The organism is Rhizobium sp. BK196 (genome assembly GCF_014193255.1).
GTDB lineage: Bacteria > Pseudomonadota > Alphaproteobacteria > Rhizobiales > Rhizobiaceae > Rhizobium.
This window is the reverse complement of sequence record NZ_JACHZB010000009.1, coordinates 56,224-111,961: the sequence shown is the minus strand read 5'-3', so window position 1 is coordinate 111,961 and position 55,738 is coordinate 56,224. Positions and strand designations below refer to the sequence as shown.

The 55,738-nt window shown below is 58.4% G+C and carries 54 protein-coding genes and 6 pseudogenes (2 of these 60 running past the window's edge); 26 read left to right on the top strand and 34 right to left on the bottom strand.

The genetic code is table 11. The annotated features are described in order from the left end of the window. From FHT78_RS24990 to FHT78_RS24970, 6 genes and pseudogenes are all read right to left on the bottom strand, one after another. On the bottom strand, positions 1 to 235 hold the beginning of the coding sequence (locus FHT78_RS24990) for a helix-turn-helix domain-containing protein (RefSeq protein WP_183749252.1). Its footprint begins 368 nt before the window's first position; 235 of the gene's 603 nt are visible here — the first part of the coding sequence; it begins with the start codon at positions 233 to 235; its stop codon lies off the left edge, out of view. Beyond that, a complete protein-coding gene (locus tag FHT78_RS24985) occupies positions 220 to 1,674 on the bottom strand; it encodes an amidase family protein (RefSeq protein ID WP_183749251.1) in 1,455 nt (484 codons plus the stop codon). The genes FHT78_RS24990 and FHT78_RS24985 overlap by 16 nt, the downstream gene beginning before the upstream one ends. Positions 1,675 to 1,866: 192 nt before the next feature. Further along, positions 1,867 to 1,962: pseudogene (locus tag FHT78_RS29460) on the bottom strand (phosphatase PAP2 family protein); the annotation flags it as partial. A 26-nt stretch (positions 1,963 to 1,988) separates the two neighbouring features. Beyond that, on the bottom strand, positions 1,989 to 5,246 hold the full coding sequence (locus FHT78_RS24980; RefSeq protein ID WP_183749250.1) for an error-prone DNA polymerase: 3,258 nt from the start codon (positions 5,244 to 5,246) through the stop codon (positions 1,989 to 1,991). Next, complete coding sequence (locus tag FHT78_RS24975) at positions 5,246 to 6,760, bottom strand: DNA polymerase Y family protein (RefSeq protein WP_183749249.1); 1,515 nt, start codon at positions 6,758 to 6,760, stop codon at positions 5,246 to 5,248. The genes FHT78_RS24980 and FHT78_RS24975 overlap by 1 nt, the downstream gene beginning before the upstream one ends. Then, positions 6,678 to 7,436, bottom strand: a complete 759-nt coding sequence (locus tag FHT78_RS24970) for an ImuA family protein (RefSeq protein ID WP_183749248.1) — start codon at positions 7,434 to 7,436, stop codon at positions 6,678 to 6,680. Before FHT78_RS24970 ends, FHT78_RS24975 begins: the two co-directional genes overlap by 83 nt. A 204-nt stretch (positions 7,437 to 7,640) precedes the next feature. On the opposite strand from FHT78_RS24970, the gene FHT78_RS24965 reads away from it, so the two are divergent. From FHT78_RS24965 to FHT78_RS24945, 5 genes are all read left to right on the top strand, one after another. Beyond that, complete coding sequence (locus tag FHT78_RS24965) at positions 7,641 to 7,949, top strand: hypothetical protein (protein ID WP_246715413.1); 309 nt, start codon at positions 7,641 to 7,643, stop codon at positions 7,947 to 7,949. A 154-nt stretch (positions 7,950 to 8,103) separates the two neighbouring features. Further along, positions 8,104 to 9,009 carry a Ku protein gene (locus FHT78_RS24960; protein ID WP_183749247.1) on the top strand — a complete coding sequence of 302 codons (906 nt, stop codon included), beginning with the start codon at positions 8,104 to 8,106 and terminating at the stop codon, positions 9,007 to 9,009. A gap of 11 nt (positions 9,010 to 9,020) precedes the next feature. Beyond that, positions 9,021 to 9,827 (top strand): Ku protein, encoded by an 807-nt coding sequence (locus FHT78_RS24955; protein ID WP_183749246.1) that lies wholly within the window; start codon positions 9,021 to 9,023, stop codon positions 9,825 to 9,827. Further along, on the top strand, positions 9,824 to 10,873 hold the full coding sequence (gene ligD / locus FHT78_RS24950) for a non-homologous end-joining DNA ligase (protein WP_183749245.1): 1,050 nt from the start codon (positions 9,824 to 9,826) through the stop codon (positions 10,871 to 10,873). The genes FHT78_RS24955 and ligD (FHT78_RS24950) overlap by 4 nt, the downstream gene beginning before the upstream one ends. Before the next feature lie 45 nt (positions 10,874 to 10,918). Further along, positions 10,919 to 11,470 (top strand): YidB family protein, encoded by a 552-nt coding sequence (locus FHT78_RS24945; RefSeq protein ID WP_183749244.1) that lies wholly within the window; start codon positions 10,919 to 10,921, stop codon positions 11,468 to 11,470. Positions 11,471 to 11,486: 16 nt separating this feature from the next. On the opposite strand, the gene FHT78_RS24940 is transcribed toward FHT78_RS24945, so the two are convergent. The 4 genes and pseudogenes from FHT78_RS24940 to malQ all read right to left on the bottom strand — a co-directional run bounded on the left by FHT78_RS24940 (position 11,487) and on the right by malQ (position 17,666). Further along, positions 11,487 to 12,401 carry a hypothetical protein gene (locus tag FHT78_RS24940; protein ID WP_183749243.1) on the bottom strand — a complete coding sequence of 305 codons (915 nt, stop codon included), beginning with the start codon at positions 12,399 to 12,401 and terminating at the stop codon, positions 11,487 to 11,489. Between the two features lie 30 nt (positions 12,402 to 12,431). After that, the gene (gene ligD / locus FHT78_RS24935; RefSeq protein WP_183749242.1) at positions 12,432 to 15,068 is read right to left on the bottom strand and encodes a DNA ligase D; all 2,637 of its coding nucleotides are present in this window, start codon (positions 15,066 to 15,068) and stop codon (positions 12,432 to 12,434) included. A gap of 2 nt (positions 15,069 to 15,070) precedes the next feature. Continuing rightward, complete coding sequence (locus FHT78_RS24930) at positions 15,071 to 15,379, bottom strand: hypothetical protein (protein WP_183749241.1); 309 nt, start codon at positions 15,377 to 15,379, stop codon at positions 15,071 to 15,073. Positions 15,380 to 15,958: 579 nt separating this feature from the next. Beyond that, positions 15,959 to 17,666, bottom strand: a pseudogene (malQ, locus tag FHT78_RS24925) (4-alpha-glucanotransferase). Positions 17,667 to 18,094: 428 nt separating this feature from the next. Here malQ and FHT78_RS24920 point away from each other — a divergent pair. Continuing rightward, positions 18,095 to 18,379 (top strand): hypothetical protein, encoded by a 285-nt coding sequence (locus tag FHT78_RS24920; RefSeq protein ID WP_210289932.1) that lies wholly within the window; start codon positions 18,095 to 18,097, stop codon positions 18,377 to 18,379. A gap of 158 nt (positions 18,380 to 18,537) precedes the next feature. On the opposite strand, the gene FHT78_RS29455 is transcribed toward FHT78_RS24920, so the two are convergent. Next, positions 18,538 to 18,867 carry a hypothetical protein gene (locus FHT78_RS29455; RefSeq protein WP_246715412.1) on the bottom strand — a complete coding sequence of 110 codons (330 nt, stop codon included), beginning with the start codon at positions 18,865 to 18,867 and terminating at the stop codon, positions 18,538 to 18,540. A 119-nt stretch (positions 18,868 to 18,986) separates the two neighbouring features. On the opposite strand from FHT78_RS29455, the gene dinB reads away from it, so the two are divergent. After that, positions 18,987 to 20,075 (top strand): DNA polymerase IV, encoded by a 1,089-nt coding sequence (gene dinB / locus FHT78_RS24910; protein ID WP_183749240.1) that lies wholly within the window; start codon positions 18,987 to 18,989, stop codon positions 20,073 to 20,075. Positions 20,076 to 20,089: 14 nt separating this feature from the next. Here dinB and FHT78_RS24905 read toward each other — a convergent pair. Then, positions 20,090 to 20,565: pseudogene (locus FHT78_RS24905) on the bottom strand (SOS response-associated peptidase). Positions 20,566 to 20,744: 179 nt separating this feature from the next. Between FHT78_RS24905 and FHT78_RS24900 the strand changes: the two are divergent. Together FHT78_RS24900 and FHT78_RS24895 are read left to right on the top strand one after the other, a co-directional pair. After that, positions 20,745 to 21,332, top strand: a complete 588-nt coding sequence (locus FHT78_RS24900) for an SOS response-associated peptidase (RefSeq protein ID WP_183749239.1) — start codon at positions 20,745 to 20,747, stop codon at positions 21,330 to 21,332. Positions 21,333 to 21,481: 149 nt separating this feature from the next. Further along, complete coding sequence (locus FHT78_RS24895; protein WP_183749238.1) at positions 21,482 to 22,072, top strand: hypothetical protein; 591 nt, start codon at positions 21,482 to 21,484, stop codon at positions 22,070 to 22,072. Positions 22,073 to 22,740: 668 nt separating this feature from the next. On the opposite strand, the gene FHT78_RS24890 is transcribed toward FHT78_RS24895, so the two are convergent. From FHT78_RS24890 to FHT78_RS24880, 3 genes are all read right to left on the bottom strand, one after another. Further along, entirely contained in the window at positions 22,741 to 22,917 is a 177-nt protein-coding gene (locus FHT78_RS24890) for a DUF3606 domain-containing protein (protein ID WP_183749237.1), read from the bottom strand. Between the two features lie 141 nt (positions 22,918 to 23,058). Further along, entirely contained in the window at positions 23,059 to 23,439 is a 381-nt protein-coding gene (locus FHT78_RS24885; RefSeq protein WP_183749236.1) for a response regulator, read from the bottom strand. Positions 23,440 to 23,710: 271 nt separating this feature from the next. Beyond that, a complete protein-coding gene (locus tag FHT78_RS24880; protein ID WP_183749380.1) occupies positions 23,711 to 25,123 on the bottom strand; it encodes a PLP-dependent aminotransferase family protein in 1,413 nt (470 codons plus the stop codon). Positions 25,124 to 25,216: 93 nt separating this feature from the next. On the opposite strand from FHT78_RS24880, the gene FHT78_RS24875 reads away from it, so the two are divergent. The 6 genes and pseudogenes from FHT78_RS24875 (at position 25,217) to FHT78_RS24855 (ending at position 28,135) form a co-directional block, all read left to right on the top strand. Then, positions 25,217 to 25,633 (top strand): cupin domain-containing protein, encoded by a 417-nt coding sequence (locus tag FHT78_RS24875; protein ID WP_183749235.1) that lies wholly within the window; start codon positions 25,217 to 25,219, stop codon positions 25,631 to 25,633. Positions 25,634 to 25,650: 17 nt separating this feature from the next. Beyond that, positions 25,651 to 26,106, top strand: a complete 456-nt coding sequence (locus FHT78_RS24870) for a carboxymuconolactone decarboxylase family protein (protein ID WP_183749234.1) — start codon at positions 25,651 to 25,653, stop codon at positions 26,104 to 26,106. Between the two features lie 13 nt (positions 26,107 to 26,119). Continuing rightward, complete coding sequence (locus FHT78_RS24865; RefSeq protein WP_183749233.1) at positions 26,120 to 26,782, top strand: HD domain-containing protein; 663 nt, start codon at positions 26,120 to 26,122, stop codon at positions 26,780 to 26,782. A 13-nt stretch (positions 26,783 to 26,795) separates the two neighbouring features. Next, positions 26,796 to 26,879, top strand: a pseudogene (locus FHT78_RS29450) (NAD(P)-dependent oxidoreductase); the annotation flags it as partial. A gap of 283 nt (positions 26,880 to 27,162) precedes the next feature. Continuing rightward, positions 27,163 to 27,570 carry a hypothetical protein gene (locus FHT78_RS24860; RefSeq protein ID WP_183749232.1) on the top strand — a complete coding sequence of 136 codons (408 nt, stop codon included), beginning with the start codon at positions 27,163 to 27,165 and terminating at the stop codon, positions 27,568 to 27,570. Between the two features lie 310 nt (positions 27,571 to 27,880). Then, positions 27,881 to 28,135 (top strand): hypothetical protein, encoded by a 255-nt coding sequence (locus tag FHT78_RS24855; protein ID WP_183749231.1) that lies wholly within the window; start codon positions 27,881 to 27,883, stop codon positions 28,133 to 28,135. Positions 28,136 to 28,352: 217 nt separating this feature from the next. Here FHT78_RS24855 and FHT78_RS24850 read toward each other — a convergent pair whose 3' ends face one another. Continuing rightward, positions 28,353 to 28,511: a hypothetical protein gene (locus tag FHT78_RS24850; protein ID WP_183749230.1), complete on the bottom strand. Its 159-nt coding sequence runs from the start codon at positions 28,509 to 28,511 to the stop codon at positions 28,353 to 28,355. A 255-nt stretch (positions 28,512 to 28,766) separates the two neighbouring features. On the opposite strand from FHT78_RS24850, the gene FHT78_RS24845 reads away from it, so the two are divergent. Together FHT78_RS24845 and treZ are read left to right on the top strand one after the other, a co-directional pair. Beyond that, positions 28,767 to 29,258, top strand: coding sequence for a hypothetical protein (locus FHT78_RS24845; protein WP_183749229.1), 492 nt, complete (start codon positions 28,767 to 28,769; stop codon positions 29,256 to 29,258). A gap of 215 nt (positions 29,259 to 29,473) precedes the next feature. Next, positions 29,474 to 31,309 carry a malto-oligosyltrehalose trehalohydrolase gene (treZ, locus tag FHT78_RS24840; protein ID WP_246715411.1) on the top strand — a complete coding sequence of 612 codons (1,836 nt, stop codon included), beginning with the start codon at positions 29,474 to 29,476 and terminating at the stop codon, positions 31,307 to 31,309. Between the two features lie 412 nt (positions 31,310 to 31,721). On the opposite strand, the gene FHT78_RS24835 is transcribed toward treZ, so the two are convergent. Beyond that, positions 31,722 to 32,363, bottom strand: a complete 642-nt coding sequence (locus FHT78_RS24835; protein WP_183749379.1) for a CGNR zinc finger domain-containing protein — start codon at positions 32,361 to 32,363, stop codon at positions 31,722 to 31,724. Positions 32,364 to 32,413: 50 nt separating this feature from the next. On the opposite strand from FHT78_RS24835, the gene FHT78_RS24830 reads away from it, so the two are divergent. Together FHT78_RS24830 and FHT78_RS24825 are read left to right on the top strand one after the other, a co-directional pair. Then, the gene (locus tag FHT78_RS24830; RefSeq protein ID WP_183749227.1) at positions 32,414 to 33,373 is read left to right on the top strand and encodes an EamA family transporter; all 960 of its coding nucleotides are present in this window, start codon (positions 32,414 to 32,416) and stop codon (positions 33,371 to 33,373) included. A gap of 383 nt (positions 33,374 to 33,756) precedes the next feature. Then, on the top strand, positions 33,757 to 34,065 hold the full coding sequence (locus FHT78_RS24825; protein ID WP_246715410.1) for a hypothetical protein: 309 nt from the start codon (positions 33,757 to 33,759) through the stop codon (positions 34,063 to 34,065). Between the two features lie 46 nt (positions 34,066 to 34,111). Here the strand turns inward: FHT78_RS24825 and FHT78_RS24820 are convergent, their stop codons facing one another. The 5 genes from FHT78_RS24820 to FHT78_RS24800 all read right to left on the bottom strand — a co-directional run bounded on the left by FHT78_RS24820 (position 34,112) and on the right by FHT78_RS24800 (position 38,339). Then, positions 34,112 to 36,295 carry an ATP-binding protein gene (locus FHT78_RS24820; protein WP_183749226.1) on the bottom strand — a complete coding sequence of 728 codons (2,184 nt, stop codon included), beginning with the start codon at positions 36,293 to 36,295 and terminating at the stop codon, positions 34,112 to 34,114. Between the two features lie 718 nt (positions 36,296 to 37,013). Continuing rightward, positions 37,014 to 37,289 (bottom strand): hypothetical protein, encoded by a 276-nt coding sequence (locus FHT78_RS24815; protein WP_183749225.1) that lies wholly within the window; start codon positions 37,287 to 37,289, stop codon positions 37,014 to 37,016. An 84-nt stretch (positions 37,290 to 37,373) separates the two neighbouring features. Further along, positions 37,374 to 37,754 carry a DUF6481 family protein gene (locus FHT78_RS24810; RefSeq protein WP_183749224.1) on the bottom strand — a complete coding sequence of 127 codons (381 nt, stop codon included), beginning with the start codon at positions 37,752 to 37,754 and terminating at the stop codon, positions 37,374 to 37,376. 29 nt (positions 37,755 to 37,783) lie between these two features. Beyond that, complete coding sequence (locus FHT78_RS24805) at positions 37,784 to 38,008, bottom strand: hypothetical protein (RefSeq protein ID WP_183749378.1); 225 nt, start codon at positions 38,006 to 38,008, stop codon at positions 37,784 to 37,786. A gap of 121 nt (positions 38,009 to 38,129) precedes the next feature. Then, entirely contained in the window at positions 38,130 to 38,339 is a 210-nt protein-coding gene (locus FHT78_RS24800; RefSeq protein ID WP_183749223.1) for a cold-shock protein, read from the bottom strand. A 530-nt stretch (positions 38,340 to 38,869) separates the two neighbouring features. Between FHT78_RS24800 and FHT78_RS24795 the strand changes: the two genes are divergently transcribed. Together FHT78_RS24795 and FHT78_RS24790 are read left to right on the top strand one after the other, a co-directional pair. Further along, positions 38,870 to 39,028, top strand: coding sequence for a hypothetical protein (locus FHT78_RS24795; protein ID WP_183749222.1), 159 nt, complete (start codon positions 38,870 to 38,872; stop codon positions 39,026 to 39,028). A gap of 95 nt (positions 39,029 to 39,123) precedes the next feature. After that, a pseudogene (locus FHT78_RS24790) lies at positions 39,124 to 39,285 on the top strand (DUF1236 domain-containing protein); the annotation flags it as partial. Positions 39,286 to 39,330: 45 nt separating this feature from the next. Here the strand turns inward: FHT78_RS24790 and FHT78_RS24785 are convergent. After that, entirely contained in the window at positions 39,331 to 40,470 is a 1,140-nt protein-coding gene (locus FHT78_RS24785; RefSeq protein WP_183749220.1) for a glycosyltransferase family A protein, read from the bottom strand. An 879-nt stretch (positions 40,471 to 41,349) separates the two neighbouring features. After that, positions 41,350 to 41,472: pseudogene (locus FHT78_RS24780) on the bottom strand (DUF982 domain-containing protein); the annotation flags it as partial. 176 nt (positions 41,473 to 41,648) lie between these two features. On the opposite strand from FHT78_RS24780, the gene FHT78_RS24775 reads away from it, so the two are divergent. Both FHT78_RS24775 and FHT78_RS24770 read left to right on the top strand, forming a co-directional pair. Continuing rightward, entirely contained in the window at positions 41,649 to 42,398 is a 750-nt protein-coding gene (locus tag FHT78_RS24775; protein ID WP_183749219.1) for an SDR family oxidoreductase, read from the top strand. Positions 42,399 to 42,426: 28 nt separating this feature from the next. Further along, entirely contained in the window at positions 42,427 to 43,218 is a 792-nt protein-coding gene (locus FHT78_RS24770) for an SDR family NAD(P)-dependent oxidoreductase (RefSeq protein WP_183749218.1), read from the top strand. Between the two features lie 665 nt (positions 43,219 to 43,883). Here the strand turns inward: FHT78_RS24770 and FHT78_RS24765 are convergent. Next, a complete protein-coding gene (locus FHT78_RS24765; RefSeq protein WP_183749217.1) occupies positions 43,884 to 44,366 on the bottom strand; it encodes a DUF2243 domain-containing protein in 483 nt (160 codons plus the stop codon). After that, positions 44,366 to 44,620 (bottom strand): DUF982 domain-containing protein, encoded by a 255-nt coding sequence (locus FHT78_RS24760; RefSeq protein ID WP_183749216.1) that lies wholly within the window; start codon positions 44,618 to 44,620, stop codon positions 44,366 to 44,368. Before FHT78_RS24760 ends, FHT78_RS24765 begins: the two co-directional genes overlap by 1 nt. 169 nt (positions 44,621 to 44,789) lie before the next feature. On the opposite strand from FHT78_RS24760, the gene FHT78_RS24755 reads away from it, so the two are divergent. Then, the gene (locus tag FHT78_RS24755; protein WP_183749215.1) at positions 44,790 to 45,614 is read left to right on the top strand and encodes a manganese catalase family protein; all 825 of its coding nucleotides are present in this window, start codon (positions 44,790 to 44,792) and stop codon (positions 45,612 to 45,614) included. Positions 45,615 to 45,766: 152 nt separating this feature from the next. Here the strand turns inward: FHT78_RS24755 and FHT78_RS24750 are convergent, their stop codons facing one another. From FHT78_RS24750 to FHT78_RS24720, 7 genes are all read right to left on the bottom strand, one after another. Further along, on the bottom strand, positions 45,767 to 46,015 hold the full coding sequence (locus FHT78_RS24750) for a DUF2934 domain-containing protein (RefSeq protein WP_183749214.1): 249 nt from the start codon (positions 46,013 to 46,015) through the stop codon (positions 45,767 to 45,769). A 420-nt stretch (positions 46,016 to 46,435) separates the two neighbouring features. Next, complete coding sequence (locus FHT78_RS24745; protein ID WP_183749213.1) at positions 46,436 to 47,281, bottom strand: carbohydrate ABC transporter permease; 846 nt, start codon at positions 47,279 to 47,281, stop codon at positions 46,436 to 46,438. 6 nt (positions 47,282 to 47,287) lie between these two features. After that, on the bottom strand, positions 47,288 to 48,226 hold the full coding sequence (locus tag FHT78_RS24740; RefSeq protein ID WP_183749212.1) for a sugar ABC transporter permease: 939 nt from the start codon (positions 48,224 to 48,226) through the stop codon (positions 47,288 to 47,290). A 97-nt stretch (positions 48,227 to 48,323) separates the two neighbouring features. Next, positions 48,324 to 49,577 (bottom strand): sugar ABC transporter substrate-binding protein, encoded by a 1,254-nt coding sequence (locus FHT78_RS24735; RefSeq protein ID WP_183749211.1) that lies wholly within the window; start codon positions 49,575 to 49,577, stop codon positions 48,324 to 48,326. 479 nt (positions 49,578 to 50,056) lie between these two features. Then, complete coding sequence (gene ugpC, locus FHT78_RS24730) at positions 50,057 to 51,202, bottom strand: sn-glycerol-3-phosphate ABC transporter ATP-binding protein UgpC (protein WP_183749210.1); 1,146 nt, start codon at positions 51,200 to 51,202, stop codon at positions 50,057 to 50,059. Positions 51,203 to 51,334: 132 nt separating this feature from the next. Beyond that, positions 51,335 to 52,273: a PfkB family carbohydrate kinase gene (locus tag FHT78_RS24725; protein ID WP_183749209.1), complete on the bottom strand. Its 939-nt coding sequence runs from the start codon at positions 52,271 to 52,273 to the stop codon at positions 51,335 to 51,337. A gap of 3 nt (positions 52,274 to 52,276) precedes the next feature. After that, positions 52,277 to 53,077 (bottom strand): class I fructose-bisphosphate aldolase, encoded by an 801-nt coding sequence (locus FHT78_RS24720; protein WP_183749208.1) that lies wholly within the window; start codon positions 53,075 to 53,077, stop codon positions 52,277 to 52,279. 228 nt (positions 53,078 to 53,305) lie between these two features. On the opposite strand from FHT78_RS24720, the gene FHT78_RS24715 reads away from it, so the two are divergent. After that, positions 53,306 to 54,067 carry a DeoR/GlpR family DNA-binding transcription regulator gene (locus tag FHT78_RS24715; RefSeq protein ID WP_183749207.1) on the top strand — a complete coding sequence of 254 codons (762 nt, stop codon included), beginning with the start codon at positions 53,306 to 53,308 and terminating at the stop codon, positions 54,065 to 54,067. A gap of 159 nt (positions 54,068 to 54,226) precedes the next feature. Next, complete coding sequence (locus FHT78_RS24710; protein WP_183749206.1) at positions 54,227 to 55,252, top strand: LacI family DNA-binding transcriptional regulator; 1,026 nt, start codon at positions 54,227 to 54,229, stop codon at positions 55,250 to 55,252. On the opposite strand, the gene FHT78_RS24705 is transcribed toward FHT78_RS24710, so the two are convergent. Then, on the bottom strand, positions 55,240 to 55,738 hold the 3' portion of the coding sequence (locus tag FHT78_RS24705; RefSeq protein ID WP_183749205.1) for an alpha/beta hydrolase. Its footprint extends 455 nt past the window's final position; the window shows 499 of its 954 coding nt (coding positions 456–954); its start codon lies beyond the right edge, outside the window; the stop codon is at positions 55,240 to 55,242. The two genes, FHT78_RS24710 and FHT78_RS24705, sit on opposite strands and share 13 nt — an antisense overlap.

The following is a 55,738-nucleotide window of genomic DNA, read 5'->3' as shown; positions in this document are numbered from 1 at the left end:
ACTCATCTAGGCGGGCCCGCAAAAGTTGCATGTGGCGCTCCGCGAGATCAGGGGTGACGACCTTGAGGAACAGAGCTTCTTTGTCGGCCACGTATTTATAGATATTGCTGACGGCAGTGCCGGCCTCGCGCGCTATGTCGGCAAGACGGACAGCCTCGAAGCCACGTGCCGCAAATTGCTTGCCTGCGGCTTGAAGAATGCGGGCATGCATCTCTTTTTTCAGGACTTGGGCCATGTCAGCCTCCGAGACAGCTCTTGCAGTCTGGGAAGCCATGGAGCCGCTGCCTCAAGCTGAAAGGCCAATCGGAACAGAAGCGCCTCCTGGCCCTCGCGGGCAACGAAGTGGCTTCCGATCGGCAGACCGCTTTCGCTGACGTGTAATGGCACGGACATGGCCGGATAGCCTGCCATTGAGGCAGGAGCCGTGAATGCGGCACTCCGCTCAAAATGCAAACGCAAAACTTCGTTGTCAGTGCCGGGAGCAAACTCGCCGAGCGGGAAGGCAGTAAATGGAATTGTCAGAGAGAGCAGCACGTCGAACCCGTTAAGAAATTTTGTAAAGTCGTGGCCAACCGCCGCCATCGTCTGCATCGCTTCACCGATGCGGGAAGGAGCAATCCCGCGGCCACGTTCAACCAACCAGCGTGTATAGGGCTCCAGCGACTGCTCACTTTGGCTCGCTGTGAGGTTTGGGGCGACCATCCCCGTGATATGTGCGGTCGTCACCGCCATCAGATCGAGAATTGCACCTCCAGACCCCGCACGATTCAATCGTGGGCCGTCAATTTGCATGAGGCGATGACCAAGCGCTTCACAAAGCTCCACCGTTGCACTGAGCGCTATTCGCACGTCCGGGTCAGGCAGATCGCCGAAACAGTCTCGCTCGAACCAGCCGATCCGCAGCGAGCCAGGTGAATTCGCGGCCAGTTCGGCAGCATCGGCCAACGGATTGGCGGTCCCTTCTTTTTCCGTCACGCGTAGCCAAGTGGCGCTGTCCCGAACAGTTCGGCTGAGACAATGGTCGCTCAGTAAGGCCGAAAGTGGCGCGTCATCGGGCATGCCTGTCGATCTTGTTTTGCCTCGACCAGGCTTGAAACCAAAGACGCCGCAAAGCGAGGCCGGACCGCGTATCGAGCCACCTCCATCCGAGGCGTGCGCCACCGGAAACATGCCCGAGGCGACAGCTGCTGCCGCCCCCCCTGACGACCCTCCGGTCGAGCGCGACAGATCCCAAGGATTGCGTGTCTGGCCCGTTACCATCGATTCTGTTGTACCCAGTAGGCCAAACTCCGAGGTGGTTGACTTGCCCACGACAGCCAGGCCGGCGGCATCAATTGCGTCGGTATAGGGTGACCCTGCGGCGGGAACATACCCGGCCAAAAGCCGTGAGCCGAACGAAGCCGGCAGGCCAGGATAGGCAAGAAGATCCTTCAGTATCGTCGGCACCCCTTCGAAAACGGTGCCGCTTGAATTTCGGTGTGGACGCTGGCTGGCCTTATCGGGATTAAAGATCGCAACCGCATTCACAATAGGGTTCAGGGCTTGATATCGTGCAGTTGCGGCATCAAGCAGATCGGCAGCCGTTAAGCTACCTCTCCTTACCAGTTCAGCCTGCGACGTCGCGTCAAGATCAATAAGCGGCAGATCTATATTATTCGAGAGAGGGAACGGCATCAAAGACCTCCAAAAGAGAATCGTCCATTCTCTTTTATGTCCGGTGAGCTTAGAAGTCCAGTTCCAGGACAGCAATCGCGCTACAAAAATCGAAACGATGTCGATCCAGTCACGCCACCGTCGCCTCAGCTTCTCGCCTACCGTCAACCAAAGGAGCGGCGCTGAACTTCACCGCCGGCCTGGCCGAAATGGTCGCCTTGATCCGCGTAGAAGGAAGGCCGCGGCAATTGCAAACGTCGCCCTCGCATGATCAGAAGGAAGTGACGGGTCGCCGCTGCGCTCGATCAGAAATCGGGGTAAGGGTGCGTTCCGCTCTAGTGGAAGTTTCGACTTTTCACCTTGAGCGTATCGATGTGCAGATCGGGGATGTAGATATCCCTCGTCTGCACGACAGGCTTCGGATTTTCTCGCGGGTCCGGCCCGCCACCATGCTTGACCTGATCGCCCCGTCCGTGCGGCAACGGAAACTCTCCGTCGCTCGCCCCGATATTCGCGAGGTCCGATGACAGGTCGAACAGCCTCTGGGCAACGAGATGAACGACCTCGCCTTCCCGCTGGATTTTCCCGTTAATGGCCATCATGCTCGCCCCCATGAGAACCCGGCGCTGACGCTCGAACAATGACGGCCACACGACGGCGTTGACGATCCCGGTCTCGTCTTCGAGTGTCAGGAACATGACGCCCTTTGCCGATCCCGGCCGCTGCCTGACGAGAACGAGCCCGGCCGTCATCAGCCATCGGCCGTCCCTCTGGCTCATGGCCTCGGCACAGGTGACGATGCTCTTCTTCTCGAGTTCACCGCGCAGGAAACTGACGGGATGCCGCCTCAGCGTCAGCCCAGTATGCGAATAGTCCTCGACGACCTCCCTGCCCTGCGTCATCGATTTCAGTGTCACCTCTGGCTCCTGCATCTCAGATATCGTCCTGGCTTCGCGTTCGGCGGCCGCTGCCCAGAGTTCGAGGGGTTCGTCGCGTAGCGCCTTGATGTCCCATTGCGCCTGACGGCGCTCGAGCTTCAGCGACGGCAGGAACGCATCTGCTTCGGCGAGCTTCTCGAGAGCTGCGACCGGAACGCCGGACCGTCGCCACATATCGTCGACGGACATGAATGGATGGTCGGTGCGGGCGATGACGATTTTGGCAGCATCGTTCAGCGCGAGGCCTTTGACCATTCGCATCCCTAATCGGACGGCGAAGCGATCGGTGCCTTCGATCGGCTCCATCGTGCAGTCCCAGCGAGAACGATTGACGCAGACGGGCCGGACTTCGACACCATGTTTTCGGGCGTCCTCAACGATTTGCGCGGGCGCGTAAAAACCCATCGGCTGGCTGTTGAGAAGCGCGGTGCAGAAAACATCCGGATGATGGCATTTGACCCAGCAGGACGCATAGGCGATGAGCGCGAAACTCGCGGCGTGGCTTTCGGGGAAGCCGTACGAGCCGAAGCCTTCGAGCTGTCCGAACGTCTGCTCTGCGAATTCCGGCGTATAGCCGTTGTTGATCATCCCGGTGATCAGCTTGTCCTTGAACTTCGAGACGCCGCCTGTGAATTTGAAGGTCGCCATGGATTTGCGCAGTTGGTCGGCCTCACCCGCCGTGAAGCCCGCACAGACCATGGCGACCTTCATGGCGCTTTCCTGGAACAGCGGCACCCCGAGGGTCTTCTTTAGCACCGCCTCGAGTTCGGGCGTCGGATAGACCACTTCCTCCTTGCCTTCGCGTCGACGAAGGTAGGGATGCACCATGTCACCCTGAATCGGACCCGGGCGCACGATCGCCACCTGGATCACCAAGTCGTAAAACGTCCTCGGCTTCAGGCGAGGAAGCATTGCCATCTGCGCACGGGATTCCACCTGGAATGTCCCAAGCGTGTCGGCCTTCCGTATCATCGCGTAGGTCTTCGATTCCTCCTGCGGGACATCTGCAAGTCCCATCTCAAGGCCCTTGTGTTCGGCAAGCAGCTCGAAGGCGCTGGACATGCAGCTGAGCATTCCCAGCCCTAGGACGTCCATCTTCATGAATTTCAATGCCTCGAGATCGTCTTTATCCCATTCAACGACCTGACGGTCGTCCATTGAGGCCGGCTCGATCGGCACCAAGTCATCCAAACGGTCCTGCGTCAGAACAAAGCCGCCTGGGTGTTGTCCAAGGTGGCGCGGAGCACCCATCAATTGCGACGACAGCTCGAGCGCCAGACGCAGGCGATAGTCGGCAATGTTGAGATTGTTCTCCTTGAGCTGTCGCGCTCCGACACCCTCAGACCAGTCCCAGACCCCTGAGGACAGCTGTTCGATCAGGTCCGTCGGCAGACCTAGCGCCTTGCCTACATCCTTCAGCGCCCCTTTCGTGCGATAGCGGGTGACCGTGCAGACCAGCGCGGCACGGGAACGGCCATAGGTCTCGTAAATCCACTGGATCACTTCCTCGCGGCGATTGTGCTCGAAGTCGACGTCGATGTCGGGCGGTTCATCGCGTTCGCGCGATACGAAGCGCTCGAAGAGCAAGTCGGATGTCTCGGGATTGATCGACGTGATGCCAAGGCAAAAGCAGACCGCCGAATTGGCGGCCGACCCTCGTCCCTGGCAGAGAATGCCCTGCGAGCGTGCATACCTGACGATGTTGAAGACGGTCAGGAAATACGGCGCGTACTTCATCTCGCGGATCAGTTCCAGCTCGTGCTGGATCGCCGTCCTGACCTTTTCCGGAATACCCTCTGGATATCTTTCCGCAGCCCCCTCCCAAGACAGCTTTACCAGCGACTGTTGGGGGTCGAGGCCCGGAACAATGGCCTCCTCGGGGTACTGGTACTGCAACTGGCCGAGGTCGAAACGACAGCGGTCGACGACCTCGCGCGTCCGAGCCAGCGCCTCGGGATAGTCGGCAAATAGCCGATGCATCTCCTCCGGCGGCTTGAGGAACCTGTCGGCATGCCGCTCGCGGTCGAAGCCGACATCGTCGATGGTCGTGCCGTTTCGAATGCAGGTGACGATATCCTGCAGCTGCCGTCGCCCCGGCTCGTGGAAAAGGACATCGTTGGTCACGACGGTCTTCACTCTGTGTCGGGCGGCCATGTTCGACAGGTTGTGAAGCCTGAGGCGGTCGTTCGGCCGACGCCGGAGGCAAAGCGAGACGTAGGCACGATCGCCGAAGATCGCGCCAACCCTCCTCAGCTGGCCTGCGTAGATGTCGTCCGCCTCATCCGGCACGAGGATCGCCAGCAGTCCCTCGCTGTAAGCTTCGACATCGGTGATATCGAGGATGCACTTGCCCTTGCCGCCACGGCTTTTCCCGAGCGATAGCAATCGGGTCAGCCTGGAATAGGCGGGGCGGTCCGTTGGGTAGAGGAGAAGGGACATTCCGTCCGCCAGGTCGAGACGGCATCCGACGACGAGGCGAACGCCCGTTGTCTTGGCCGCCTCCCAGGCGCGGACGATCCCTGCAAGGCTATTACGGTCGACGACACCGAGCGCGTCGATGCCATACAGTGCAGCTGTTGCGAACAACTCCTCGGCTGAACTTGCTCCCCGGAGGAAACTGAAATGCGACGTTACCTGGAGTTCGGCGTATCTCATCACCCGAACACTCCATGAAGGAACCACTTATGGGAGCCCGTGGCCACATCGACGCCGTCGCCGGCTCGGAAGACCCAGTACCGTTCGCCCGTTTCGTCCTCCACGACGAAGTAATCGCGGACGGCGCGCATTTCCAAAGGCGTGGTCCACCATTCGCCGAATATGCGCTCGGGGCCGTCGGCTCGCTTCACACGGCGGCGTTTCCCCCTCCAAGAGAAAACCGCCGGTGGCTGGTCCGGCAGGACCGCGATCACGTCGATCTCTTCCGGATGCAGCAACAGGCGCGAGGGTCTCGGCCATTTGGCGGCCCAGGTGGCTCCAATTTCCTCCACGGTCGGCCCGACGCGCGCCACGGAGCGCTCGGGGACGTCGGAAGCAACTGGCGTGACCCGGTAGAGACGTTGGCCACGGTTGCCGAGGATGTCGACCAAGGGCGTGATATCGACGACCTGCTCTTCGATGAGGGACGAGGCGGTCTGCTTCTCTTCGAGCGGCTCGGCCATGATTGCGGCGAGGACCATTCGCTCGATCCCGTAGCCCGGATCGATTTTCTCGATGCGGTCGCATAACAGTTTGGAGAGACGGGCCGGGTCACGCACAGGCTTCGCCAATCCGGCTCGCAGGGACTGCCTCGTATTGTCAACCCGATGGATGATGAGATCGGACCGCCTGACGCCGAGACCGCGGCTCTCCAGTTCCGTCGTCAGCTGGCCGACCAGGCGTCGGACGTATTTCGCGATGGTCTCGGCAGCGCCGATCGGTTCCTGAAAATTGCGCGACACCTCGACCAGCTCTGGCGTGCGAAGCGGCTCGATCGGTTCGGCGACGCGCCCGAACAACTGGTCGAGCCGCCTTCCCGGCTCCGGACCGAACCGAAGCGTCAACGGCGCGCGCGGCAGTGCCGACAGTTCGCCGACTGTCTCGATGCCCATGGCCCTCAATCCGTGGATCGTATTTAGCGGTAGTCTCAGGCAGTGGATCGGCAGTCCGACCACCGCCTTTGCAAGACCTCCTATCGGAACCACCGTTGTCTCGGCAGATGTCAGGCGGGCGACCGCATGGGCGGCACCCCGCGTGTCGGCAACTGCCGCCCGTGCTGTGAGACCCCGCGCGCGAAGCATGTTCACCAGTCCCGAAATCAGGCGATCCTCGCCACCCTGAAGATGGTCGGCACCTTCTGTGTCCATCACGATCCCGTCGGTACCGTCCACCGCGACGACCGGGCTGTATTGTCTGAGCGCCCACAGCGCCAGGCGTTCGAGCGCAGCAGCGTCCGCGGTGGGGTCGGCATCGACGGTCACAAGATTGGAGACCATCGCCTGCGCCTTGCTTGCCGGCATTCCGGAATGGAGACCAAGCTTTCGGGCGTTATTATCCGCAGCCGAAATCCAGCGTTTCGATCCGCTTTTGGCGATCACCACCAGAGGCTGGTCAGCCGGAACTGCGTCCTTGCCGTGCCGTCTGATCCGGTCTGTCGGCAGAAACGGGAAGTAAACAGATACGACCCTTGGCATCACAGGCTCCTATTTCGAACTCAGCACACTCGCCTGCTTTCACGCGCATCAATTCGGCCAGCCACCTGGCCCGGCCTACTCCGGAAACGGGTAACGGCTCAGAGGGCAGCACGCTGATCCGCCATCTTGTCGTCGACGCTGTCGGCTGACCGTAGTCAGAGGCCTCGGATTGTCTCCTCCACCTCCTGAGAGCGATCGCCATCGTGCCGGTCTTCTCGGCGGCCAGATGCAGGCGGCGCGACGCGGTCATCGGCAATCGGACCAATTCCCCGATCACAGCTGCAAGACCTCCGAACGCCAGGCCCTCTTCCATTGATGCCAGAACATCCTCCTCGCGATCGCTTTCGCAGAAGATGACCCGATCGGGGTGCAGTCCCGCTTGCGAGACCGCCGGAAAAAACAGGTCGGGCCTCGTCAGGCACCAAAGCACCTTGCCCTTCATGCGCGCCGCTATTCCGGCCACCATCAAAGCGGCAGCCGCGCCATCCACCGTTCCCGTCCCGCCACCTGCGAACTCGTGCAGAGCACCGCAGCCCAGTCCTCCGCCAGGAAGGCTCTGGTCAATCTCCGGAACGCCGAACGGCAGGACAAGCGGTTTGGCTCGCTGACCTCTTTCGAGGTGTCGAATGCGCTCCCTCAATTCGAAAATAATGGGCTTCGCACTTGCCTGGGCCATGGCTGTTCATCATTCAGATTCAAGTTTCCTCATTGCGCAACAGCGCATATGTTCCTTATTTGTTCCTTGGATGAATGTGAGTCAACGCGCATGTATCGGGTGAATATTCCTATACGACGACAATCTATACTCGAGTTAGCCGAAAAAACATCTACAAATCAAACCAATAGCTGGTCGATCGCGACTGTATCCAAGATGTCATCGATGAGAAAAAATACCTATAACCAGCTGACCATCCGCGAATTCCGCGATCCGATTATTTCCGTTGAATGCCTCGCATGCGATCGCCGCGCCGATCTCGACCGCCAAGCATTGGTCAAGCAATACGGAGCGAGCCTCAGCTTCGAGCAGCTTCGAAGACGCATGTCCATGGGTTGTCCGAGAATGGTTTCACTCGATGGGATCGACCGATGCCAGACCCGGTTTCCAGGTCTGATCGACGCGCGAATGCCCCTGGAGGCAGCCGACGGGGAACGACCTCAAATGAGGCGGCGCCTTCGCCATACCCCTTGAGGCTGCCCTTGGGCCGTGGAATTTGCGACGCAGACGTGCTGGAATCGCCTTCTCAACATCAGGTGGCAAGCCATTGAAATTAATTCGTTTCGCATCGGAACGAATCACCTTCGCCAGACTTGAGTCGACAATCGTCGATCAGGAGTATCGCGTCATGGCGCCAGGACATCGTGCCCAATGGAAGGGGTTCTTGAAGGTTGGAGAGGTGAGCTGCGGCGTTGCGCTCTATACAGCTGCCTCAACAGCAGAGCGTATCACCTTCAACACGGTCAACAAGGCGACGGGCAACCGGGTGAACCGCATCTTCGTCGACAGCGAGACTGAGGAGCCGGTGCCGAAAGAGGAACAGACGAAGGGTTTCGAGATCGACGATGGTCGCTACATCATGATCGATCCGGAGGAGATCGCCGCGACCATCCCCGAGAGCAACAAGACCCTGGAGATCGAAGCCTTCGTCCCCTGCTCCGAGATCGACGACGTCTATTTCGACAAGCCTTACTACCTGACGCCGAGCGACCGGGTGGGATCCGATGCGTTTACACTGCTGCGGGACGGAATGAAGAGAGCGAAGGTCGCGGCGATCGCAAGGACCGTCCTCTTCCGACGCATGCGCACGGTTCTCATCCGCCCGCATGGCGCCGGCATGATCGCAAACACTCTCCAATACGATTATGAGGTCCGCTCGTCGAAGACGGCGTTTGAAGAGATACCCAAGCTGAAGATCGAGGGAGAGATGCTCGATCTTGCCAAGCATATCATTTCGACGAAGATTGGCGAGTTCGACCCGGCCACTTTCGATGACCGCTATGAGCGGGCTGTCGCCGAACTGGTCCGCGCTAAACTCGAAGGCAGGTCCCTTCCCAAACCGAAGAAGGTGCAGGTTTCGAAGCCGAACGACCTTTTGGCCGCACTTCGAGAAAGTGCCGGCCTTGCAGGCAAGACCACAGAACAGCCCAAGCGCACCGCCGCCAACGCCAACAAGGGCACGGGCAGGCAAAGTGCCGCGCGCCGGGCAGCTAAAACCGCTACACCAGCCGCCTCGCAGCGTAAGGTCGGATAGGAGCACGAGCAATGGCACCACGTCCCTATTGGAAAGGTTACCTCAAGCTGTCGCTGGTCACCTGTCCGGTCACAATGTCTCCGGCGACGTCCGAATCGGAGAAGGTGCGCTTTCACACACTCAATCGCGCCACCGGCAACCGCGTCGTCTCGCAATATGTCGACTCGATCACCGGAAGGCCCGTGAAGGACGAGAACGAGGCCAAGGGTTACGCGCGCGGCGAGAACGACTATGTGATCCTGACGGACGAAGATCTGGACTCGGTGGCGCTCGACACCGTCCGGACGATCGACATTGAAAAGTTCGTGCCAGCCGATTCCATTGGCTGGACCTATCTGGAGAAGCCTCACTACCTGACGCCCGACGATCCGGTCGGTCAGGAGGCCTTCTCCGTGATCCGCGACGCCATGAAAGCCTCGAAGGTCGTTGGCGTATCGAAACTCGTCGTCGGCCGGCGTGAACGCGCCGTCATCCTCGAACCCCGCGATGAAGGCATCGTGCTTTGGACCCTTCGCTTCGGCGACGAGGTTCGGCCGGAAGAATCCTACTTCGAAGGGATCGATCCCGATTGCGAGAAAGATGCCCTTCCGCTGGTCGAGAAGCTGATCAAGCAGCGCACGAAACATTGGTCGCCGGCCATGGTCACCGATCCGATCCAGGAGGCGCTGCTGGTGCTCATCGAGGACAAGAAGAAGACGCTGAAGCCGAGGAAAGCCGGCAAGAACAACAAGCATGAATCCGCCCCCGCCTCCAACGTCATCAACATCATGGATGCCCTGAAAAAGTCGGTTGCGGCCGAGAAGCGGGCTGGCAGATGAGCCGGCGCGCTAAACCGCTTCTTCAAGACGACCAGGTTCTCAAGTCGAAACCGGCCCGCTCCCGCGACTCCCTGCAACCCAGTCTTCCTTTCGATCCGATGCCGGAGCGCATCGAGCCGTGCCTGGCGCTTTTGAAGACCATCCCCCCGCAAGGTCCGGACTGGGCGTTCGAGGTGAAGTGGGACGGTTACCGCCTCGCCGTCCACATCGAGCCGAGCGGTGTGCGGATCATTACCCGTGGCGGGCACGACTGGACGCATCGATTCCCTGTGATCGCCGAGGAAGCAAGAAAGCTCGGCGTCGCAACGGCGATCCTCGACGGAGAGGCGGTCGTTCTCGACAAGGAGGGCCGTTCGAGCTTTGGCGCATTGCAGCGTTCGCTCGGAGGTCGGGGAGGCAAACGCGCCTCGACGGAATCAGTATTATTCGCCTTTGATCTTCTCTATTTCGACGGCCATGATCTGACGAAAACGGAGCTCGCCGTCCGACGGCACCTGCTCGAGGACTTTCTCGATGGTGCCACCGGCGCGATCCAGCTGTCGGAGGAAGTGCACGGGGACGGCACCGAGCTTCTGGCGAACGCCTGCTCGATGGGGCTCGAGGGTATCATCGCCAAGCACCGGGACCGGCCCTATCGCTCCGGCCGCACCGGCGATTGGCTGAAGATCAAATGTGTTCAGGCCGAAAGCTTCATGATCGTCGGCTACGAACAGTCAAAAGTAGCGCGCGGCGGCATCGGCAGCCTGCTTCTTGCCGCCCGCAGCGGCCGCGACTGGGTCTATGTCGGCTCGGTGGGAACAGGGTTCGATGCCAAGGATGCCGTGCAACTGCGCACGCTGCTCGACAAACTCAAGACCAGTCGGCCGGCAATCGCGCTCAAGGGCAAGAACTTCGTCTTTGCGGAGCCGACGTTGATCGCCGAGATCGAGTTTCGCGGCTGGACCGATGACGGCAACTTGCGACACGCATCTTTTAAGGGTCTGCGCGAGGTCCAAGACAACGCCGCCGTCTTTGATATCGACGAAAAACCGGCCGGAACAATGTAGTCGTCAGCCAGTTTTGTGAAAATCGACGTGAACGGAGGATCGACCATGTCCCGTGGACCATTGACTGCACTGCTGGCTGTGCTCGCAGTCGCCGGCTACCAGAACCGCGACAAAATCGCGGAAGTTTTGAAGGGAATTGGCCAGCGCGCGCAAAGCGGCCAGTCCGGAGCCGACAGCGCATCAAGCGCAGGCGGCATTGGCGACATTCTCGGCAACCTTGCCCAAGGGGGAGGTCTCGGCGATATTTTCGGCGGCAGTTCACCCGGCGGCATTCTGAGCGGGGGTCTTGGAAGCCTTCTGGAACAGTTCCAACGCAAAGGCCTGGGTGACAGGGCTGAATCCTGGGTCGGCACCGGCGAGAACAAGCCCATAAACGATCAGGAACTGAGCCAGGCGCTTGGGGACGAAACGCTAAACGAGCTTGCTGCCAAAACCGGCCTGTCCAAGGAAGAAATCTTGAGCCGTCTGTCTCGCGATCTCCCGAAGGCCGTAAACGAGTTGACCCCGGACGGGCGCGTACCAACGCAAACGCAGGCTGATGCCTGGACTTCGGCGCAATCTCCATCGACGCCCGCTCCAGGCGGCACATTCGCCTGAATACCGTCACAGCGCGTCAGCCGCCAGCGTCTGGTCGCAAGGACTTGCCCGCCGCTTGTTCGCTGCGTTCTTTTGCTCGCCGCCTGGATTTTGCCTCCCGTCGCGCAGGCCGCAACTCGTCGAGCGTCGGCTTCCACCAGCCTCGCGCGCGCTCTGCCGGCTGCGGCGGTATCGGCGCCGGCCAGGTCGTCACCAATTCTTCCAGCGTGCCGCGCCGCCACGATGCCCAGACATATTCCGCGTCTTCTGCGGGCGTAAAGTAGAATGCGCTGACTGTCGCCGGGTCCGCGATTTCACCGTCGGTCCCGATGAAAAAGACGATGCCGACATGCGTGCAGATTGCGCGATCGAGCGGCGGAGCATCGTCGGCGGGGACTGGGTACCGCTTTCGCCGGCGCTCCTTCAGCCTTGCCTTGGATGCCTCCTCCTTCTCGGTCCCTCTGATCTCCTCACGCCTCGCGCGGCGCGCCTCCGGCTCGCTATGTTCGGCCGCCGCCTCGATTGCCGGCCACCGCTGGCGCAGTTGCTCGAACGAGCGGTAGGGTACCGTCCAGAGGCGGCGAGCTGCATCCCAGCGCGCATGCGGAATTTCGCGGATCTCTTCGACAACGGTCCGTGAATAGGGCGTGCGGATCTGCAAATTTGCAGGCGCTGCGTCGAGATACCGGCTTTCGATCGGCTCGAAGGCAAAAGCGTCCCTGCCCTTCTCGTCTGCAAACCTGTCTGCCTCGGCTTCCTGCTCAGCCAGCCAGCGGCCGATGCGTTTTTCGGCGGTGCGGCCGGGCACGAACCATGCGTTGAGGCGGTCACTCCACCGGGCTCGGGGAAATGCTTCCCGAAACCGTGCCACCGTTATCCGATCATGCGGCAGGTCGGTCGTTGCCCCCTCGGGCGGCGGTGGTTCGGATGTCTTTTTTGTTGCGTCGTCCATATGACATCGCCAGCAGCTGCCCTCGAAAGATCATGCTGCCCGTCCTGATTTCCCGAGCCGCTTGATCGCCTGCTCCAGCGGCCGCTCGCCGTCACGATAGTCCCGCCAAGCGGACGTTTTCGCAAGCAGTGCCGGCACGGTGCGCAAGGTAAACCGCTTCGGGTCGAGATCTGCCTTCACCTGCGTCCAGGTGAGCGGCATCGAAACGGTTGCGCCTGGACGTGCGCGCGGCGAGAGCGGCGCGACGGCGGTCGCCATACGATCGTTGCGGAGATAATCGAGGAAGATCCTACCACCTCGAAGGCTCTTGGTCATCTTGATCAAATAGAGATCGGGATTATCACGCGCCATCTCCTGACAGACATCATGTGCAAAGCCCTTGGCTTCGGCCCATGACAGGGGTTTGCGCTTGCTGACGGCAAGCGGGGTCACAACATGCAGCCCCTTGCCGCCCGTGGTCTTGCAGAAGCTGACGAGACCCAACTCGTCGAGCCGATCGCGCATTTGCCGGGCGGCCGCCACCACGGTCGAAAACGGAACATCAGGTCCGGGATCGAGGTCGAACACCAGCCTGCCCGGCACTTCCGGCTTGCCGGGCTCGCAATTCCAAGGATGCAGTTCAATCCCACCGATCTGGGCGATGGCTGCAAGTCCCTCAATCCGATCGATCTGCAGGTAAGGCTTCTTGTCGCCGAAGACCTTCACCAATTCGAGAAGGTTGGAGGTGCCAAGCATAGCGTGGCGTTGAAAGAACTGCTCTCCGCCGATACCGTCCGGCGCCCGAATGATCGAACAGGGGCGGCCCTTGATATGCTCGATCAGCCAGGCGCCAACTGCTTCATGATACCGGGCAAGGTCCTCCTTGGTGACGGGCTCGCCATCGCCGGCGTCCGGCCAGAGCGGCTTGTCGGGATTAGAGATGAGAACGCCCATGACCTCGGCTTTTGCGCCTTTGCGGCGGACAGGCTTGCGTGTCGCGGTCGCGGCAGGCTCTGCTGTATCGATCTTGGCAGGCGATGCAGGCTTCTCGGCCTCCACCTCTTTCGCCGGCTTGTCCTCACGTAATCCCTTGAAGGAGGCCTGGCGCACGAGACCGTCCGCAGTCCACCCTTCGAATTCGATTTCAGCGACAAGCTCGGGTTTCACCCAGACAACTTCGGCCTGCTTCTTCGGCGCTCCGATACCGGTGAACGCCGATCTCGCCGTCTCCAGCGCCTTCAGCTTCGGAAGCAGCACCTCGACCTTCTTGGCGCCATAGCCGGTCCCGACGCGGCCGAGATAGACGAAATGGTCGCCGCGATGAACACCGACAAGCAGAGACCGGAACTTGCCATTGGTCTTGGCATATCCGCCGATCACCACCTCATGGCCGGCTCTGCATTTGGATTTTGCCCAAGTGTCAGTGCGGCCGGATTGATAGGGCGCATCCATCTGCTTGGAGACGACACCCTCAAGATGTAGCTTGCATGCTGAACGGAGTACGGCATCGCCGCCGGATTCGAAATGTTCGACATAGCGGATGCGAGGATCGCCGTCCGCACTGGCAAGCAGGTTTTGCAGCCGCTCCTTTCTTTCGATGAGCCGCATCGACCGCAGGTCCTCGCCGCCGTCGAACAGCAGGTCGAAGCCGAAATAGACAAGATCGGCGGTCTTGCCTTCAGATAGAGCAGCCTGAAGTGCTGCGAAATCCGGTGCACCGTTTTCGTCGAGCGCGCAGATCTCGCCATCGATGATGCAGTCGGGAAGATCGGCAGCCGCATCGGCGATTTCGGGATATTTTCCCGTCCAATTGAGGCCCTTGCGCGTCTTGAGCGTCGCAGCTCCATCGGCGACCCGCATCTGGATGCGGTAACCGTCGAACTTGATTTCGTGCAGCCAATCGTCGCCGGCGGGCGGCCGATCAAGCGGTTCGCACAGTTGCGGATCGATGAAATCCGGAAGATCCGCAGCGGTGGAGGTCGCGACATCCTTTCGCGATCGCTTCTTGCGCTCATCAGCCGCCAGCCCATGCTTGCTATCCCAGACGGCATCCGCCTCGATGTCCGCATTCGCCATCATGAACGGACGCGGCTTGCGGCCCTTGCCGTCTGCGATCTGTTCCATCGTCCTGCCGGAGGCGACCGAAGTCGCATTCGCCTCGAGGACTGCGGCGCCGTTCTCCTCGACACAATAGTCGTCGTGATGCTTGATGAGCAGCCAGTTCGTCCGCTTGCCGCCATCCCGATCGCCGTGCATCCTGACGAGGACGAAACTGCCATGCAGCCGCTTGCCCTCGATCGTGAACTTGAAGTCGCCCTTTCTCAACGCCTCCTGCGGCGACTTGCGGCCTTCCGGCTCCCAGTAGCCGCGATCCCAGAGCATGACCGTGCCGCCGCCATACTGGCCTTTGGGAATGGTACCTTCAAAGTCGCCGTAGTCGAGCGGGTGATCCTCGACCTCGACGGCGAGCCGCTTGTCATGCGGATCGAGCGACGGCCCCTTTGTCACTGCCCAGGACTTGAAGACCCCGTCGAGCTCAAGCCTCAGGTCATAGTGCAGGCGGGTGGCATTATGCTTCTGAATCACGAACCGCAGGCGGGTCGACGGCTTGACATGGACCTCGCCACTCGGCTCGCTGGTCTTTTGAAAATCGCGCTTGGCACGGTATTTAGAGAGAGTGTCGGCCATGCTCAGCGGCTCGATACCCACAGCGCGCCAGCCTCGCCGAGACACCGCTTGACGGCGCCGACCTGGCTGAGGCTGACATCTGCCGAAACCTGGATCTCGCCTTCGAGCGGCGCATCGCGCCGTGCGCCCTCTTCATGAGAGGCGTCCCCACCCGAGGGCGCCAAGCCGGCGGTGTTGCGATCGGCCGCCGGCTGGATGAAAATGTCGGGCCGCGAAACGCCAAGCTGCTGAACCAGATGTTCGACCGCGATATCGGCGGCTTCCCGTGTTTCGAAGCTGGCCTCAATTGTCGTCGTGCTGTCGTCTCCCATGGCTCTCTCCTGATGATGTTCTACAGGACGACAACGCCTCCAGCGGCTCGTGGTTTCCCTTCGGTCTTCCAAAAAGCCCTTTAAGCGTGGCTAGCAGGAATGGGTACTGGGAAGGGCCACGGAGCGCGAGCAACAACGTGGCAATCGAAAACAACAATTTTTCTCGGACGGGTTCCTCTCGACCAGAGGTCGCATGACAGATCTTTGCGACCTATTGCTGTGACGCCGGCATGGGAGCGGTAAAAGGGCTCGCGTTACTCGATACATCGGCGAGCCCTTAAACCTTTGAGTGCTGCTTTTAAACAATATGTTAGCGGCGAGCCGGCAGGCAATTTGCCCAAATGTACTAACCACCACCAAATAGAATTACATTGCCTGGTTGATCCAGTGCTCGCCACATGTTGGAGATCTGGTCACAGCCGGATTGCAAAAGAAGCCTCCATCGAACGCACCGATCTGCGTCGCCGTCTGAAAAATTTTGTCGCCGCCGTGGCTTTAAGCAGATGCCGAACCGGTGGGGCGCCTTGTGTTCCCACAATTGATTGCTAGAGCTGCTGCTACATCGGAGGCCATCGGCGATCAGATGTTGTCGACTTTGCCATGAGCGGCGACATTACCACGATAACGGCTCATGACATCTGCGATCCCCCGCACCATCGGAAGACGTTCGAGCGCCGCCAAATCAACTGAAAGCTTGGGCCTCCAGTTCGGATAGGTTTTGTCGGTACCGGGGATGTTGGTCGGCGCCTGTTCATTCGTCAGGTCTGCAAGGCGAACACTAACCAGCATGCACGGGGTTGAAGCAATGTATTCGTGAGCCGCTATGATAAGCTGTTCCAAGTTTTCCGAACCTGTCTGCTCGTCCGACCTGATCATTCCAGCGGCCGTAAGTGCTGCGATAAGATTTTTACGTTCGCTCTTTCGTGTCTTCCGATGCTGCAACGTCATGTCCTTCGAAACCAGCCCATGTTTCCGACGGAGATCGATATCAGCGCCTTTCCACCATCCGGAAAAGGTCTGATGGTCGTGCGTGGAGACACAGGCGAGCGCGAGCTCGGGATAGTCTTCGGGTCGCACGAAACCTTGGTCTGACTGTTCATAGGACAGGATGCGATAAGATAGCACACCGACCGCCGCCATATCCTCGCGCAGCCCAGCCGCGAGGTCGCCAAGGTCTTCGCCGATGACGATAGATTGGTACCTGACAGACATATTAGCCAGCTCCTCCAGCATATCGTCGATCGGATAACGCACATAGGCACCGTCCCCGGGCGTAGCGTCGGTCGGTACAAGAAACAATCTGGCGAAAGCGGCCGCATGATCGATCCTTACTGCGCCGGCATATTGCATTAAGGCGCTCATCAACCGGGCGAATGGGGAGGGATCACCGCTGGTGATCCTGTCAGGCCGCAGCGCCGCCAGCCTCCAGTCCTGGCCTTCGGTCGCAAAGGGTTCAGGCGGATTTCCGATGGCAGCACCGCGAACGTATGAGGTTCTGTCGCTCCAGGTGGCGGATCCGTCGAGCGCTTCACCGACGGCAAGATCGAGATAGAGCCCGACACGCATCTTGACCCTGCGACAGCACGATTTTGCCTCTGAAAGCTGGATATGCGCAATCCATTGCAGCCATTGATGGAATTTGATCTCACTCATGTGCTCGCGCGAACTCGCGTACAACCGTGCTCTCCGGCAACTGAAATTTTCGTGGCCAGCTCAGCCAACCGGCACCTGCACCCGCCATCGACTGGGCACAGGATAGCGCCTCGAATAGAGCGTGAAGATGCAGATCCCGCTCCCCATTGCGGATGAACTCCTCCAATGCTGGATTCTGAACCTGTTGGACCGACTTCCAGATCGTGCCCAGAACGCGCAGCTTGATTGCTGCGACAGCCTCGTAGTCGACCAGGGAAAGCTCTCGGAGCATGGAAAGCTCCGTCTCGATGTCAGACGAGGTGACAAAACCCTCCACCTCGTCGACGGCGATGTAGAGAGGGTTTAATAACTTGCGGTTGGAAGGTTCGTATGGACTGCACCGGTTTGCCTCGTAGAGGAAACCGGCATGCAACGGGTTTAAACCAATGAAATCGGCGCCAAGAGCGCCGGCCATCGAACAGATCGCCCACAAGTCCTTGAAGTCGCCGATTCCCCAGTTGCGATTGGACACTAATTCATACAGTTGCAGGCTGAGGCCCCAGGCCGGCCGCTCTATGAGGTCGGCTGGTACATGACAGCGATCCTCACCATCTGATGATTTGCACGCAACATCTTCGCCAAGCGCAGCGAGCATTCTGGCGAGGTTACGATCGGAGACACGAACTAGGCGGCCCTCCGGGGATGGACGAACCAATTCGATCCCCTTCTGCCTTGCCAGGCGCCGGAGCGACGAGGACGCTTCCTTCATTCTTGACCTCCAGTCAGTGCAGTCGTTCGGGTTTGATGTCGCCTCTTCGAAGGTCGGAGCCGAAGTCGTGACGGTCTCACGTCAGCCTCTTTGATGGGTTTTTCGTGCAGGCTGAACTCAAGAGAAAGGCGATCGTTTCCGCCGAATGGGGATAGGTCACGTCCCTTTAGACCGCGTGCGTCTATCGTCGGGGAACTTTCATCATCAGGCGAAGTTCCTGAAAGCTACCGGTTGAGATCTGCGGCCTTGCGCACGAAGGGCTCGCTACTTTTCTGATCGCCAACCCAGTCTCGTGTAACTTGAGGACCTCCACGATGAAGAATTCGACAACAAGCGGGATGATCCTCGTTATCGCTAGTTTTATCATCGGGTGCAGCACGCAAGAGGCCGCCACAACGCGAGCGGGTCCCACTCCTTTGCCAGGCAGCCTGACTTACGGCGGCAAAGTCGTCCATTCCCCCTACAAGCCTGGAACGATCGTCAAAAACACCTTTCTCGGGCAGTTCGGATACCGTGTCTTCGAGCGCTATGTGGTTCAGCCCGACGGAACCTTGCGGCTGACCTATCAGACCACGGGACCTGACTTTCTTTGGGACTGAGCTCCCGCTGCGCAACGATGCGCTCGCCTCCTGAGCTGGTGCCACGGCACTTTGCGCCGGCTGTGCCGGCGACCATTCGGCTGCATGCAACAGCGCCAATGACGTCTAGGTGTTGAGATCATCCTCGGCCTGAGGCGATCTACCGGAGGGAATTGCACCTAGCGCCGCTTACCCTGTTCCTCAGCTTGCAAGCGAGCAAGGCGCAGCCGTGCGGTTTTGACCTCGCGCAACCGACGCTCCAATTCGAGGGCCTCGCGCGCCGCTTCGCTCGTTTTCTCCAACCGTTCAATCTTTTCTTTGGCGGTGCCGACGACTCTTTTCCGCTTAATATCGTATGTCATGGTGTCATCTCCTCGAGAGGAGATAACGAGCTCGCCGGCAAAGAGATGCAGTACGATACCGGACGCTCCCCCACCATCATCAGTTTCCTCATCACCGACAGCTTCTTGATGATGTTCTCGAGGGCGCGACGGCACCTTGATGCTCAAGGTTCGTCTTCATAGGACGCGCTCATTAAAAACGTTGATATCACCCTGAACGCTGTTATGTTCTCTCTTTGTTTCGACGCGGTTTTTACGGCCGATCCATTGGGCTCCTTGAAGCTGGAATGAAAGACCTAGGCTCCTCCCCCATCCGAAAAATCGTCCATGTCGACATGGATGCATTTTATGCGTCGGTCGAGCAGCGCGATAATCCGGAACTACGTGGCAAGCCGATCGCCGTCGGTGGATCGGCAGCGCGCGGCGTAGTGGCGGCAGCGAGTTACGAGGCGCGCGCCTTCGGTGTTCACTCGGCCATGCCTTCGGTGACAGCCAAACGAAAGTGTCCGGAACTGATTTTCGTGCCTCCACGCTTCGACGTCTACAGGGCCGTGTCCCAACAGATCCGCGAGATTTTTGCGGAATATACGCCTGTTATCGAGCCGCTCTCGCTTGACGAAGCCTATCTCGATGTCACCAAAAATCTCAAAGGCATGGAGGTCGCCACCGAGATAGCTTCGGAAATTCGGGCCAAGATAAAACAGGTGACCGGGCTCAACGCGTCGGCCGGTATTTCCTACAACAAGTTCCTCGCCAAAATGGCAAGCGACCTCAACAAGCCGAACGGCCAAGCTGTCATCACACCGAAGAATGGGCCGGTCTTCGTCGAAGCCCTCCCCGTCAAGAAGTTTCATGGCGTGGGCCCGGCGACGGCTGAAAAGATGCACCGGCTCGGGATCGACACCGGTGCTGATCTCAAAGAGAAGACACTCGAATTCCTTGTGGAGAATTTCGGCAAATCGGGACCATATTTCTACGGCATTGCCCGCGGCATCGACGAGCGCGAGGTCAAGCCGAACCGGGAACGCAAATCAGTCGGCGCCGAAGATACTTTCTTGCAGGACCTCCATGCCTATGGGCCGGCCCGCGAGGGGCTGCAGCCGCTGATCGAAAAAGTATGGGCTTACTGCGAGGCAAACGGGATCGGCGCCAAAACGGTGACACTCAAGGTCAAATATGCCGACTTCAATCAGATCACCCGCAGCAAGACGGCTTCCACACCGCTGTCGGCGATCGACGATCTCGAAGATATCGTCGATCTGCTGCTTTCGCCGATCTTTCCGCCTCGCAAGGGCATCCGCCTGCTCGGTGTCACCCTTTCCTCGCTGGGGAGGCAGACCGTTGCAATGGAGCCGCAATTGAGACTGGCGCTTTAGAGCGAAAGCGCTGGCTAGTCAGAAGCGCCCGAGGTCAGTTTGATACGGAACGTCCCTGCAGGCAACGGTCGCAGGATCTCGTCTTCCGGGAGAAGACCATCGAGCCAGGCCACGCTTTGCTCGCGTGTCAGCACCGCCATCTGCCGATCGTGGTAGGGTGCAATATCCGCATTCGCCTCGATGGTGAGGATGGCATAGGCCTCCGGCCAACCCTCGGTCGCCGGCCGCCAGATCCCCGCGAAATAGAACCAATCGCTGTTGGCGAGCGAAAAACTGAAATTCCTGTGGCCGAACTCGGAAGCCGGCACCAGACAGCGGTGGGTCGGAAATCGCCGGCCTTCCGATCGGACGACTAGACGGAACGCGCACCGCCATCTCGGGCACGAAGCCCCCAAGGCAGTTCCACCATCTCCACCTCGCCGTCATGGCGCCTGACGATGATCCTGCGCTTATCGACAGGGCCATCGGATCGAAAGGTCATCGCTTTCATTATGGAGAACATATCAGGAACCAACGCATCGGACAAGATCGAGCGCTCGCCCGTGCTGTCCGGCCGCCGACCATGGATGATCAGGATCCCCTCGTTCTGCTGGAGCGCGCGCGATCCGAGCCTATATTCCACCTTTAGCGGCTTGGCCGTGAGCGATCGAGAAACTTGAAGGAAGACCAATGTGCAATGATTACCGATTGATGGTGGATGCTGCATCGATCGCAAAAGACTTCGCCGATCTTAAGATCAAGATCCGGTTCGGTGAAGGCATTCCGAACCTCCAGGCCCGCGAGGATATCAAGATCACGGACGTCGGCCCGATCGTCCGCGCGATCGACGACAGCGATGAGGCAGAGCTCGTACAGCGGCGATGGAGTTGGCCGGGGCCCAACAAGCGACCGGTCTATAATTTCCGCTCCGAGGGACGGGAGTTCACGTCCAATCGATGCCTGATCGTCGCCGACGGCTTCTACGAATTCACGGACCCGAAGGACCCAAAAAAGAAGCGCAAGGATAAATGGCTTTTCACCAAAAAGAACGAGCCGATCTTCTGCATCGCGGGCATCTGGCGCGACACGCCGGATGTGGGTCAAGCCTTCACAATGCTGACGATGGAGCCCGGACCAGACATCTTGACCTACCACGATCGCCAGATCGTCATCCTCGAGCGAAATTCATGGGCAGACTGGCTCGATGCGACTGTGTCAGCACAGTCGTTGATCAAGCCGCTTGAAGCAGGGACGTTATCGGTTGAGCATGTGGGGTAATCCGCACAGCGGCAACACCGAGGGCCGCTCCCTCAGGAAGAACGCGCTTGGTACGGTAAGAGTCCAACCTACGCTCTTGCCGAATCGACCTTGATTCACGGTTGTCAAGCTGGGAAGATGGCGTTGTGCTCCAAATGAGACAATGGCCGATGACACAAGATCTGACCCACGGCATTTATTCTCCCGATGACCTGCGCGTCATGCGGAATGTCTTCACCAGGGTCAGTATGGAACCTTGGTTTTCATCCGGTGCGGCGAATAAGGCCGGACTTGCCCGCTACATCATGCGGATGTATCGGCGAGGGCTTGTGTGCCCGGAGCGTCTGGAAGCGCTTTGCCGCACCGCGGCACATGAGAAGTTCTCGCGCCACTCGGGTCTTGAAGGCTTTCGATTGCTGCTCGTGGAAGATGATTACTACACTGCAGCGGATGCGAGGCAGCGGCTGAATTCGCTCGGCGCCGAAGTTCTGTCAGTTTCCTCCGTTGCTGCAGCACTCGACATCGCCGAGCATGAACATGGTCTCGATGGCGCATTGCTTGACGTCAATCTGTCAGGTCAAATGATCTATCCGGTCGCGGCCGTCTTGAAGATGCGGCAGATCCCTTTCGCCTTCGTCACCGGATACGATGACAGGCTGCTGCCGCCATTCTACCGCAACGACAAAGTTTTTATGAAGCCAGCCGACTGGGCCATCGCGGCAAAGCATGTCGCGCGTCGCTCGCGACTTATGGCAGCATGAACGTCTAGAACGATCATGGAATATCTTCTATGCAGCCCGGAATGGTGCCGCAAATTACAGGTCAGTTGATATCAGCCCGACTTAAGTGCCTGTAGCGCTTAGGATCATGCGCCGCATGGGCTTGAATCTGTAGAATTAGACCATCGACCACAGCACCGATCAAGGCGCCATCCGCCCCGCCGCAAAGGCCCCGACCAGGAGAATCGGGCTTTCGTCGATGACCTCTTCATCAAATTCGACAGTCCTGCCACTGAGATTTGCCATGAGCCGCAGCCTGCGTCCAGCCGAGAGCCCATTCAACGGTCAGGCCGCCACCGGCTGACAAACGATAGCGCCCACTGCCGCGGACTATGTCCATCAATATGGGCGCGATCCGCTGGCGCCGCAGAGCAACAAGCTCCCGATAGAAATCGAGCCATTGCCTGGAATTATCCGATTGAAGCTTCGTCCAATCGGGCTTTGCAGAGAGGAAGGCAGCCTCTGCCGTCGGATCCGGCAGTTCGTCGGCATCAAACCCGGGAAGACGGGAGAGTTCCTGACGCCGACTGCGACCGCGTCGTGCCTGTCGACATCTACGTGCCTGGGTGCCCGCCGACCGCCCACGAGCCATCGCAGGAGGCTTTCGATCCGACCGTTGAAGCCGATAACGTTATATGTCGCGGGTTGGCCTATTCTCGACCGATTTCCGCTTCGACCCTCTTCCGGGAATTCCCGGCGGTCTTCACCGCTTTTTTGACCGTGTCCTTTGACACGCCTTCCTTTTTCGCCTCGTAGCGCACTTCGTGATCCTGCCCGGCGGCGACCTTAGCTCGATCCTGTGCTCTACCTCGGGACGCGCTTGCCATTTGCATTCCTCCTGGTGATTTCGATCGATGGAAACGAACGCCGATTCAAGAAGTTCCGAACTACGGCCCAGGGCACTTCCCTTAGATGCCGCAGCAATCGTCATCATGGTCGATTGCGGCCGCCCGCATCGGCGATTTCGTCTAGTCGGCCATCCGGCGGGTGCGGCGCACGGTCATCTCGTCAACCATGGCGGCAATGGCTTCCAATCCGTATGGCTTTGGGACGAAGACGGAGTGGCCGGGCAGCTCGTCCGCCCGGAGACGATGTCCACCCGACGCGATGATGACCGGCACGTCTCTATGGGTGGTCGAGATCATCTTCGCCAGGTCAAGGCCGCTCAAGCCTCCGGGCATGTCGACGTCGGTGACGACGGCGTCGATCTTGCGCTGTCCAAGCACTCCCACGGCTTCGAGCACGTTAGCCGCCTCGATGACGTCGAAGCCTTCGTTTGCAAGGGTGTCGGCAAGCACCATCCTGATGAGGAACTCGTCTTCGACGATGAGAACCGTACGCTGATACATGGCAGTCTCCGCTCCTGGTTACGAGATGAACTCGTTTGTCCAGATTTAGATCGCCCCTCGAAGCAGAGTATTTTCCAACATATTTAATAAAATGCGAATGTTCTGACGCGTTGCGGGGGAACAGCAGGTGCTGACGATTTTCGAAGGCGGTTTGGCGAAGAAGCCTTAGTTTGCCCCGCGACGACGTCCATGGGATCGGCCGCAGTTTCTGTTCGTGATCATTCGACCAGGTTCTGCGCGTACTCTTCCTGTTCCGTTTATTTTGCCTGCATTACGGTGATCGTCTGATCGTTTCCAAAAGGCGCTCGCAACTTCGCACCACGTTTTTAACCGGCGCGGTCGCGACGCCGAGCAGCAGTCCAGCCTCTGCCGTTCCAGCCGATGCATACCACGGAGAAAGAGGCGCGGGGAACACGCCAAAGGTCAACGCCTCCCGGGCAATCGCTACGTCAGGCGCTCCCCTGGGCAACCTGAGCAAGACTGAGAGGCCTGGAGCCGACACGCGATCCGGACCTAGGACATCACGAAAATAGTCTAGGACCGGCTGTCGTGCTGCGGCGTAGGCACGCTTTGTCCTCCTTAGGTGCCGCATGTAGTGCCCCTCGCGGATAAACTCGGAAATCGCGAACTGGACCGCCGGCCCAGGAGGCGGAGCCAGACAGGCCGCCGTTTCGGCGAAACGCGATGCGAGCTCCACTGGTACGATAATGAAGCCGAGCCTGAGTGTCGGGCTTATCGTCTTGCTGAACGAGCCGATATGGATGACACAGCCACCGCGATCGATAGATGCAAGCGCCGGAGCGGCTCGTCCGCTAAGTTGCAGCTCGCTCAGATAGTCGTCCTCGACAATCCACACCCCGTTCTTGACTGCCCATTCGAGAAGCTGAAGACGCCTCTGAAGAGACAAAGTCGCCCCGAGCGGCGCCTGCTGTCCCGGCGTCAAAATTACGAGCTTCGCCGCGGGATGATGACGGATACCATAATCGACGTCCACGCCATCCCTGTCGACAGGTATTGGGACTGGAGCCACATGAGCCAGCTCGAGTCCTCGCCTCGTCCAGGGAAAGCCGGGCTCCTCGAACCATGCATCGTGCCCTTGCAGCCCAAGAACGTTGAGGGTCAGACCAAGCCCGGCCGCGAACCCGTTGGTTATGATGACTTGCGATGCCGAGCAGTTTATGCCGCGGCCCACGGCCAGGTATGCCGCGATCTCCCGCCTCAGCTCGAGCTCGCCGCGTGGGTCCGGGTAGAGTGGCACAGCACTGACTTCAGCACGAACCGCGCCGGCGCGCAGCCGTGCGAGCAATGTGGACGGGAAAGTATGGGCTGCCGGCACGCCCATTTGGAACAGCGCGGGTCCCTGAGTCATCTCGAGATAGGTCTCAAGGAAGGAGCCCTTGTCGGGCAGAGGTTCCTTGCGGGGAACAGCGCGGGGGCGCTCGGCGACATGCGTTCCCGCGGCCCTCGACGCTTCGATCAACTGGGCGGCCGCGAGTTTCTCGTAGGCAGTGCGCACAGTCCCGCGCGAGACGCCGAGTTGGACCGCAAGATCCTGCCAGGATGGGAGCCGCGCTCCCGGCTGCAGCACGCCTTCCTCGATAGCCTTCGCGATACCTCCGCGGATCTGCTCCGACAGCGATAGCTTGTTCGACCGGTCTACGGTCAGTCCCAGCGATTTATCCATTCGGCCATGGTACATCATTTCTTCGCGTTCTTGGTTCTTTTTTCTGGCTCAGAAAAGCGTCATTTTCTGGGTGTCACTGAAGGAGACAAGACTATGAAACCAAGGATCATCGCCGCCGCCATAGGGGCGATCGCCACCGCGATTGCAGGCCCGGCGCCCGCTCACGACGCTGAACGGGAGACGGTCACGCCCAAGTTCGCCCAGGCGATCGCGAACATTCCCGGCAAGTCGATACGAGCGGTGGAGGTCGAGTATGCCCCCGGCGCTTCCTCGCTCCCGCACACCCATGCCCCATCCGCCTTCATCTACGCCTACGTTCTTTCCGGCGAGGTGGAATCAAAGGTGAACAACGGTGAAACGCGCCGCTACAAGGCCGGGGAAAGCTGGTTCGAGGCACCCGGGGCGGTTCATTCGATCAGCCGCAACGCCAGCAATACGGCTCCAGCGAAACTGCTCGCGGTATTCGTCGTCGATACCGACGACACGAAGCTCACCACACCCGTCAAGTAACAGAAGGAACTCGAACGATGAAAAGGAGATTGGATTACAATCAGGTGGCTCCAAACGGCGCCAAGGCCCTCGGCGGCGTCTATGGCTATGTCCTGCAGAGCGGCCTGCCCGGAGAGCTGGTAGACCTTGTCTATCTGCGCGTATCGCAGATCAACAACTGCGCCTACTGTCTCGACATGCACACACGCGAACTTCTCAAGCGCGGCGTGAAGATCGAGAAGGTGGCACTGGTCCAGGCGTGGGAGGAAGGCGGAAACCTCTTCAGCGAGGCCGAACGGGCCGCGCTCGCCTGGGCCGAGAGCGTGACACTGGTCGCGGAGACCGGCGTACCTGACGACGCCTACAAGGCAGCGCGGGAGGTCTTCGACGAGAAGCAACTCGTCGATCTGACGATCGCGATCAGCCTGATGAACAGCTATAATCGCATGGCGATCAGCTTCCGCAACACGCCCCAAGCCGTGCTTGAGGCTTGATGGAGGACGAAGCATGGCCGTCGTCGAAATTTCCGGAATAAGGATTCCAGACAGCAGGCTCGCCCGCGAAGCGACCGAGTTCATCCGGGAGGCGGAGAGCGCGCTTCTGTTCGAACATTCGACACGCGTCTATTTCTGGGGCGCGTTGGCGGGGCAGCGGAGAGGCGTGCGCTTCGATCCTGAGCTCCTCTACACGGCGGCGATGTTCCACGACGTCGGCTTGACGGCCGGCTTCAAGGAGAGCCACCTTCGCTTCGAGGTCGACGGAGCGAATGCTGCGCGCGATTTTCTGCGCAGCCACGACATCTTAGAAGACGACATGCAGAACGTCTGGCTCGCGATCGCCCTGCACACGACGCCCGGCATTCCCGAGCATCTGAATGCCATCGCTGCGCTCACTGCCGAAGGCGTGATGATGGACCTGGTGGGCGCCGGCTGCGAGCGGTTCACCGAGATGCAGCGGGCGGCCGTGGAAGCAGCATTTCCACACACTCGCCAGTTCGCGGAAGACCTTCTCCAGGCACTTTACGAAGGCCTGAAGCATCGACCGGAGGTCACACAAGGCACCGGCCTCGCCGACGTGATGGCGGACAAGGAACCTCATTTCCATCGCCGCGACTTCTGCTGCCTGATGCGGAACTCCCGGTGGACGTGCAATGACTGCAACGACAGCTAAAGAAGGATTGAGCTATGCGCCGTTCTTCGTGTCGAAGGCAGCTATCACTCGTATGCGGCCAGGCAGCGCCATCATCAACACGACTTCGATCCAGTCGCTCCAGCTTTTGAAGCGAAACCTGGATCGAGGTCTATTGGCGTGAGTGGACCTTCTCCTTCGGGTCTCTGCCGCGGGCCTACAAAGTATCGTAAACGAGATGGCGAGACATTTTAGCAGTTCCGAATCTTCATCCTTGACTCAATCAATAATGAGAACATAATAAGAACATCCTACGGGATCGAATGGGCCGGGCGGCGACCTCCTTGTTTTACACCAGAGAATGCTGCCCGGCCCTTGACCCTCTTCTAGGAGCATCACCAATCGAAAGGAGGATAACGGCGATGAGCAACTTGCCGAACGATAAATCATGCGAAGATGAGCTTTATGATGATCTGACTGGTACGTATTGGACGCCACCAGAAGCTTTGAACATCGATCAGATCCATCCCGACATTCGCGCGGTGCTGGTCGAGGCTTTGAGGCGCCGCGGTCCCGCACTGCTGGTGACAACAGAAGGACATGAAAATTTTGAATTCTATGCAGCGGGAACCGTCGATATGTCGTCTTGCATACCAGTCGGAGGATTCACGATCGCAATCGACAGACAGAACAATCACGCTTGCGGTGTCTGCCACTGTGACGGCGAACTCGGCCTCACCACACCGATGAAGTTCGCTTTTAGGGGTGACATCGATCTCGCTTTTGCGGATTTCTATAGTCTCGCCAGAGATGAAGGCTACGTGTCCTGATGGCCGAGCCCTGATCGATGCAGATCGGGCGATCCCACGATTGTCGAAAATGAACTGTGCAAAGAAGCTTGCGCGCGGATCGGTAACGGGCCGATCAGTCCTCGTCAAAATGCCGAGCAACCACTGCCACCACGTTGAAGCGACCGCGAGCCTGGGCTGAAAAGCGAGTGGGCGAATTCGAGATACCACCTTTTATCGTGGCAGCCTCTCCTGATTGCAGGGTAGATAAGTATCAACCTTTCATTAACCATCCGTCCTTAGGCTCCGGGGAGAGGAGCAAAACGTTCAGGCAACTTTCGAGGAGGACACCATGTCGTTCGTAACCGCGCCCGGTAAAATTCGCCTCTACGGCAACCATGCCATCCTGATCATGACGGAAGGAAACCTTCATCAGGCCGTCTGCATCACCGACGATGCGATGCCTGCCGGTGAAGGTGACGTTATGCAAGGTCTTCTTCAGTGTCTTCATGTTTATGAGGGTATCGCCGATCGGAAATTCTCAGACGGCGAATTGGCCTATGACGGACGGGTGTGGATTACGTCCTCGGACATCAAACCGCATTAACGAGCGACGCCGCTTTCCATTCGTCAATCGGCCATCTGACGGGCTGTCGAAGGAATAGAGGCCACATACAGCGATTGCTGTCGCGGGCGCCGGCCTCTCCGCCTGAGCATCGACATGCGTCTCCAGCAGAAAATTCAACGGTGCGGCCTCAGGACAGGAACCGCTCCAATGCCGTCAGGCTGTTCACGAGCGCCTCCGCATCGTCCCATTAATAGATTCAGGCGAGAAGATATTTGAGCTCATCCTCCAGCATCTCTTCCGTAACGTCGATCCACGAGGAGTTCGGCGGGCCGTCACTTCCGTCTGTCCGGCGATAGCCCCGTTTCCTCAGGCGATCCTTTATGTCGAATGGACTGTGTTCGAAGAAGAAGCGCATGAGCAAATTCCGGCGGTCGCCTTCTTGGTTATCCGTCGCGAGGACGTCAAGCAGAACAAAATAATCGCCCGTGATATTATTGCCTCCCGAGCCGGTCTGAGCTTCGTTGTCGCAATCTCGCAGATTGCGTTGCCCTGCCCCGTTATGGCAGACCAGCACAAATCGATGACAAAAAGGCAGTCTACTCGGACCTGAGATGAGAGGCTGCCGTTACAGCGACGAAAGCGTGGGCTCGTCCCTCATCATGGACCTGTTATGATTGCCTCTCTTTATGCCGATTATGTTCAAGACCTGAAGGCAAAGCTGGACGATCTGTTCGAACGGCCTGACCGCTATCAAACCTTCGACCTCCACGTGGAGCTTGCGATGGGCGCGGCCCACCTCATCTACGAAACAAAGAGGCAGAAAGGGCAAACCGATAGGATTGCCTACTCCAGGACGCCGCAGCGCAACGTTCAGGTATCGCCAGAACTCGCCCAACAGCGGATCTCGTCGTTCCTGGCGATGCAGGGCCATATCGCTTTGACCGGCGAGCCAATGATCAGCCTCAATGAGGAGTATCCACATGCTGTGATCAGCTTCGAACATCGCGCGAGGGGCGCGCCCCTCAAGAGTTCGATGAAGATGATCTTCGTTGGCGTAAATGATCCCGAAGATGCCCGCCGCTACGTTGAAATCGCGGCAGAACCGGCTGCCGTCGTCACGACGCGACCGCACCATTCCAAGAGGCTCTGGGAGTGGAGGTAGGAGGAGCCGTATCCTAAACGCTTCGATGAAACGATCGCGGTTTCAGCAGATGCGGCCCTAGGATTTGGAACAAAAATTCGAGGCGGAGGTTCTGACACAAGCCACGCACGCTTTGCCGTCCCGTGTGCCGAGGTTCAGTGACGATGACAGGCAAAGCCCCGACCGGTTCCCAAATAAAATCTGGCATACGGCGCTACCAGGTCGGAGCCGAGATCATGTCCGGCTCAGTTTCGTTCCGCACTTGGGCACCGTCGCACGATCAGGTTTATCTCGTGCTTGATGATAGCGCCGAATACCCGATGCAAGCCGAGGAGGATGGTTATTTCCGGTTCGATCTTATAGATGGACGGCCTGGACTGCTCTATCGCTTTCGTCTGGGCGACGGGAGAGACTTACATGCTGACCCGGCATCGCGTTTCCAGCCGGAGGGGCCTTCCGGCTTCTCGATGGTGGTCGATCATTCGCGCTATAATTGGAGCGATCGTGACTGGCGAGGCGTCGAGGCGGACAGGCAGGTTCTCTACGAGGTCCATATCGGCACCTTCACGAAGGAGGGAACCTATGCCGCTGCGGCCAAGAAACTTCCGCTGCTGAAGGACATCGGCATCACCTGCTTGGAGATGATGCCTGTCAACGAGTTTAGCGGAACCTTCGGTTGGGGCTACGACGGCGTGCTGCCTTACGCGCCAAGCCACCTCTATGGTACGCCCGATGATCTGAGATCATTCGTAGACGAGGCCCACGCTGTTGGATTGGGCGTGATACTTGACGTCGTCTACAATCATTTCGGTGCAGGCGAGCGATATGCCGACTTCACGCCCGACTATTTTACCGATCGCTACACCAATGAGTGGGGCAGATCGATCAACTACGATGGCAAGAACTGCCACGGTGTGCGCACCTTCATTGCCGGGAACGCGGCCTACTGGATCGACGAGTTTCACTTCGACGGCTTGAGGATCGATGCAACGCAGGCGCTCTTCGACAGCAGCGACGAGCACATCTTGGCGGTCATAGCACAGGAGGCTCGCGCGGCAGCCAATGGCAAATCCATTTACCTCGTCGGCGAGAATGAACCCCAGGACACGCGCCTGGTTAGACCGCCGTGTCGGGGCGGCCTTGGACTCGATTCCGTATGGAACGATGATTTCCACCATTCCGCCGTCGTTGCCCTAACAGGAAGGAATGACGCCTATTACCACGACCACCATGGAATGGCACAGGAGTTCGTTTCGGCAGCAAAATATGGCTATCTTTTCCAGGGGCAAAGGTATGACTGGCAAAACGCGAGCCGCGGGCGGCCGGGCCTTAATTTGACGGCGGCGAGTTTCGTTCATTTCCTGCAGAACCATGATCAGATTGCCAATTCGGGCACAGGTGAGCGGATCGCAAACCTCTCGTCGCCTTCGCGCATGCGGGCGATGACTGCGCTCCTCCTGCTCGGACCGCAGACGCCGATGCTGTTCCAGGGTCAGGAATTTGGTGCCTCGAGTCCCTTCTTTTATTTCGCGGATCAAACTGGCGAGCTCGAAGCGATCGTGCGAAAAGGGCGCCTGGACTTCCTCAGGCAGTTTCCGAACCTCGAAGATGAAGCTTTTAGCTTGGTCATGCCGAAGCCAAGCGACCGTTCTACATTCGAACGCTCAAAGCTGGACTGGAGCGCATTCGACGGCAACAGCCATATTGTTGCTTTGCACCGTGATCTGCTGCGGCTGCGACGCGAAAGCGGTGTGTTCGGACCAGGGAGAGGCGAACGCAGTGTATCTATCGATGGAAGCGTGCTTAGCCGATCGGCCTTCCTACTGCGCTATTTCGCAGGAAAGGCGGCAGATGAACGTCTGCTGATTGTCAATTTCGGCGGGAGCCTTCCGGTCTCCAGTCTGCCAGACCCGCTCTTCGCACCTCCCGAGGGCTGCCAGTGGAAGGTTGAATGGTCGAGCGAAGACCTTGCCTACGGAGGATGTGGCAAACGACCGATCGACGTTCAGCGGCGGTGGGTGCTCGACGCCGATTCCGCGCTTGTTTTTGCCCCGCGGCGTGCTCACCGATAACAACCCATGATGACAAATCCCTTCGGCAATGGCAGCAAGCGATTTCGAACGTCTGACACTCCAGTTGCTGTGTCAGCCGAGAGCCAAATGCAAAGGCAACAGGTCGGATCGATCAAGACCGGCGCCTTCTGAGAAGTGGACCGTATCTATCGTTTTTTCGTCACGCCTTCGCGGACTTCTCGCAGTGTCGTCGAAAAGCTAAGCTCGCCGAACGGTCGGATGGAATGCTATTTGCAGCGGGCCAGCCCCCACGCAGGTGCTGGCGTTGTACCAAGCGAACGGCGTGTTTTAGTTGGCGGCGTCCAATCACATGCAATCGTTCTGCAGGCCGGGGCAAAACCCGCAAAGACATTTTGCGCTCGACGAGACGCCGCATACCGTTCGCTTCCTACCCAAGTCGAAGAGAACGCTACTAGCTGGAGGAGCTGTCGATTCGACCGCGCGAACGTCGGTAATGCCGCAGTGCCTTTGCACGGTTCCCGCAATCTCCCATGGAACACCAGCGCCTGTTCATCGCCCTGCTCTCGTCGATGAACAGGCAGCCGCAGCCGCGATCATCCTGGCACTGCCGGATACGATGCGCTTTAGGACCGGTCATGAGGCTTGCCGCAGACGTGGTGATGGGTTTGAACAGATCCCGATCGCTGGCTTCACGGAGATCCCAGGCAAGTTCGCTCGCCCTCGCCCAAAGCCTTATTCCATCCGCGGGCCGAACCAAGTGAGCGTTGAAATGCTCGAGAACCGCGATCGGCGGGGCGACATCTGCGATGCGGGCGACGAGGAGCTCATAGATAGCCTCGCGCAATGCAATCGCCGCCTCGTAGGTTTTGGCGCCATCATGTTGATGCGCGCGCCAGCGCACATTGATCGGTGCCAACTGCTGCTCACTCCCAGCCAGGTTGGCCGTCAGCCAGTGCAAAAATGCCTGCGCGTCAGGAAGCCGCTCCTCACGGGGTGAGCGCAACCGCCAAGCCGCTGTGTTCACAAACCGGATCGCCAATTCCTCTTTGGGGTCACCGACGGCGCTTGAATGTCGGTATTCTAAGGAACTCATCACTCGGATCCACGTTTGAAGCCTAACCCTATAAAAGGTTAGGACCAGCCATGATGCTTTCAAGGACGCATATCACGATTGGCGCGGCCTTTGCCGCGATCTATGTCATTTGGGGATCGACCTATCTTGCCTTAGCTTTGGGCCTGCAAACGCTGCCACCGTTTCTTTTGATGGGCATACGCTGTTTGATCGGAGGCACCATTCTCTACGGCTATGCGAGGGTAAGGGGTGCCCAAAATCCTTCAGTCCCGATGTGGGCTGTCGCGGCAGCCTGTGGCCTGTTCTTCTTCGTCGGATGCCACGGCGTTCTGGCATATGCGCAGCAACACGTTCCGTCCGGCGTGGCCGCTCTGGTGCTGGCAACCATGCCATTCTGGATAGTACTCCTGCAGGCCTTCATTCCCGGAGGTGACCGACCGACCGGAACAACGGTGGCGCTCCTTGTTCCCGGCATTGCAGGTGTCGCTCTCATCGCTTGGCAGGGAATATCCGCCGATGCAGGCGCGGTGCACCTCATGGATCTGATTTTCCTGCTGGGGGCTTCACTGTCCTGGGCGATCGGAACAGTCATATCGGAGCGCTATTCCGCTAAGTTTGCCTCAACCGGGCTCGCGGGGATCGAACTGCTCGGTGGCGGAGTTGCGCTGGCGGCAATTAGCGCGCTGTCGGGCGAACTGGACGCACTGCAGCCGAACCGGATCTCCGCCGTTTCGCTCGGTGGCTTGGCTTACTTAATTCTGTTCGGCACGGTGATTGCCTTCGCGGCATATACCTGGCTTCTGAAGCGAATATCGCCCTCGTTGGTCGCCACTTACACCTTCGTCAACCCGATCATTGCCGTTGCCCTGGGCTGGATGTTTCTCCGGGAAAGCGTAACGACGCCCACCCTCATCGGCGCAGCCATGATCATTATCTCAGTTGCCGGGCTGTTGCTGACCCAATACAAATCAGCAGGCAGGGACAGAACGCCCTGTTCTGGCGAGCCTCAACTACTGCGACAGCGTTCCTGAGAGCGTTCCGCGCCACCTCGACTATCGCCGGCCGCCGATCCGCGCAGGGAAGCCAAAAGCAAACTTGAGCGGGCCGCCGCCATGATGGAGCATCCCTCATGCCAACAAGCTTCGCAGTTGAGGGAATACGAACCGATGCCCAGGTATTCCCTCGTACGGAGTATCGTTGATTTATGGAACTCGGCGAGGAACTATCCCCATTGCGCTGGAGTGATCTCGAGGCGCCGGCATAATCGAGCTGATTATTCGGCGCCAACACCCGACCTATGGCGCGGCGGTTTAATGAGGTCCCACTAATTGACGTTTAGGTTTTAGTTGAAATGCGATTTACCCTGTTTGCAGATGAAAAGGCACGTTTTTGGCAGATGACGCGTTAACGCGCCATGCAACACATGTACCGCCAATGGCTAATCTCCGCTCAAAACGCGACAAGCTATCGCGCCAAGTTCATCTTGGCGACGGAGATCCTGAACTCCGATCTGTCTTCCTATGAAATTCAAAATGCGTCGCGGCGCGTCGTTAGCGCACTCGCAGCCGTCATCGACCTTCCCATTGCCAGTGCCGACGTGTTGAGAAAGGCACGAGAGCGCTTCGAGGCATTGACGGAACTGCTCTCATCCACAGAACGTCTGGCAACAGGCGACGATGCACATTATCGGGACCGCGTCATCGTCTGCGACGTCAGTAACTGAAAGTTGATGTGACAATTGGTCAGCACGGTTGGGACCGTCATCGCCCTCAGCCTTCAAGCACGGCTCTGACGCGCACCGCCAGGTCCTCGAACGAAAATGGCTTCGGCAGCAGGTGAACGCCTTTATCCAGCCGACCGTGATGGACAATTGCGTTGCGGGAATAGCCAGTGGTGAATAGGGCTTTCAACGACGGCTGTAGCTCCCTTGCCTTGGCAACCACGTCTGCACCGCTCAATCCTCCAGGCAGGACCACATCCGTGAAAATCAGGTCCACCGGCCCGTTTGCCAACAGGATCTGCAGTGCCCCCGGGCCGTCCTTAGCTTCCAATACGCGATAGCCGAGTTCCTTGAGCGATTCCACGGAATATGCTCGTACGTCAGGATCGTCCTCGACGACCAAAATGGTCTCGCCAACTGCCGCCTCGGGAATTGCGAGAGGCTCGGCGGTCTCCTCGTCGGAATATTCCGACGATAGGCGGGGCAGATAAATCTTGACCGTGGTCCCTTCTTCAACCTCGGAATAAATCTTCACATGCCCCTTCGACTGTTTCACGAAGCCGTAGACCTGGCTGAGCCCGAGGCCGGTACCTTTGCCCTGTTCTTTGGTGGTGAAGAACGGCTCGAAAGCGCGAGAAAGGGTTTCGGCATCCATACCCGTTCCGGTGTCCGAAACCGAAATCGCGGCGTATTGTCCCGGTATCACTTCAACGTGGCTCGCTGCGTATGCCTCATCGAGATGCGCGTTGAAGGTCTCGATCGTCAACTTTCCGCCGTTCGGCATCGCGTCGCGCGCGTTGATGGCCAGATTGAGCAAAGCGCTTTCGAGCTCATTCGGATCGGCTTCCGTCTTCCAGAGTCCGCCGGCGAGAACGACCTCGAGCTGAAAGAGCTCTCCCAGCGTCCGATGCAAGAGCTCAGACATCCCCCGGATCAGCGCGTTCGCGTCGATGGGCTTCGGGTCAAGCGGCTGGCGCCTGGCAAACGCAAGAAGGCGTTGGGTGAGCGCCGCAGCACGTTTGGCGCCATTCATTGCCTGCGAGGCGGCGCGCCGGAGCCGACCTGCTTCCGGCGGCAGGTTCCGCGACAGCGTATCTAGGTTTCCAACAATGATCTGCAGCAAGTTGTTGAAGTCGTGCGCAACGCCGCCTGTGAGTTGCCCGACCGCCTCCATCTTCTGTGCCTGCCGCAAGGCGTCGGCATTGCGGGTGAGTTCATCGGTTTTCTGTCTCACAAGGTCTTCAAGATTGGTATTTAGCTCCTTCAGGGCCTCCTCTGCCCGCCGCCGCTCCAGCAACTCCCGTTGCGCCGCCTCGAAGAGACGTGCGTTGTCGATGGCCACCGCCGCTTCGCCGGCAAGGCCCGCCAGCCCACGCTCTGACGCTTCGTCGAAAACTCCGACGTCGCCATGACCGAAGAACAGGCCGCCGATCACCTCGCCGGTTCGAGAAATGACGGGAACCGCCAAATAGCTGCGGACCGGAAGATGCCCCTTCGGCATGCCCATGTGAGGAGGGTTCTTGCCGAAGCGCGGATCCTGCGTGATGTCGGCGGTTCGGACAATGCCTTCGCCGTCGAACGTCGCGGCAAAGACCTCGGTATTGCGCGGCATTGGGAATCCGGAGAACAGCTCTCGCGGCACGCCCGAGAGCGAATAGAGCATGTAACTCTCGCCGACGTTATTGACCACGTTGTAGAAAAATGCGCCGAACTGTGCTCCGGTCAGTTCGACCCCCGCGTCCGTCACCAGTTGGACGACGCGCTCAAGATCGGTTTCCTTTGCGAGGCCGGCCCCTGCACGGTTAAGAACCTCGAGAGCTCGTGTGCGCTCGCGGAGCGCGATCTCCGTCCGCCGTTCCATGGTGCGATCTCGTAGGATTTTCACGAAGCCGATGAGGTGTTGCTCATGGCTGAAAAGCGGAGTGGTCTCGCCGACAGCCCAGATCCGCCCCCCGTCCCTGCGCAGGCGCCATCCTTCCCCTCCCCCCTTACCATTCGTTCTCGCGTCCTCCAGCTCAATGGCAAGCAGATCCGACGCGCCTTCCTCTGGGGGGAAAATCTCGACCAGCGTCTTTCCGAGCATCTCCGCTTCAGTCCAACCGAGCAGATGGGTCGCTCCTTTGCTCCAGCTCGTTATGACACCATCAGGATCGAGCGTAATGACGCCGGTATGTATGGCGCTGTCGAGAACTTGCTGAAGACGGTCAGTGGGCAATTGCTCTGATGAATTCATGGATGTCTGTCGTGGCAAAAGAAAACCGGATGACGATATAAAGAGGCAAGGTTCCTCATATGCCTTAACTTCAGCGTTGCGCGGTTAACTACCTGACGCCATTCTTGTTCCGGAAAGCTTTTTTCGAAGTGCCAACATGCCGAGATCACGATGCTGGGGCGAGCACAATCCCCAGGTCTGGTTGACGCGATGAAAAACTCACCAATTCACACTCACCGGTCCTTCCTGGCCGTCGCCATCGAACCTGGTGCTGACGTTGACGTTACCATACAGCGAAGTGTTGCGGGAACCTGCCTCGTGCCATCGACGCCAAGTTCGATCCAGGTTTCGTCAGGATCGGCGGGGAACGGCATGAAGCCGTCTGCTACGCGACGTCCGGTTCGATTATTCCGTTGCAATAACTGTCTGTTTTCGATGCCTGTGAGACGGCAGCTGTTAATCAGCAACAAAGGTTGACCGCATACCGCTTTTACGCGAAAAATTGATTATACGAGAACCTCCAATGTACTCTCCATGGAGAAACTTCCGTTGCTCGTCCATGGAAAGCCGATCACAGATTAGGACGAACAGGACAACGTGGGATCAGAACATCGGTTACGAACGCCTGAAGTTACGTCAACTTTCGTCATAGAGACGTCATCAGGGATGAAGTATGGGCCACCTCTCGCTCTCCGACAGCCCCAAAGCCGTTAGCCTGAACTCCTTAGTCTATCGGTTCTCACGCGCGGTCGTAAGTGAATGACGTCAACAAGGTCGTTACAAAGTTGCTGGCCCGCTCCTTGACCAACACCTCGGTCCACTCGTCTGTGCCTCTTAGCCTTAGATCGGTTTGAATGCTGTCGACGGCGGCCTCTTCAATCCGCTTAATGTGGCCGTTGAAGGCTGCCTCCCCGCCTGCATGATAAAGGTCACGAATGACCATGCGCAGGATTTCCTGTATGGCGATTTGCCAGGCAGTATTGATCGCCTGGAGCTCGTTTGTATTCGGTGCCATCGGTGGCTCCCAAGGTGTGAGTAATGTGAATGGCTGGCTGGCTCAACTACCGCAGACTGGAAGTGGAGCCGAAACTTCAACTGCTTACGCTTGCCTCGCCTTGCGATTGGCATATCGTCTGTCACGCTCGGCTTTACGTGCCGCTTCGTCTTCGATGACCCGTGCGATCCGGGCATTTTCGGCAGACTGGCGCGCCTCGTTCTCAGCGAGGATGGTAGCCTGCGCAGCTGCTTGCTGTTCAGCCGCCTCTGCTTCGAGCCGAGCAGTCTCCTCAGCCTTGAGACGTTTCCGTTCGGCGCTTCTGGCCTCACGCGCTGCGACAACCGAAATGCGCTCGGCTTGACGTGCCAGTCTGGTAGGCTCAGCAGCAGTTTTCGCGGCGCGGTAGGCGCTGAGGAGGGATGCCTTGGCGTCCGCGGCGGCAGAACGTCGATCGGCGAAATCGTTATTTCTGGAGTTTTTCAAGTATTTTCCTGACGTGAGTTGGGAGGTAATCAGCCGCCCTTGGAAGGCTTCAGGGGCGCGGTAGTTGAGGCGGCAAGTCGCGCAGCCTCTTCTTTGGCCAGACGCGCCTCTCGAAGCCGCAAGGTTTTAGCGCCCCGGGCCAGTGCCTGCGATGCAAGTTCTTCGACCGCATTGTTCTTGGAGAAGAACTCTGTCTGGAGATTCCCAAATGCGATCTCGGCCTTGTGGCGTGCCTTACTGTATGTCTCTGTCATCAGAACTTTAGCTTTCCGTTGTGCGCCGAAACGACGAAGGCCAGGCAAGTGCCTGGCCTCCAACTGATAGCGTGCTTCCGGCAGTGCCAGTACATCCGTGGTCAAGGGAAGCAGATATCGATTAAGCGGACTGAAGATTGCAGGCCGACATCTTGCCCGACTTCTTGTCGCGCTCAAGCTCGAAGCCGATCTTCTGGCCTTCGACGAGTTCGCGCATGCCGGCGCGCTCGACAGCTGAGATATGAACGAAGGCGTCAGCACCGCCGTTGTCAGGCTGGATGAAGCCGAAGCCCTTAGTGGAATTGAACCATTTTACTGTGCCAGTGGTCATGATGAACCCTTTCAAGCATAGAGTGAGGGACCGCGAAGCAGATGCGACGCAGCGGAGAACCGACTATTTTTGAAAGAGAAGTTCGCTTAAAGCGCGGTGCCAATCGCGCGGTAGACAAAGCTCGGCAAGCAAAAGATCGATGACGTTTTTCTACACGACGCAGATAGTGGAGTCAACGCTTAGTGTTGAAAACTTCACCATCGCCTATGGGTTGTATCTGTGCAAACTTCACGTCGGGAACGTTCGCGATAATGCCCATTCTGCCGGCGCCATGGACCGCGTTGGCGTTAGGTCAACGACGCCATCGCAGGATCCTCCTGTCTCACTAAATGGACTGGAAACCGCCTGGCCGTGTCCTACGCCCGGCTCGCCCGAACGCTCAGCCACCAATCTTCCGGCCTTCCCATGCAGCGACGTATGTCGCCGACGGTGGCGGCCCCTTACCATGACCCCTGCCATCCCTGGAACACTTTAACGGGATGGAAGTTCTCTCCTCGAGATCAAGCCGATCTCTTACGGAGGAATGCAACATGCCATCTACAAGCGGATCACAGACGAAGGGCGGCCCGAAGTCGGGCAGTAGCAGTAAGAGCGCGTCGGAAAAGAGTTCTAGCTCCTCCGGCAAGCAGGGCGGCAGCCACGAGCAGCATGTCAAGGCTGGCGAGCAGAGCCACAAGAATACCAAGTAGACGCCCTGCGCGACACTGAGGCCCTCGTTGTTGATAGGCAAATGAACAGGCGCGGAACCAATCCGCGCCTGAGCTGCACCAAACGATGACAGAATGCGTTGTTCAATGAAGGTGACGTCGCAGTCGGTACGGCGCTTCCTGACACCGTCCAGGTCCACACAATCCCCGATCAACCTCATTACGGCTATGTGGTCGTCAACAAAAAGCGTGTGCTCGTCAATCCGAAGACCCGCACGGTGATTGAGGTCATCAAATGAGTTGAAAGCATCGCGGGCCTGCTTCCAACGCCCGCGATCTTTCTATCATTGAACGTTCGTCCGCATTAGGAAAGTTGACTTTAGCTTTGCATCCACCGCAGCCAGCCGCATCAGACGACGTCGTAACCGCAGGGTCTCCTTTGGGCATTCCAGACACGAAGGAGCAAGTTGATCGTCGAATTTCGACCTCATCATTCGCGATTGATCTTCACGGTTTGCTATGCTCGTCCCCAGACCAAGACAGCGTTGTATTCTGCGCAGACCCTTCTGGAGCACAAGTCCAACCACGAAACACGGGTCGCTTCGCAATATAGACCGAAGCATCACGAGTGACAGATAGGTTCTCCGAGCTTGCTGGAACTCCCAAAACGCATATTTTTGCGTGGCGTCGATTGCACTACCGATCGCGTATCGGGGGAGATGCGGATTTGCGGCCAGCGAACGCCTGACGACCTCCAGCGCACTTTTGCCCATTCGCAGGTGATCGGAAGACATGCTGCCGGGATGCTTTCGATATCCCACCAGCCGTTCAGGAACGACTTCGATGAAGTAGCGTGAGGCTAGCTTGAGCTCGAAATCAAGGTCTTCGCATCCTCCAATACCGGCTGCGGCATACGAGCGATCGAATCCGCCAATCGAAAGCGCGGCATTCCGCCGGACGAGAAGCGCGCTTCCGTTGCCTATATATTTAACATTCAGATGCCGCGCATAGATATATCCTCTCGCGACATCGGAACTGCTAGGGCAAATGATCTCGTCGTCCTCGTTAATGATATAATGCAACGTGTAAACCGCAGCCCAGTGGAAGGACAACCGGGTGAGAGCGTTCACCTGTTTTTCGATTTTCGTCGGGTGCCACAGGTCGTCCGCATCAAGGAATGCCACGAATCTACCTGATGACGCCTCGATCCCGGTATTCCTTGCGGCGGCGACACCGCTGTTCGGCGTGGACAGGAGGCGGATCCGAGAATCTGACATCGCTATCTTCTCGACGACTTTTGGCGTGTCGTCCGTGGAGCCGTCGTTGACAACGATAATCTCCAAGGCGGCGTAGGTCTGGCGCATAGCCGACCGAAGCGTGCGCTCGATGTAGGCGGAAGCATTGAAGGCCGGGATGACTACTGAGACCAGAGGCTGGCTAGAACAAAATGTGTCTCCTCGATTCTCGCCTGTATACAAAAGCATTGCAGATCTCTCGCCACGTCAACCAATAGGTTACTTTCGTAGGGATGAAGGGACTGCATTTCGATTTCTGCGGTTTTCATAAATTCAATTCAGAGCAAGAAACGCGCCGCCGACATCGTTCCAACATCGCCTTCAACACGCCTACACTCTAACTTTGTTCTGCGGACGCAAACGGACTTTGGTCCGACGTAGATCCTCTACTTTCGTGGAAGAGGGCGGACATGTCAGTCCGGACTTTGGTGAAGAACAGGAAGCGGCCGGGCCTGGCATCGAGATCTGGTCCGCGGACATCTTTCATGCGAACCGCAGCAAGGGCGCGGGCGCGCGCGATGTCAACCACGCATCCTAATTCTCAAACCTTAGTCGGGGATGCGTGAGACTCAGGCCCTAGACGTGGAACCGCTTGTGGTTGGGGAGTGTTTCGATTGGCGGCGCGAAAGAGCGCCGCACCGATTTTTCAGCCGCCTGGAGACGAAATATGCGTCTGCTCATTGTCGAAGACGAACCGGAAATCGCTCTGATGATTGAGGACGTCGCGGTCGGCGCCGGATTCGAAATCACCGGCATCGCGGGAACAAGTCAGAGGCTCTGGAACTCGGCTCCGAAGCAGACATCGCCATCATCGACGTCAGGCTTGGGGATGGCATCACCGTGGCACCCAGTCTTATCGAGAACCCCGAGGGCCGAGCTGTCGTCACCATACCGGAGAGTCCCGAGAGGATAGTGGACGCGTTGTCCATGGCAGCCAGGAACGCTCGCCCAGGAACCCATCGGGTCGCGAGCGGACCAACCTTCCAGTGAAAGCTTGAGGCGCCGAACCGAATTCAAAAGGGCTCTGCGTCACCAGAACTGGTGCCGGCGCCCCCGCAGAGCATTCCGTCAGTGGACGACGGCAATAACGGGAGTTCCGACTTCCTCCGCAGCACGAAGGAGTGAGGAACGTATTTCCTGTGCTGGGACATTTCCTTGAATGGCATCGAGACATGTCCTTACTGCCGCGATGCCATACGGCTACAAGAGCCTCTTTTGGAGCGTTTGCCCGAAAGGCTTAAAGTGTTCGGCAATGCCGAACAACAGAATTGGTTTCGGCCCACTAATTCGAACGGCTCTCCAGTTGTAAATCATTGTCATCGACCCCGGCATCGAGGCCGTCTCAACAACGCAAAAGGAAATCAACCGTGCGCAGACTTGCTAACAAGACCGCCCTCATAACCGGGGGCACCAGCGGCATCGGCCTTGAAACGGCTCGCCAATTCGTCGCCGAAGGCGCGCGCGTCGCCGTGACGGGCAGCAGCGCTGCCAGTGTCGAAAAGGCGCGCAAGGAGCTTGGCGAAGACGTCATCGTCATTCTGTCCGACGCCGGCAACGTCCCCGGTCAGAAGGAGGTGGTCGACCAGGTCACGAAAGCCTTCGGCCACCTCGACATCCTGTTCGTCAACGCGGGCGTCGCTCAGTTCGGTCCCGTCGAGAACTGGTCGGAAGCGGACTTCGACAAATCGTTTTCGACGAACGTGAAGGGCCCCTATTTCCTCATCCAGGCTCTCCTGCCGATCTTCTCGAAGGGCGCCTCGATCGTGTTAAACACGTCGATCAACGCGCATATCGGCATGCCGAACTCGAGCGTCTATTCGCTGACGAAGGGTGCCCTCCTGACGCTGGCAAAGACGCTCTCGGGCGAGCTGGTCGGTCGCGGCATCCGCGTCAACGCCGTTAGCCCTGGCCCGATCGCGACGCCGCTTTACGGAAAGCTCGGTATGTCGGAAGCCGACATGAAGGCGATGACCGAAGGTGTGCAGAACCAGATCCCGGTCGGTCGGTTCGGTGACGTGTCGGAAGTGGCGAAGACCGTGGTGTTCTTCGCATCGGACGAGGCGTCCTATATCGTCGGCAGCGAGCTCGTCATCGACGGCGGCATGAGCAATCTTTAATCGACGTCCAACCTTACAGGAGCAGAATATGCAGATCGATCTCAAAGGAAAGACAGCCCTGGTGACAGGGTCCACGGAGGGCATAGGCTACGCGATCGCTCGGCAGCTCGCGAGAGCGGGCGCGGACGTTGCCGTGAACGGCAGATCCGAAGACAAGACCGCGAAGGCCGCCGAACGGTTGAGAAACGAGGGTGCCAAGGCCAGCGTCACGGCGGTCGCGGCCGATCTCGCCACCGCCGAAGGATGTAGCGCGCTTGTATCGAAGCTGCCGCATGTCGACATCCTTATCAACAATGCCGGGATCTTCCAGCCAAGCGACTTCTTCGATACCAGCGACGAAGTATGGGACCGGCACTGGCAGGTAAACGTCATGTCGGCAGTTCGACTATCCCGCGCGTATCTGCCAGGCATGCAGGAGGCAAACTGGGGCCGCGTCATCTTCATCGCGTCGGAATCCGGCTTCAACATTCCCGTCGAGATGATCCACTATGGCGTCAGCAAGACGGCCGACATCGCTGTCGCCCGCGGGCTTGCGAAGCGCATGGCGGGTACCGGAGTGACCGTCAACTCGGTTCTTCCGGGTCCAACATTGTCTGAAGGCGTCGAAGCTATGCTCGCCGACGAGCGTGAAAAGACCGGCAAGCCGATCGAGGAGGTAGCCGCGGAATTCGTCAGGAAACATAGGAGCAGCTCCATCATTAAACGCGCGGCTAGCGTCGAGGAAATCGCCAACATCGTAACCTATCTGGCTTCCCCGCTTGCATCAGCCACGACCGGTGCTTCCATGCGTGTTGATGGCGGCCTGATCGATACGCTTTGAGAGGAGCAAGTCCCTGAACGCGATGTCCGCGGACGAGTAGCCGGAACTGAAACCCTTTCGACTGGGTTCTCATCAAGGGAACCGCGCCTGCCTACTCGCGGGCGTGGCTGCTTGAATAGCTCAGCGCGCGTTTACTCGACCTGCTGTTCATGCAAAAAACATACGCAGATCGTTGCTTAAAAGCTTTAGATCTATGCAAAGCCGTAAGTGCGTCACATCCCAGATGGGCACCTCACCTGCGATGATGGATTGATCAGTAAAGTCCAAAATTCAAATTTATATTGAAGTGTCGCAGCGGCTGGGAAAGGGTGCGATTGCGGCGGTCAACGACCGTGACGTTGGTTCCGGCGCGTTACCGGTTCGATCGCACAAGCCTGGCAGCCGAAACCGCCGCAAATGATGACGATATGGCGAGAGACGCGGCGTTCGGCCTCACGGCCAAGTCGATCGTTATTCGAAGTCATCATCCGCTCCGTCAATGGCTTCAAGGATGTTGCCTGTAACCGATGCATCATGTCGGAAGGCCGAAGCAGCGCAGCAAAAGCAAGTCTTCAAGCGCAAGGTTTGGGCCGAATAGAAGAACCGACCACACCGGTCGCGTCGCCAAGACAAGGCCGAGACCGAAAGCAGCCCAGATTAACGCAGTGCGGACTTCACGTAGCATCTCAGCCATGGCGTCGTCTCATGAACAGTACGCCGATGGCGACCATCGCCACACCCCAGACAAGGAACCCGAAGTCCCAGAAGAACCACTCCCCGCGAGGAACGGTTTCGTTGACGTGGTGCAGGCCGAGCACCTGGTGGTCGATAATGCCTTCGCCAAGGTTGAACGCTCCGAAACCGATGAGCATCGTCGCGAAGAGTTCGCTCGCCGACCAGCGGAAATGGCTGAGGCGGCCAGACCGCCACAGGATGAAGAGGCCAGCAAGCACAAGGACATACGTCCCGGAATGGAAGACCCCGTCCCAGAAGGTGTTTAATTCAAGTTCCTCGATCGTGGTGATCGGATACCAGGAACTGAGCATGTGGTGCCATTGAAGAAGCTGGTGAAGAACGATACCGTCGAAGAAACCTCCGATCCCGAGACCCAGAAGCAGCCCCGCGGACAGCGGGAAGCTTCGTGTGGGCCGCCGCTCTATTCCTATCATCAGAGCACCCTAGCCGAGACCGCCGCCTCACCAAACGCGAGGCGGGCAAGGTCCGGGCTACCTTGCGCGATCGCGTCGGCGCAGCGATGCTTGGCGACCGCGTATTCCGATTGACTGCTAGCCGGCCAGAGGTGCAGGAGCGCCGCCAATGCCGCGTCCGGCGCGTCAATGCGTTCTCGCGTGCCGTTGCCAATCCGGACGAAGACGGGCGATTGCCAGGTCACGGGGAAATCGACGTCGATGACCTTGTCCATGAAAGACCTTCATTTGTTTCGCCACGACAAACCTTCACATGGGGTGCAAGTTCCCAAGGCTCCGAGTTGTGTACGGAACCGAACGGGCCGCACCGTCATCTCGGCGGCCCGGGAACTTTGTCTTCTCCTTCAGGTTAGCAGGCCTCCACCCCAAACCCAGGAGAGACGAATGTTCTACACCGACAACAAGCTGCAATTTCCGGTTCGCGTGGAAACGCCCGACCCGCAGTTCGCACGAGCCCTGCAGCAGGCCATTGGTGGCGTCGAAGGCGAAATCCGCGTTGCTATGCAGTACTTCTTTCAAGCCTGCGGCGCCCGGGGCGACCCGAAATTCCGCGATTTGCTGATGAACACGGCGACTGAGGAGCTCGGCCACATCGAAATGCTGGCAACAGCCGTGGCACTCAACCTCGAGGGCGCCCCGGTCTCGATCAAGGACGAGGTTGCCGCCGACCCGGTCGCAAGCGCCGTCCTTGGCGGCCTAAATATGAAGAACCTTTTGTCAGCCGGTCTGTCGGCGATGCCCGTCGACTCCGACGGCGTCCCGTTCGATATGTCCCACATTTATGCGAGCGGCAATATCGCAGCAGACATGACAGCGAACGTCGCGGCCGAGTCGACCGGCCGTGTCCTTGCGACCCGCCTATACAATCTGACGAGCGACCCGGGTATGAAGGAAATGTTGTCGTTCTTGATCGCTCGCGACACCATGCACCAAAACCAGTGGTTGGCGGCACTGGAAGAGCTCGGCGGATCGACCGGCGTCTTCCCGATCCCGAATAGTTTCCCTCAAGAACAGGAAAACCAGGAGTTCAGCTACGCTTATTTGGGTTTCCAAAAAGACGGGTCACCGTCTGCGGCAGGCCGCTGGTCAGAAGGTCCATCTGTCGACGGTAAAGGCGAGTTTGTCACGGCATCGATGAAGCCGCTCGGTTCGCAACCGGTCCTCGGCCCGGCACTGCCCAACAGCGGCGCTCAAGCCGAACAAATGTGACAGCCGCGGCGGGCCGAAGCCCGCCGCCGTCTATCTTCATCAATCGAATAGCATGCGCTGCCGATCCAGCTAAACAGCGGGCCTACTCAGCCACGGGCCCGAGATCAACTTAGATAGCGTCTGGGTGACAGCAAATCCCTCGACCGCTGTCGTTACTTGTTCTCCGATGCGAGTTCGCCCGGTTCGCCGCCCTGTGAAGGGATGGCACTCGACTTTTTCTTGCCTCGTCCGCCAGGAATTCCAGTCGCGCTATGATGAGCAGGAGAGGAGGTTTGCGGCAACTCGCCGCCCGCCGACAGCTCCTGTTCGGCCTGTCGCCAGTGACGCTCGTGCTGTCCTTCGGGCCTCCCTTCGGCTTCCCAAATTTCCTGCGCGCGCTGTCTAATCTTATCAATATCCATTCGACTCTCCTCCGTTTTGGCGAGACTTAACCTTTTGCACTGCCATCGGTTCCCGCCTAGCGGCTCGACGGACACAAGAAGCTGCTGACGATCCGGGAGGACTACCTGACGGTCGGCCAGAAGCGCGAGTACCTCGACGAAGCTCGCGCGGGGACAGATCAGGAGCATATTCGGAAGCCCCACCAGCTCCGGTGAACGTATCGAGCTCGCGGACTTCCCTGCTCGCTATTTTCGACTTCCGCGAAGTTGCAAAAATCAGACATTCCGCGACAACGGGAGCGTGCGCCAGTCTGACCGATGAAACCCGCTCTTAAAGCCTTCGCTAAGCCTGACTATGGCAGCTTGGGCAGGCCATCGACCCCTCCCGCGCAAATCATCTGCAACGGCTGCAGAAGAATCCTATCAGCGCGCGACCGCTGCTCAGCTCTTCACCGATCCGGCCGCCATGCCGGCCAGGAAGTAGCGTTGAGCAATTAAATACAGAACCAAGAGCGGGAGCGATCCCAGCACGCTCATCGCCATCATCTCGTTCCATTCGAACGCATGCTGCCCCATAAGAAGCTCGATACCGATCGGGACCGTCCGCATGTCCATCGACTTCGTCAAAGTCAGGGCGAAGAGGAATTCGTTCCATGCCAGCAGAAAGGTATAGACCGCCGTCGCGACAATTCCAGGTACAGACAGCGGGATGATCACACGCCATAGCGCCGTCCAGCTCGACCCGCCGTCGACAAGCACCGCCTCGTCGAGTTCCTTTGGCAAGGTATTGAGATAGCCGGTCATGAGAAGGATCGCATAAGGCAGGGTAAAGACCATGTAGGTCAAAATCAGCGCGAAATAGGTGTTGAAAATACCGAAGGCGACGACCATGCCAAAATAGGGGATCAAAAGCGTGATCGGCGGCACGGTCTGCGTGCTGATGATGAAGACGTTCAGCGTTTTCTTGAGCCGGAATTTGTACCGGCTGAAAGCATAGGCCGTCAGGATGGCGATCAGCACCGTGAGAACCGTTACCACTCCCGCAACGAGATAGCTGTTGATGAAGAAACGAACCTTCGTCGGGTCGTTGAAGATCGCAAGATAGGCGACGCTGGTGAAATGGTCCGGCAGCAGCCGCGGCGGCAGGGCAAAGATCTCGGTATTCGATTTCAAGGACGTGAAAAACGTCCACAGGATCGGAAAGCCCGCGAAGGCCAACCCGACCGCCAGCCCGAGATATGTCAGGAGGGTCGGTACGATGGTGCGACTGAGAGAGCGTTTTGCCATTGCCGGTCACCTAGCCTTCTGATGTTTGATGTAGAAATACGTGGCGCCCATCGAGATGATCAGAATGAAGATTGCGCTCGCCGAGGCGCGCGAAAATTCATAACTCGAAAAAGCGAGTTTGTAGGTGTAGGTGCTGAGCACCTCGGTCGCGTAGATCGGACCGCCTCCCGTCGTCATCCACACGAGGGGAAAGACCTGCATCGTCCAGATGAAATCAAGCAAGGCGATGCTGATGATGATCGGCATCAATTGCGGGATCGTGATGTAGCGGAATTTTTGGAACTCGTTTGCCCCGTCAATGCCGGCGGCCTCGTAGAGATCCTTGGGAATGCCCTGAAGACCGGCGAGAAGGCTGACCATGTAGAGCGGGTATCCCGCCCAAATATTCGCAAAGGTCAGCGCGTGCAGCGCGGTTGTCGTGGAAGAAAACCACTCGACCTTGAAGTCGATGATATGGAGCGTCATCAGAATGCTGTTGACGACGCCGTTGGGGTCCAGCAGCAGCCGCCAGATGATCGCTATGATCACCGCCGTGAAGAGCCAGGGCAAAATGTAGAGAACCCGCAGAATGCTTCTGATCAACGGATCGACACGCTGGCTGTTGAGCAGAAGGGCGAAGGCCAGACCGATCAGAAGATGGAAGATGACGCTCATTATCGTGAAGTAGAGTGTCTGTCCGACCGAATGCCAGAAAACAGGATCTTTGAAGATCGTCACATAATTCTGCAAACCGACGAAGGACGCGTCCTTTTTTGTGATCGCACCGTCCATCAGCGAATAGCGCAGGACGGTGAGCATGGGAAACAGCATCAGCAGGCAGAAAAGAAACGTCGCCGGTGCGACGTATAGATAGGGTAAAAGCCTCTTTCGCGTCTTGTAGGAAAGAATGCCGGGCCTTCGAACTTTAACACGCGTGCGGATCGATGTTTCTGTGGCGAGGCTCATGAGAGGTAATTTCCCCCTGGTCGTAACGCATTGCTTGGTCGCGGTGTAGCGGCAGCGTGATTGAAGTCTATCACGCTGCCGCTACCGTCTTGGGAGACTACTTGGCGAATTCGGCCGACCATTGCTTCTGCGTATTGGCGGCTGCCTCCTTTGCGCCTTGCTGACCGTCGAACATCTTTTGAACTTCGACGTTCATCTGACGCATCAGATCTTCTGCCACCGGCAGTCCGACGAATTCGTTGGCGAGCTTTCCGCTCTGGAAAATTTTGAAAGCTTCTTCAAACAGCGGATCTGACTTGGAGAAATCGGGCTTGGCGTGGATATTGCCCGGGAAGGCATTGGCGATCGACACGAGACGGCTGTTCACTTCCGGGCTCATCAGATATTCGACGAGCTTCCAGGCTTCCGCTTTGTGCTCGCTTTTGTCGCTGATGCCGATACCCCAGGAAGCATAGGGCAGCCCGCGCTTGCCAGTATAGCCGTCGACGGCTGGAAGGGCGGAGATGCCGAACTTGAGATCGGGGTTCCGCTGGCGAATGAGATTGATGTGCGCCAACGAGTCGATCATCATGCCGACACGTCCGTTGACGAACTCTTCGACCTTGTCCTGTTCCTTCTTCGCAAAAATACCAGGCGAGATGACGCCGGCGTCCTGCAGCGACTTGATGTATTCAAGCGTGCCGACCACCGAGGCATTTTCCAGATCGGGCTTGCCATCCTTCAGCATGGATGCTCCCGATGCCCAGACCCAGGACATCACGTCATTTTGGATGCCGCCGGGATTTTGCAACGAAAGCGGCAGCACCCAACCATATTGATTCTTGTCTGCGTCGGTCATCTTCTTTGCGGCAGCGGCAAATTCGCTGCGGTTTGTCGGCATCTTCTCGACACCGGCGGCCTTTGCCAGATCGAGGTTGACGAAGACCGGGTAGACGAACGAGGCAAGCGGGAACATGACGCTTTGCCCGTTGACCTTGATGATATCGGCGATCTGGCTCTGATCATATTTGGCATCAGCCATCAGGCTGTCCATCGAGGCAATTGCGCCCTGCTTTGCTAAGCCGTTAACCCATGCGCCGTCCAGGCCGACAACATCGCTGAGTGTCCCCGACGCGGCTCCGACAACGATCTGATCATGGGTGGCGGAATAGGGACCGCTGACGAGCGTCACCTTGATGTCGGGGTTTTTTGCTTCAAAGTCGTCCATGATGCTGCGCAGAGCGCCGGCGGGCATTTCTGGTTCCCACCATTGAATGAACTCGAGATTGGTCTGAGCAAAGGCGCAAGTAGCGCATAGTGCCCAGGCGGCCACCGCCGACTGAGCCGCCATGATATATCTTCTGACGTTCATGTTTCCCTCCCTAGGAATGATATTTTGCTCGATCCTCCCGATCGAGCTCAAAGTAGGTTCCTTGAGCCCTCTGGCTGTCAATGAAGAACTGCAATCGGAAAAAGCAAGAAGGCTCCAGGAGTGCTGGACATGCCTTTAACCTATTGATTTGCAAACATTTTAGCCTTCAACCTCGATACGTTTTTTTCTTTCCAACATATTGCTCGTGTTGCATTTTTTCTTTACTTTCGTAAACAAATGAAAGGTGGGCGTTCAAAGGAAAACAAATGAAAGGCTTTGAGCGGTATGGGAAAAGCAGGGTTCGGTCGAGCTGTTGCGCCACTTTAAGTAGCAGTTCGGTGCCAACGACAACAAAAGAGAGCCTGGCGTCTGTGCCGGCGGCAATGAGCGGCGATGATGGTGGCGAGCACCTTCAAACAATTGAGTAAGCAGGCGCTCCTGCGACCGCCCGCCAACCAGCTGCGCCACCGCGGATCTTGTTAGATTGCCAGATGCGTCTGGGGATCGAAGAAATGCAGTTTGGCCACATCGATCGCCAAGTTGATCATTTCGCCCGGCTGGACTGTGCTGACGGCTTCGAACTTCGCGACGGCGTTTGCCGCACCGCTCAAGTCCTCGACGGCATCGGGATCACCGGAATCGATCCGCACTGCTTCGATCTTCAGATGCACGATCAGCTCGGAGCCCAGTTCCTCGATTGATTTCACAAGGGCCGGGATCGTCGCGTAGCGTGATCCCGATTCCAGACCGCTGTCGTAGAGGTCTTCCGGGCGAATGCCGAAGATGATCGTCTTGCCTTCGAACGCCCTCAGACCGGGAGATTGCTCGAATGCGGTCGTCGAGACCGGTATGGAAAAGGTCGGCAGCTCGATCCTGCCGTTCTGCAAGCGGCCTTCGAACAGATTCATTGACGGCGAGCCGATAAAACCCGCAACGAAGGCATTGACCGGTCGGCTATACAATGTCTTTGGCGTGTCGACCTGCTGAAGGACGCCGCCCTTCAAGACGGCAACCCTATCGCCCATGGTCAAAGCCTCGGTCTGATCGTGCGTCACATAAATCGTCGTCACGCCAAGCTGTCTTTGCAGGCTGACGATTTCGGCACGCATCTGTACGCGGAGCTTGGCATCGAGATTTGACAGGGGCTCGTCCATGAGAAAAGCTGCCGGTTCCCGTACCATTGCGCGTCCCATGGCGACCCGCTGGCGTTGACCGCCGGAGAGCGCGGCCGGTTTGCTGTCGAGCAGCGTATGCAACTGAAGTGTCTTTGCGATTTCATTGACCCGCTTCGTGCGCTCTTCCTTGTTCTTGCCCGCAAGCTTCATCGAGAAGGCAATGTTGTCGAACACCGTCATATGCGGATAGAGGGCATAATTCTGAAAGACCATTGCTATGTCCCGGTCCTTCGGCGCGAGATCCTCGACATTCTCTCCACCGATGCTCAGGGTCCCGCTGCTGATCTCCTCCAGCCCGGCGATCATGCGCAATGCCGTCGACTTCCCGCACCCCGAAGGGCCGACGAGGATGAGGAACTCGCCATCATTTATCGTCAGGCTAAGATCCTTGATCGCGTGGAATTTGGTTCCAAAGGTCTTGCAAATTTTATCGAGTACTACAACAGCCACGGCACTTCCTCCTTAGTATCGTCGCCATCCAATCCTGAAGCCAGCCCCTCCCCGGCGCTGTTTCGGATTGAACCGAAACCGTCATTTGCGCAGCACAAATCCGATCGTCCAGGACACCAGTGTGACGGATTCTCAGCCTTGCGGCACAACCGGCCTGGGCACGGGTGCATTTTCCCTCGCCAGCCACGCGAGACAGGCGCTTTGATCCGGCAGCGCCATGCGGCCACCGGGGCCAGTCACCGAGATCGCCGCTGCGGCAGTTGCATAAACGGCGCAGTCGACAGGCTGCTTTCCCTGTGTCAGCGCAAAAGCATAAGCGCCGTGAAAGCAATCTCCGGCGCCCGTCGTGTCGACTGCTTTAACCTCGTAGGCCGGAACATGCCAAAAAACGGCGTCCCCCGCCTGCCTGACATAGGATCCTCGTTCACCGTCGGTCAGAACGACTGCGGTCCGATCATCGGACCAAAGCTCGTGCAGGATCAACGTCGGATCGGTTTCGCAGGAATAAGTCTGAGCAAATTTCAGTGGCAATACCAGATGGTTGGACAGGCTTATCAATCGTTCCGTCGCAGGCCCGATCGTCCATTCAATGTCTGCCACCACCGCAAGGCCGAGCATGCGGGCGCGCGCAACGATCGTATCGGCGTGGGTGGCATAGCCGTCGATCAACAGCACCTGGGCTTGTGCAAGAATTTTATCGGTCAGGGCCTCGGAGGTTCCGTGCGGTACATCATCGTCATAGGCGATAAACCTGTCACCTTCGGGTCCGACCGTGATCACCGACCGTATTGGCCGGGCACCGGCGCGACGCGGCGCAAAGGATATATCGACCCCATGCCGTTCAAGCTCGCGGGCGCTGATATCGGTAAGAGGCTGATCGCTCAGCCAGCCGATGAAACCGGCCCGCCCCCCAAGCTTTGCGACCGCAACAAGGGCCGTCGCGACATTGCCGCCGTGGTCCTGGGTGCGACTTGTCACCTTCCCCTTGCCGGCACTCAGCGGTCGATCGACATAGATGATATCGTCGATCGCCAGAGCGCCGAAGCCTAGAACCTGAAGGTTGCGTACCACCTGTCAACCGCCCGCGGCAGCGAGCGCCTCTTGCGGTGCCATACCGCCGTGAATGACGAACTTGAAGGCGCGAGCCGCCATCGTCGTGTCGCCGTGCCCCCAGAGGTTTCGCCCCACCACGGCACCCTTTGCCCCCGCACGCAATGCATCGAAGGTCTGAGTCAGAGCCCCGAGCAGATTTTCCGTCTTCGGACCGCCAGCGATAACGATGGGAACCGGGCACGTGGCGACGGTTTCCTGAAAAGAGTCGAAATCCCCGGTGTACCCGACCTTGATCACGTCAACGCCGGTCTCAAACCCGATCCGCACAGCATAGGCAATTTCGTCCGGAGTGAAGACGATCTTGCCGCCGTTTGAATAATCGCGGGGATAGACATGCGCAACGACCGGCATTTCAAAGCGAGCGGCGGCGTTGACGGTGTCGGTGAGCCAGCGAATATATTCGCCTTCCGTATTGCCGCGCACCGGAATGGCAACGGCCAGAGCATCGGCACCGTAGCGTACCGCATCCTCGGGGGTCGCGATCAGCTGACGGATTCGGTCGTCCGGCGTAAAGCAACCGGCTTGAATGACCAAAGCGGCCTTGCCGGCATAGGCGGGCCACAAGTGGCGCGCAGCACCAGGCTGAATGCTGATATAGTCCGGCTCTCCGGCCATCACCCGCTTTAGAGCGTCAGGCAGATCCGCCAGGCCGCCCTCTCGCACGTTGCCATAGCCAACGAAGTGGTCGACTGCACCACCGAACAAATGCCCTGACGGATGTGAAAACAGCCGTGACAGGCGAATCTTGGTTCCAAGGCCCATTTCGATGCTGTCCCTCCACAAATTTGATTGCTCGCTGAAAGCCTAACTCGAAAATAAACGAACTTTCAATATTTCGATTCCTTTCGTTTTGATCTAAAATGACTTCAACGTTGACTGGACATCTACTCACGCCGCCCTTCATCGCGTCTTTTGAGCAAAAAGGGTGTGCCCTGGATTTTCGATTTTCGAAAGCCAGGTACCGTCATCGAAAGGAATTCGGGGTCACACATGCTTGCGGAACAACGGCGACATCAGATCATGCTGGAACTTCAGCGGACCGGCCAAGCGCGCACCACGCAGCTGGCGGAAAACTTCGGCGTCTCGGAGGTGACCATCAGATCCGACCTGGAAATTCTGGATGCCAAGAAGCTGCTCATCAAAACGCATGGCGGCGCGATCGCATTACCTGCCAGCTCGCCCGCGGCAGCCTTCGAAGAACGGATGAACCGCAATTTCGATGCCAAGCGTCGCATCGCGCAGATGGCCGCACGCCAGATCATCGACAATCAGTCCATTGTGTTCGACAGCGGCTCGACACTGCTGCAGGTCGCCATGCAAATGCCCCCGGTCAATAACGTCGTGGTGGCCACAACCGCCATGAATATCGCGCAGCATCTGATGTATCGGCCGGGGCTGGACGTGCATATGATAGGCGGCCGGGTCTTTCCCAGCACCGTCAGCACGATCGTCTCGGATTCCGATAAGGCGGTCGGCGGTCTTGTTGCCCACCAGGCGTTCCTCAGCGCTCACGCCATCGATCACGCATTCGATGTCGTCGATGTCTCGGAAGACATTGCGCGCACAAAACGCAATCTCGTCCGCATGGCGAGGCGCGTCATTCTCGTGGCGGATTCCAGCAAGTGGGATATTGGCGCTTCGTCCAAGGCATTTTCGCTTTCCCGCGTCGATCTGATCATTACCGACACCGCCATGCCGCACGGGATTCGCAGTCGACTGGACAAGCTGGGCGTCGAAGTGCGCTATGTGTAGAGGCGGCCAACTATCCAATTGTTCTTCATGTAACAAAAAATTTTGCGCATGCGATATTCTCAGGCTACAAACGCAACTCGAAAGCCCCCACACTGACCGCCTTTGCGATATCTGACGCAGACGAGCCTTGGCGCAGTGCAACCAGAATTGCCAAGGAAGATGACGATCAAAACCATGGACGATTTCGCCCGCTCCTGTGGCGTTTCTCGTCCAACGCTTTCCCGGTATTTCGATAACCCGAGCAGCGTAAAGCCGGGGACGCGCAAACGCATTGAGGACGCTCTCTCGGCATCGGACTACCGGCCGAACCTGTATGCCCGCAACCTTAATCGCAAAAGGACACGGAATATTGGCATTCTCGTGCCTGTCATCACAGATCCATTCTATGCCGAAATGGTCAACCGTCTGGAATTGCTCGTGCGTGGTGAAGGTTACTGGCCGATCGTCATTTCGTCTCATGGCTTGCCGGATCTCGAAGCCGAGGCTGTGAACACACTTCTGTCCTTGAAGGCTGCCGGTGCAATCATCGCGCCTCTTGGTCTCTCTTCCGAGCCAGGGATCTTTGAAAAACTCCGGGAGAGCATTCCCATTGTCTACTTCGATACGTTCATCGAAGGCGACACGCCCTTCATTGGCAATAACAACGCCCAAAGCGTTGCGACGATTGTCGACTATCTTTGCCGATCGGGCGAGCCGCCTGCATATTTCGACATTCCGCATGTCAATCACAATTCTGGGGAGCGGCTGGCAAGCTATATCGCCACGATCAAGTCGCTCGGTTTCGAACCGGTCGTGTTTGGCGCCACTGAGAATTATGGCTGGGATTTCGAACGTATGGGATACGAGCAGACCGACGCAATGATCGCGGCCGGAACGCTCCCGGGTAGGACGATTCTCTGCGCGAACGATCGCCTCGCCTTCGGTGCAATGGCAGCCGCCCACTCGCGCGGCCTTCGCGTCGGCCGCCGAAGCGACAGCGATCTTCGCATCGCCGCCCATGACGACCACCCTCTCAGCCGCTATACCTGCCCGCCATTGACGACAATGGCGCAAGACTTCACCGCCATGGCGCGCGGTAGCGTCGACACACTGCTGTCGATGCTGGATGAAGACAATGAGGCCACAAAGGTTGTCGCGCGAAAAATCATCCTCGACGGTACATTGGTGATGCGTCAGTCGGCGTGATCGACGAGGCTGCGCCATCCGGCAACCGCCTCTTCCACCGCTTGCCGCGCCGCCGGAATATGCCGCCCCATGGAAACGAAGCCATGGATCTGGTCCTGCCAATGCCGCAGGACGACAGGGACACCCGCCTCGGCAAGCCGGCGGGCATAGGCTTTACCTTCGTCTGCAAGGATATCATGGCCTGCAATCGCAACGAAGGCCGGTGGCACGCCCGCGACATTTCCAACACGCAGGGGTGAGACGCGCCAGTCACCGATATCGGCCGCATCGCGGACGTAGTGATCCCGGAACCAGCGCATCGTTGAGGTCGTCAAACCGTATCCTTCTGAAAACCTCACATAGCTGTCGGCCGTCTGTCCGGCATCGGTGTTGGGATAGAGCAGAAGTTGCGCCGAGATTTTCTGGGCAACGCCATCCCGCGAGAGAAGCGACAGGACAGCAGCCAGATTGCCGCCGGCACTGTCGCCCGCGACGGCAATGCGATCT

Excerpts from the sequence above, each read along its gene's own strand:
- FHT78_RS24985 (WP_183749251.1), bottom strand. The coding sequence starts at position 1,674 with ATGCCGTTCCCTCTCTCGAATAATATAGATCTGCCGCTTATTGATCTT.
- FHT78_RS24980 (WP_183749250.1), bottom strand. The coding sequence starts at position 5,246 with ATGAGATACGCCGAACTCCAGGTAACGTCGCATTTCAGTTTCCTCCGG.
- FHT78_RS24975 (WP_183749249.1), bottom strand. The coding sequence starts at position 6,760 with ATGCCAAGGGTCGTATCTGTTTACTTCCCGTTTCTGCCGACAGACCGG.
- FHT78_RS24970 (WP_183749248.1), bottom strand. The coding sequence starts at position 7,436 with ATGGCCCAGGCAAGTGCGAAGCCCATTATTTTCGAATTGAGGGAGCGC.
- FHT78_RS24965 (WP_246715413.1), top strand. The coding sequence starts at position 7,641 with ATGAGAAAAAATACCTATAACCAGCTGACCATCCGCGAATTCCGCGAT.
- FHT78_RS24960 (WP_183749247.1), top strand. The coding sequence starts at position 8,104 with ATGGCGCCAGGACATCGTGCCCAATGGAAGGGGTTCTTGAAGGTTGGA.
- FHT78_RS24955 (WP_183749246.1), top strand. The coding sequence starts at position 9,021 with ATGGCACCACGTCCCTATTGGAAAGGTTACCTCAAGCTGTCGCTGGTC.
- ligD (WP_183749245.1), top strand. The coding sequence starts at position 9,824 with ATGAGCCGGCGCGCTAAACCGCTTCTTCAAGACGACCAGGTTCTCAAG.
- FHT78_RS24945 (WP_183749244.1), top strand. The coding sequence starts at position 10,919 with ATGTCCCGTGGACCATTGACTGCACTGCTGGCTGTGCTCGCAGTCGCC.
- FHT78_RS24940 (WP_183749243.1), bottom strand. The coding sequence starts at position 12,401 with ATGGACGACGCAACAAAAAAGACATCCGAACCACCGCCGCCCGAGGGG.
- ligD (WP_183749242.1), bottom strand. The coding sequence starts at position 15,068 with ATGGCCGACACTCTCTCTAAATACCGTGCCAAGCGCGATTTTCAAAAG.
- FHT78_RS24930 (WP_183749241.1), bottom strand. The coding sequence starts at position 15,379 with ATGGGAGACGACAGCACGACGACAATTGAGGCCAGCTTCGAAACACGG.
- FHT78_RS24920 (WP_210289932.1), top strand. The coding sequence starts at position 18,095 with ATGAAGAATTCGACAACAAGCGGGATGATCCTCGTTATCGCTAGTTTT.
- dinB (WP_183749240.1), top strand. The coding sequence starts at position 18,987 with ATGAAAGACCTAGGCTCCTCCCCCATCCGAAAAATCGTCCATGTCGAC.
- FHT78_RS24900 (WP_183749239.1), top strand. The coding sequence starts at position 20,745 with ATGTGCAATGATTACCGATTGATGGTGGATGCTGCATCGATCGCAAAA.
- FHT78_RS24895 (WP_183749238.1), top strand. The coding sequence starts at position 21,482 with ATGACACAAGATCTGACCCACGGCATTTATTCTCCCGATGACCTGCGC.
- FHT78_RS24890 (WP_183749237.1), bottom strand. The coding sequence starts at position 22,917 with ATGGCAAGCGCGTCCCGAGGTAGAGCACAGGATCGAGCTAAGGTCGCC.
- FHT78_RS24885 (WP_183749236.1), bottom strand. The coding sequence starts at position 23,439 with ATGTATCAGCGTACGGTTCTCATCGTCGAAGACGAGTTCCTCATCAGG.
- FHT78_RS24880 (WP_183749380.1), bottom strand. The coding sequence starts at position 25,123 with ATGGATAAATCGCTGGGACTGACCGTAGACCGGTCGAACAAGCTATCG.
- FHT78_RS24875 (WP_183749235.1), top strand. The coding sequence starts at position 25,217 with ATGAAACCAAGGATCATCGCCGCCGCCATAGGGGCGATCGCCACCGCG.
- FHT78_RS24870 (WP_183749234.1), top strand. The coding sequence starts at position 25,651 with ATGAAAAGGAGATTGGATTACAATCAGGTGGCTCCAAACGGCGCCAAG.
- FHT78_RS24865 (WP_183749233.1), top strand. The coding sequence starts at position 26,120 with ATGGCCGTCGTCGAAATTTCCGGAATAAGGATTCCAGACAGCAGGCTC.
- FHT78_RS24860 (WP_183749232.1), top strand. The coding sequence starts at position 27,163 with ATGAGCAACTTGCCGAACGATAAATCATGCGAAGATGAGCTTTATGAT.
- FHT78_RS24855 (WP_183749231.1), top strand. The coding sequence starts at position 27,881 with ATGTCGTTCGTAACCGCGCCCGGTAAAATTCGCCTCTACGGCAACCAT.
- FHT78_RS24850 (WP_183749230.1), bottom strand. The coding sequence starts at position 28,511 with ATGCGCTTCTTCTTCGAACACAGTCCATTCGACATAAAGGATCGCCTG.
- FHT78_RS24845 (WP_183749229.1), top strand. The coding sequence starts at position 28,767 with ATGATTGCCTCTCTTTATGCCGATTATGTTCAAGACCTGAAGGCAAAG.
- treZ (WP_246715411.1), top strand. The coding sequence starts at position 29,474 with ATGTCCGGCTCAGTTTCGTTCCGCACTTGGGCACCGTCGCACGATCAG.
- FHT78_RS24835 (WP_183749379.1), bottom strand. The coding sequence starts at position 32,363 with ATGAGTTCCTTAGAATACCGACATTCAAGCGCCGTCGGTGACCCCAAA.
- FHT78_RS24830 (WP_183749227.1), top strand. The coding sequence starts at position 32,414 with ATGATGCTTTCAAGGACGCATATCACGATTGGCGCGGCCTTTGCCGCG.
- FHT78_RS24825 (WP_246715410.1), top strand. The coding sequence starts at position 33,757 with ATGCAACACATGTACCGCCAATGGCTAATCTCCGCTCAAAACGCGACA.
- FHT78_RS24820 (WP_183749226.1), bottom strand. The coding sequence starts at position 36,295 with ATGAATTCATCAGAGCAATTGCCCACTGACCGTCTTCAGCAAGTTCTC.
- FHT78_RS24815 (WP_183749225.1), bottom strand. The coding sequence starts at position 37,289 with ATGGCACCGAATACAAACGAGCTCCAGGCGATCAATACTGCCTGGCAA.
- FHT78_RS24805 (WP_183749378.1), bottom strand. The coding sequence starts at position 38,008 with ATGACAGAGACATACAGTAAGGCACGCCACAAGGCCGAGATCGCATTT.
- FHT78_RS24800 (WP_183749223.1), bottom strand. The coding sequence starts at position 38,339 with ATGACCACTGGCACAGTAAAATGGTTCAATTCCACTAAGGGCTTCGGC.
- FHT78_RS24795 (WP_183749222.1), top strand. The coding sequence starts at position 38,870 with ATGCCATCTACAAGCGGATCACAGACGAAGGGCGGCCCGAAGTCGGGC.
- FHT78_RS24785 (WP_183749220.1), bottom strand. The coding sequence starts at position 40,470 with ATGCTTTTGTATACAGGCGAGAATCGAGGAGACACATTTTGTTCTAGC.
- FHT78_RS24770 (WP_183749218.1), top strand. The coding sequence starts at position 42,427 with ATGCAGATCGATCTCAAAGGAAAGACAGCCCTGGTGACAGGGTCCACG.
- FHT78_RS24765 (WP_183749217.1), bottom strand. The coding sequence starts at position 44,366 with ATGATAGGAATAGAGCGGCGGCCCACACGAAGCTTCCCGCTGTCCGCG.
- FHT78_RS24760 (WP_183749216.1), bottom strand. The coding sequence starts at position 44,620 with ATGGACAAGGTCATCGACGTCGATTTCCCCGTGACCTGGCAATCGCCC.
- FHT78_RS24755 (WP_183749215.1), top strand. The coding sequence starts at position 44,790 with ATGTTCTACACCGACAACAAGCTGCAATTTCCGGTTCGCGTGGAAACG.
- FHT78_RS24750 (WP_183749214.1), bottom strand. The coding sequence starts at position 46,015 with ATGGATATTGATAAGATTAGACAGCGCGCGCAGGAAATTTGGGAAGCC.
- FHT78_RS24745 (WP_183749213.1), bottom strand. The coding sequence starts at position 47,281 with ATGGCAAAACGCTCTCTCAGTCGCACCATCGTACCGACCCTCCTGACA.
- FHT78_RS24740 (WP_183749212.1), bottom strand. The coding sequence starts at position 48,226 with ATGAGCCTCGCCACAGAAACATCGATCCGCACGCGTGTTAAAGTTCGA.
- FHT78_RS24735 (WP_183749211.1), bottom strand. The coding sequence starts at position 49,577 with ATGAACGTCAGAAGATATATCATGGCGGCTCAGTCGGCGGTGGCCGCC.
- FHT78_RS24720 (WP_183749208.1), bottom strand. The coding sequence starts at position 53,077 with ATGGGCCTTGGAACCAAGATTCGCCTGTCACGGCTGTTTTCACATCCG.
- FHT78_RS24715 (WP_183749207.1), top strand. The coding sequence starts at position 53,306 with ATGCTTGCGGAACAACGGCGACATCAGATCATGCTGGAACTTCAGCGG.
- FHT78_RS24710 (WP_183749206.1), top strand. The coding sequence starts at position 54,227 with ATGACGATCAAAACCATGGACGATTTCGCCCGCTCCTGTGGCGTTTCT.